Source organism: Stenotrophomonas lacuserhaii (genome assembly GCF_014836545.1).
Classification (GTDB): domain Bacteria; phylum Pseudomonadota; class Gammaproteobacteria; order Xanthomonadales; family Xanthomonadaceae; genus Stenotrophomonas; species Stenotrophomonas lacuserhaii.
On record NZ_JACSQS010000007.1, the window covers coordinates 114,056 to 157,526 of the forward strand.

Consider the following 43,471-nt stretch of genomic DNA (forward strand, 5'->3'; position numbering starts at 1 on the left):
CACCGAACTTGCCGATGAAGGCCAGGCTGATGGCGAAGACCGCCGCCCAGGTCATGATCTTCGGGTTGTAGTTCTTCGTCAGCATCACCGCGCCGGTGACTTCGGCATAGGTGGTGTTGGGCGGTCCACCGAACAGTCCCGCCGCGGTGGTCGCCACGCCATCGCCGAACAGGGTGCGGTGCAGGCCGGGCTTCTTCAGGTAGTCGCGCCCGGTGACGCTGCCGACGGCGATCACCCCGCCGATGTGTTCGATCGCCGGTGCCAGCGCGACCGGCACGATGAACAGGATCGCCTGCCAGTTGAACGCCGGGGCGGTGAACTGTGGCAGGGCAAACCACGGTGCCGCCGTGATGCGCGCGACATCGACCACGCCGAATGCGAAGGACAGCCCGAAACCCACCAGCACGCCGAACATGATCGGCAGCAGCCGGAACATGCCACGACCGAACACCGCCACCACCAGCGTGGTCAACAGGGCCGGCATCGAAATCAGCATCGCTGTCTGGTACGGAATCAACTGCGCCCCATCGGCGTCCTTGCCCATGGCCATGTTGGCGGCGATCGGCGCCATCGCCAGGCCGATCGAGATGATCACCGGGCCGATCACCACTGGCGGTAGCAGCCGGTCGATGAAACCGGTGCCCTTGATCTTCACTGCCGCGCCCAGGAAGGTGTAGACGAAGCCAGCAGCCATCACCCCGCCCATGGTTTCAGCCAGGCCGAACTGCTGCTTGGCGAGAATGATCGGGGTGATGAAAGCGAAGCTGGAAGCCAGGAACACCGGCACCTGGCGGCCGGTCATCAACTGGAACAGCAGCGTGCCCAGCCCGGCGGTGAACAGCGCCACGTTCGGGTCCAGCCCGGTGATCAGCGGCATCAGTACCAGCGCGCCGAAGGCCACGAACAGCATCTGCGCACCGGACAGCACCTGGCGCCAGAGCGGGTCGTTGAATTCATCCTGCATCGTCGGGAGTTCCAGGGTAGGCGCCGGCAAGCAGTTCGTCGGCAGGGGCGGGTGGATGATATAGGCCTTGTCCGCGCTCCGCTGGAGACGCGTCGCCAGCATGCGCGGCGCGCCGAAAACAGCATGCCGCGTTCCTGACTGCTGCGCGGCGCCGCAAAGGCCTAGAATCCTCCTTCCCCCGCACCCTGGTGGCCCATGGCCGTCGTTCCTGAATCCCCCGCCGCACCGCGTCCCGGTGCCGTCGCCCTGGCGTTGCTGCTGGTCTACGTGGTCTGGGGCTCGACCTACCTGGGCATCGCCAAGGCGCTGCAGGCCGGCGTGCTGCCGCTGACCTCGGTCTCCGGTGCGCGCTTCATCATCGCCGGCAGCCTGATGTACGCCGTGCTTCGGTTGTTCAGGAAGATGCCGCGTCCGACCCTGCGCCAGTGGCGCAACCTGACCATCATGGGCTTCACCATGCTGTTGCTGGGCAACGGCATGGTGGTATTGGCCGAACGTGACGTGTCCTCGGGCCTGGCCGCCACCGCGGTGGCCTCGGTGCCGTTGTGGATGGCGCTGTTCTCGGCGGTGCGGGGCCAGCACGCCAGCCGCGGCGAATGGCTGGGCATTGCCATCGGTTTCCTCGGCGTGGTCTGGCTCAACGCAGGCAGCAGCCTGGCGGCCTCGCCGACCGGTCTGGTGCTGTTGCTGGTGGCACCGGTCGGCTGGGCGTTCGGCTCGGTCTGGGTACGGGGCCAGGACCTGCCGGGACCGTTCATGACCGCTGCCGGGCAGATGATCTGCGGCGGCATCCTGCTGGTCATCACCGGGCTGGCGGTGGGCGAGCGGCCGACCGCGCTGCCGAGCCTGGACGGCCTGCTGGCGGTGGCTTACCTGTGCGTGTTCGGCTCGATCGTGGCCTTCACCGCCTACGTGTGGCTGCTGCACAACGTACGTCCCGCGCTGGCCGGCAGCTATGCCTATGTCAATCCGGTGATCGCCGTGCTGCTCGGCGTACTGCTCAACGGCGAACACTTCGGCTGGCGCGACCTGGTGGCGATGGCGGTGATCCTGTCCGGCGTGCTGGTGCTGGCACTGGCGAGGACGCGCAAGTGAGCGCGGTACTCACCAGCGAGCAGGAGCAGGAACAGCGCCGTGGCTTCGCCGTCACCGCCTTCACCTTCGTGCTGTGGGGACTGGTGCCGGTGTACTGGCACCTGCTGCGCGAAGTGCCTTCGTTCCAGATCATCGCCCACCGCATCATCTGGAGCACGGTACTTGTGGTGGGCTGGCTGCTGCTGAGCAGCCGCCTGCGGTGGTGGAAAGCGATCGCCGCGCAGCCGCGTGCGCTGGCCACGCTGGCGGTCAGCAGCCTGGCCATCGCGTTCAACTGGGGCCTGTACATCTGGGCGATCAACGCGGGACACGTGATCGATACCAGCCTGGGCTACTTCATCAATCCGCTGGTCAGCGTGGTGCTGGGCGTGGTGGTGCTGAAGGAACGCCTGCGTCGCCTGCAGTGGCTGGCGGTGGCCTGCGCGGCGGCCGGCGTGGGCTGGCTCACGTGGCAGGCCGGTGCACCGCCATGGATCGCGCTGGGGCTGGCCGGCTCGTTCGGGCTGTATGGCCTGCTTCGCAAGCTGATATCGGTCGATCCGGTGGCCGGCCTGGCGGTGGAAAGCCTGTATCTGTTCCTGCCGGCGCTGGGCTTCGCGCTGTGGAGCGAAAACGGCCACGGCGGCGCCTTTTTCGGGGGGTGGGGCTGGCGCAACGACCTGCTGCTGGTCTTCGGCGGCGTGGTCACGGCTGCGCCGTTGATCGGCTTCGCCTACGGTGTGAAGCGCATCGCCCTGTCCACCGTAGGCGTGCTGCAGTTCATCGCGCCCAGCCTGGGCCTGGTGCTGGGCGTGTTCTTCTTCAACGAACCCTTCGATGGCGCACGCGCCACCGGCTTCATCGCGATCTGGATCGGCCTGGGCCTGTTCGTCTTCGACGGCCTGCGCCGCGCCCGCCGCTAGTCAGACCTCGCGCAGGGCGGTGGTGATCGGCAGGCGGGCGGCGCGCAGGGCGGGGAACAGGCCACCGACCAGGCCGATGCCCAGCGCCCACTTCAGCCCGCTCCACAGCAGTTCCGGGGAGACGTGGAACTTGAACACCACCGCACTGAAATTGCTGCCGATGGTGGACACGCTGTAGCCGTTGAACAGCAGCCAGGCGATCGCGCAGCCCAGCAGCCCACCCAGCAGGGCCAGCAGCATGGTCTCCAGCATCACCGCGGTCACCACCGGCAGCCCGCGGAAGCCGATCGCGCGCATCGTGGCGATCTCGCGCGCCCGCGTTGCCACGGCGGCATACATGGTGTTGAGCGCACCGAACACGGCGCCGATGGCCATGATGGTGCCGATGACCTTGCCCAGGATGTTGATCAGCGTGGTCAGTCCGCCGCCCTGCTTGCTGTAGTACAGCCGCGTAGTTTCCACCTCCAGCTTCAGGCGCGGGTCACCGGCGACGGCGGCCTTGAACTGCTCGAAGCCCGGCTTGCCGTCGGTGCGCACCGTCACCGATTGCAGCGAGTCGCGCTGGTAGGTGGTGGCCAGCGTATCCACGTCGGTCCACAGCTCCGAGTCGTGCGCATCGCCGGAAGCGAACACGCCGACCACCGTCCATGCCTGGTTGCCCAGGGTCAGCGTGCTGCCCACGTCCATGTCGCGGAACTGGGTCTTCGCGCCCTGGCCCACCACCATCTCGCGCTTGCCGCTGGCGAACCTGCGGCCTTCGATGATGCGTACGCGATCATGCACCGCCCAAGCCATTTCGCCGACGCCGCGGAACTGCGCGTTGACATCGGTGCCGTCCGAGCGGGACACCAGGTTGACCACCTGCGACAGTTCGGCGGACAGCAGCGCGCGCCCCTTTTCGTCGCGTGCCACGCCGGGCAGGGTGGACAACAGCGGAATCTGGTCGCGGGTGATCACCGAGTTGGTTTCCGCCTGCGAGCCCCCGCGCAGCACGATGGCGGTGGTGTCATCGCCGGTGCTGTTGAGCGTGGACTGGAACCCTGCGCCCATCGCCAGCATCGCCACCAGCACGCCCACCACGCCGGCAATGCCGACCACGATCACCGACGAGGCGCCCCAGCGTTGCGGCAGGCTGGCGATACCGATGCGGGTGGCGGCCAACGCCAGCCGTCCGCCGCGGGTCAGCACCAGCCACAGCGCGACCAGCACCGCCACGATCAGCACGCCCTGCCACGGCAGCCAGATCCATCCCGCCAGGCCCACCGCCAGCACGACCAGCATCGCGCCGTTGAGCAGCCATTTCTTCAGTGTGTTCTTCATGTGCGGGTCCTCAGCGTCCGGCCAGGGCGTCGACGATCTTCAGCCGCTTGGCGCGCAACGCCGGCAGCAGTCCGACCACGATGCCGATCACGATGATCAGTCCAATGCCCACCAACCAGGTGGTGGTCGGCACATGCGCTGGCAGCAGGCCGCGTGTCTGCGGTGCCAGCACCGGCAGGATGGTCGCCGCCAGGCCCATGCCGATCGCACCGCCCAGCCCCACCAGCAGGATCGATTCCACCATCACCAGGGCCAGTACGGTCCGGTCCTGGAAGCCGAGCGTCTTCAGCGTGGCCAGTTCCGGGATGCGTTCGCGCACCGCCTGGGCCATGGTGTTGCCGGTCAGCAGCAGCAGGGTGAAGAACACCGCGCCCATGATCGAGGTGACGATCATGCCGATGTCGGCGAACTGCTTGACGAAGGCCTGCTGGAACGCCGATTCGGTCTGGGTCTTGGTTTCGTGGTCGGAGTTGGCCGATATCGCGTCGATCGCCTGGGCCACCCGCGAGGCATGGTCCGGGTTGTCCAGGGTGATGGTGTACCAGCTGACCCGGTTCTTGATGTAGTCGTTGGACTCATCGAAGTACTTCCAGTTCATCATCAGCTGCCGCTCCTCGTTCCCGGCCACTGCGCGGTCCTTGGAGCGGAACGTGCCGACCATTTCCAGTGGCCAGTCGTTGCTGCCGCCGCGCGGGAAGATGGTGGCCTGCAACGGGATGGTGTCGCCGATCTTCCAGCCGAACTCCTTGGCCAGCGACTCGCCGACGATGGCGCCGGTGCGGGTGTCCTGCCAGCGCTTGAGCTGGTCCGGGGCGACCTCCAGTTCGCCGTAGATGTCGAAGTAGTTCGGTGCTACCGAGAAGTTCGGGAAGAAGTCCTTGGGGTCGCGGTAGATGCCACCGAACCACATGCCGTAGGTGACGTCGCGCACGCCGGCTACCTGGCGGATCTGCGCTTCCAGGCGGATCGGCAGCGACTGGGTGATCGACAGCCGCGAGGCGGTGATCAGCCGGTTGGCGCCTTCCACGCTGCCACCGGACATGAAGGCCACGCGCACCGAATCGAGCATGCCGAACAGCAGGAACGCGGCCACCACCGACAGCAGGGTCAGCAGGGTGCGGGTGCGGCTGCGGAACAGCTGCGCCCACAACAGGGAGAAATATTTCATCGCCGTGCCCTCGGTCAGTGCGCCAGTGGCGCGTCGGCAAGTTCGCCCTTGTCCAGGTGCACCGTATGGGTCGCGTACTCGGCGGCCTTCGGGTCGTGGGTCACCATGATGATGGTCTTGCCGTGTTCACGGTTGAGCTGCTGCAGCAGCTGCAGGATCTCTTCGGCAGACTGGCGGTCCAGGTCGCCGGTCGGCTCATCGCAGATCAGGAAGGTGGGATCGGAAACAATCGCGCGGGCGATTGCCACGCGCTGCTGCTGGCCGCCGGACAGTTCGTTCGGCCGGTGGCTGCGGCGGTCGGCCAGGCCGACCAGGGTCAGCGCGATCTCTGCGTTGCGCTTGCGCTGCGCAGCACCCAGGTGGGTCAACAGCAGCGGCAGTTCGACGTTCTTCTGCGCGGTCAGCATCGGCATCAGGTTGTAGAACTGGAACACGAAGCCCACGTGGTGGCTGCGCCAGGTGGACAGCTGGCCGCCGCTCATCTGGTCGATGCGCTCGCCTTCGATGGTGATCTCGCCGCCGCTGGGCGAGTCCAGTCCACCGATCAGGTTCAGCAGGGTGGTCTTGCCGGAACCGGAGGGCCCCATCAACGCCACGAAGTCGCCCTTCTCGATATCCAGGTCGATGCCGTGCAGCACCTTCACCTGCTCCGGGCCCCGCTGGTAGGTCTTGGTGATGCTGCGCAATGAAACCAGGGTCGACATGCCGATTCTCCGAATGCGTTGGTGACGGCCGCTGGCCGTCAGACAGAAAACCTACGGTTGTTCCTTCACCTTGCTGCCATCGCGCAACGTATCTGCTGGGCTGGTCACCACAAGCTCACCCGGGCGGACGCCCTGCAGCAGTTGTCGATCCGCATTCAATGCCAGGCCGGGCTTTACGCTGCGCTGCTGCACGGCATCGTCCACCAGCACGAACACCACGCTGCCACCCTCGCGTTCCACCACGGCATTGGCCGGCACCCGCACGCCCTGCGGCTTTGCCGCTGCATCGGCCTTGGGTTGTTCCAGGAAGCTCACCCGCACGCCCATTTCCGGCACGATCCGCGGGTCGCGGGTCTTGATCGCCACGCGCACCTTCACCGTGGCCTTGCCGCGGTCGGCGGTGGGAACGATGGCGATCACCTCGGCCGGGATTTTCCAGTCGGGATAGGCGTTGAGCGTGGCTTCCACCGGCATCTTCGGCTGTACGCGGCCGATGAACGCCTCGCCGACATCGACTTCGATCTCCAGCGAATCCATGTCCACGATGGTGCCGATGCCGGTGCGGGTGAAGCCGCCGCCGGCCGACAGCGGCGAGACGATCTCGCCCGGCTGCGCGGCCTTGGCAGTGACCACGCCGGAGAACGGGGCGCGGACGATGTTGTTGTCCACGCCCAGGTCGGCGATCGCGAGTTGGTTGCCGGCCACCTGCACGTTGCGCCGGGCGGTATCCAGCTGCGCACGCAGGCTGTCACGCTGGGCCACGGCCTGGTCGAACTGCGAGCGCGATACCAGCTGCTGGCCGACCAGCGCCTGCAGCCGGGTCGCCTCGGCATCGGCCTGGGTGAGCTGGGCCTGCAGGCCGGCGACCTGGCTGCGCGCGGCCTGCACCTGCGAAGCATAGAGATCGCGCTGGGCGCCGGCATCGATCGGGTCCAGCGTGGCCATGACCTGGCCTTCGTCGACCCGCATGCCTTCTTCAATCATGACTTCGCGCACCTTGCCGGTGATCTTGGCCGATACGGTCGCCATGCGCCGGGCCACCACGTAGCCGCTGGCATCCAGCACCGATGCGCTGCTGCCTGCCTCGCCCAGTGCCACCGCAGGTGCGGTCTGCACTTCGATGGCCTGCGGACGCAGCCGCCATGCCGCGATGGCGGCGGCGAGCAGCACCCCCACGATGATCACGATCCACAGCCAACGGCGGCTGCCCGGAGCGGGCGGCGGCGTCTTGCGGTCGATGCGAAGTTCCTTCAACAGTTCAGCAGAGGCGTTCATAGGGACCATGACGATGGATCGAGCGGAGTGTGACCCCAACACCGACCGGGGGCAAACCGGGTTCCGGCGTCGGCAAGGATGCACGCCTGGTACCGGAAACGGGCAGTGACAGCTGTCACCCTCTGCTGCTGACGTACACCAGTGCGTGTACGCTGCGACCTGCCGCACACTGGCCACCTCTTTCCCGGGAGTTCGCGATGCACCTCGATGCCCCTCCGCTTGCGGTCCTTGACCAGGTACACGTGCGATATCGCAACGTGCAGGCGCTGGCTGGAGTCAGCCTGCAGGTACAGGGAAGCGAAGTGCTGGCCCTGCTCGGTCGCAACGGCGCCGGCAAGAGCACGGCCATCGCAGTGCTGCTTGGGCTGCGGCGGCCGGACAGCGGACAGGTGCAGCTGCTCGGTGGCGATCCGCAACACCGTGCCCAGCGCGAGCAGGTCGGGGTGATGCTGCAGAGCACCGCGCTGCCGCCGAACCTGCGGGTCGGTGAGCTGGTGGAGCAGTTCCAGGCCAGCTACCCGCGGCCTCGCCCGCTGGCCGAATGCCTTGCCATCGCCGGTGTCCAGGACCTGCGGGAGCGGCCCTACGGCGCGCTGTCCGGCGGCCAGCAGCGGCGCGTGCAGTTCGCCATCGCCGTGTGCGGCGGTCCGCGCCTGCTGTTCCTTGATGAGCCGACCACCGGCCTGGACATCGAGGCCCGGCAGGCCATCTGGGACGCCATCGCGACGCTGCGCCAGGAAGGATGCGGCATCGTGCTGACCACCCATTACCTGGAAGAAGCCGAAGCGCTCGCCGGGCGCGTGGTGGTCATGGAACGGGGGCAGGTACTGGCCGATGGCCCACTGGCCACGTTCCGGCCTCAGCTGGCTCCGCGGCGGATCCGCTGCCGCAGCCGGCTGGACGTGGCCCACGTGCGCGGTTGGGAGGGCGTCATCGATGCCCGCCGCGAAGGCGACCACCTGCAGCTGCTGGCCGAACCGGCCGAGGCGGTGGTGGCCCGCCTGCTTGCCGAAGATCCCCTGCTGCGCGAGCTGGATGTGCGCGGTGGGGGACTGGCCGAAGCGTTCGTTGAAATGACCCGGGAGGCCGCATGAGCCTGCCCCGGGCCGACGGCGAAGCAGTGCGCCGTCCGGTGGCGCGGCGGCTCGCACCGTACGTCGCCGAGTTGAAGGCCGAGCTGCGGCGAACCTGGCGCACGCCGGCCTTCGTGCTGCCCTGTCTGCTGTTCCCGGTGCTGTTCTACCTGATGTTCGGCGTGCTGCTGGGGCGTGGCGAAGCGGGGCGTTACCTGCTCGCTACCTACTGCATCTTCGGCGCGATGGGGCCTGCCCTGTTCGGTTTCGGCGTACAGCTGGCCGTGGACCGGGCCAGTGGCCTGCTGACCCTCAAACGCGCCCTGCCGGTTCCGCCGCTGGCTCCCATGCTGGCCCGGCTGCTGATGGCCCTGATCTTCGCCGTGGTCGTGGCGGCCTTGCTGATCATCGCCGCGCACGCGGTGGGCGAGGTCGTGCTGACCCCCTCGCAGATGGCTGGCCTGATCGGCGTTTCGGCGCTGGTCGCACTGCCGCTGGGCGCGGTCGGCCTGCTGATCGGCAGCCATGTCGGCGCCGATGCGGCACCGGCGATGGTGAACCTGTTCTATCTGCCCCTGGCGCTGCTGTCGGGCCTGTGGGTACCGCTGTCGATGCTCCCGGACGTGTTCACCCGGCTCGCTCCGCTCTGGCCGACCTGGCATGCGGCCCAGCTGGCGTTGCATACCATCGACGAGCCGGCCAGCGGCAGCATGCCGGTGCACGTGGGAGTGCTGGCCCTGGTGACGGTGATCGGCGCGCTGCTGGCGACCCGTCGCCTGCGCCGCATTGGCTGAGTCCATGATCCCCCGCGCCCGCCGCCTGCTGGAATCCACCGTGCTTTCCAGGGGGTTGGCCACCCTGCTGCGCCCCGCGCCGGATTCCGCAGCAGCCGATCATCGGCGGCGCGGCCAGTCCGGCTGGAGTGATTACATCCACCTGCTGTGGACCTCGTGGGTGTTCCTGACGCCGCTGTTCGGTGGCGGGTATACCGCGCGCTGGGCGCTGCTGACCCTGCTCAGCTATCCCACCTTCCTGTTCCTCTACGCGCGCGCGATGCTGGCGCCGCGCCACCATGCACCGCGCCATGCGCTGGCGATGGTCGCCATGAGCCTGGTGCTCGTGCCCTGGTATCCGTCCGGCATCAGTTATTTCGTGTTCGGCTGCGTGATGCTGCGCGTGTGCCGCAACGGCAGCACCTGGCGCTATCTGTTGCAGTTGCTGCTGCTCAATGCGGTGTATGTCGGCACCGCGTGGCTTGCGGGCTGGGCCTGGCAGAACCTGGTCTGGATTCCCTTCATGTCGGTGGTGATCGGCCTGATATCGAACATGGAGGCGGTCAACAAGGACCGCGACGCACAGCTGCAGCTGTCACAGGATGAGGTGCGCCGGCTGGCGGCCACGGCCGAGCGCGAGCGCATCGGCCGCGACCTGCATGACCTGCTCGGGCACACGCTGTCACTGATCACGTTGAAGCTGGAGCTGTCGCGCAAGCTGTATGACCGCGGCGATGCGCGTGCACGGCAGGAGATCGGCGAAGCGGAAGACATCGCGCGGCAGGCGCTGGCGCAGGTCCGCAGTGCGGTCACCGGATTCCGCTCCAGCGACCTTGCCGGTGAGCTTGCCTCGGCCCGGCTGCTGCTGGAATGCCAGCAGGTCCACCTGGACTACCAGCCGCCGCCGCCGATGCCGCTGGAGATCGAGCGCGCGCTGGCGCTGGTGCTGCGCGAGGCGGTGACCAACATTGCCCGCCACGCGCTTGCGGGCAACGCCCAGGTGCACTTCGAACGCGACGGCCATGCCCTGATGATGCAGGTCCGCGACAACGGCCGTGGCGGGGTGACCACCGAAGGCAACGGCCTGGCTGGAATGCGCGAACGCATCGCCGCACTGCGCGGTACGCTGCAACTGGAGCCGCTGCCGCAGGGCGGTACCTGCATCACCGTGCGCGTGCCGATGCCGGCCGTATCGACGCCGATCGACCGGGCGCCGGATCCATTGCCTGCCAGCCTGCTGAAGGCAACCCCATGATCCGGATCGTGCTGGCCGAAGACCAGGCCATGGTGCGCGGGGCGTTGTCGGCGCTGCTGGGGCTGGAGCCGGACATCGAGGTGCTGGGCACCGCAGCCGACGGCGAAGCGGCGTGGCGACTGCTGCAGCAGGTGCGGCCGGACATCCTGGTCACCGACATCGAAATGCCCGGGCTGACCGGGCTGGAACTGGCGCAGCGGATTGCGCGGCAGCAACTGCCGATCAAGGTGGTGATCGTCACGACCTTCGCGCGTACCGGCTTCCTGCGCCGCGCCCTGGACGCGGGCGTGCTCGGTTACCTGCTCAAGGACGCGCCGGCCGACCACCTGGCCGATGCCCTGCGCCGCGTGCAACGGGGCGCCCGCGCCATCGACCCGCAACTGGCACTGGACGCCTGGTCGCAGGCCGATCCGTTGACCGACCGCGAGCGCCGCGTGCTGCGCCTGGCAGGCGAAGGAAAGACGGCCGGGGAGATCGCCACCGAGCTTGGCCTGTCGCATGGGACGGTGCGCAATTACCTGTCCGAATGCATCGGCAAGCTGGGCGTGGCCAACCGCATCGAAGCTTACCGGCTGGCCCGCCAGAAGGGCTGGCTCTGACGCCGGCTACTTCTTCGCCATCGACTCGAACACGCCATCGCGGCGCACCCAGGCGTGGTACAACGCAGCACCCAGGTGCATCAGCACGGTGGCGAACAACACATAGGCCAGCAGGCTGTGGGCGCTGCGCAGCGCGGTATACAGCGCTGCCGAGTGCGGGGCGATCGGGGGCAGGTTGAAGCCGCTCCACAGCACGATCGGATAGCCGCCGGCGGACAGCATCGACCACCCCAGCAGCGGCATCGCCAGCATCAACGCATACAGCAGCCAGTGCGACGCCTTCGCGGCCAGCGCCTGCCACCACGGCAGATCGGCCGGCAGCGGCGGTGGCCGGTGGCGCAGGCGGTTGTACAGGCGCAGCAGCACCAGCAGCCCGATCGCGATGCCCAGCGGACGGTGGATGTCCACCAGGGTCGGCCGCAGGTGCAGCGAGGCCATCATGGTCACGCCGATGAACAGCATCGCCAGGATCATCACGGCCATCGTCCAGTGCAGCACGCGGGCCAACAGGTTGAAATGGCCGGTCGTGCGATCCGGTGCGTTCATTTCGATACCCCTGCGGCACCGCCGGCTTCGCCACGCGCGGTCTCGCGTTCGCGGCGGTTGAACGAATGCGAGTACACCGCCGAGCGTGCCGCCAGCACCGCATCGTCGCTGCCGCTGATTCCATCGGGCAGGATCAGCGGATCGAAGTTGAGGTCGTTGCAGGGCCCCCCGGCCTGCGGCTGCATATGCGCCAGCGACAGCACGCCGGCCTGCACACGGGGGCGTCCGGCGGGCCACGGGGTGGAGGGATCTTCCACCACGTCGCCGGGTCCTGCCAGAGTTACTACCAGGTTCCAGCGCACCGGCCCGCTGGCCAGCCGCGTGGCGAACTCGTCGGCCAGATGGTCCAGACCGGCACCGGCGCGCGCCGTTTCGTCCAGCACCTCGACCGCAGCCTGCGGTTCCCAGCTCCAGCGCACCGCCTGGCGGGTGCCGTCGGCGGCGGTGAACCAGAAGCTGTTGACGCTGTTGAACTGCGTGTTGGCCCAGCTGGTGGTCCACGGGGCGGTCTTTGCCCACTGCTGGAAGGCGCGCGCGCTGGGATACTTCTGCAGCACGGCGGCCATCTTCGCCGGGTCCGGCTTGCCGGTGGACGGGTCGGGCAGCTGCGCCTGGGTCTGTTCCAGGAACGCCTCCGGGCTGGGCACGGCGAAGAACGGGAAGCTGTTCATCGCCATCCGCCATTCCTGCCCGTTGTCACTGACCAGCTGCAGGGCGATGCTGCGCACCCGTGCCTGCGCATCGGCACCGTGCGGGTCGCCGCCGCCGATCGACAGCCGCCCCAGCACCGGCACCCGTTCCTGATGGAACACCTGGGCGCGGGACAGCGCCGCACCCTGCGGCGTGGGTTCGAACCAGCCACTCACACACACGCCCTTGCTGTGCGCGCGGCGGAAGCCGGGATGCGCCGGGCCGGTGGCTTCGATGGTGTCGGTGAAGCCCTGCGCCGTCGGTCGATCACGACCAATCCAGCCGGCCAGCCATGCAAAGGCCAGCGCGATCAGGCCGACGATCAACGCAATCAGCGCGATCCAGGGCAGCGGCGAATGCGGCCGTGGGCCGCGCGATAAGCCGCCTTTGCGGGTGAAGCGGAACAAGGGCATCGACGGTTCCTGCCTGGCATGGAAATGCGCGGTGCCCACATCCTAAGCAAAAAAGGGGACGGAGGGGATTAAGTCGCAAACGACCCTATCTGGTCACCCGCGACTTAATCCCCTCCGTCCCCTTTTTCAGGAGTCAGGCGTAGCGTGTTTTCAGCATGGCCCAGGCCGAACGCAGGGCCAGGGCTTCGCCGCCAGCGGGGCGGCCGGGGCGTTCGCCGTCGTTCCAGGCATACACGTCCAGGTGGGCCCAGCGCTGGCCGTCGGCCAGGAAGCGTTCCAGGTACAGCGCTGCGGTGACCGCGCCACCCATCCGCGAACCGGCATTGGCCAGGTCGGCGATGCCGCTGTGCAGGTAACGCAGGTACGGGCGCCACAACGGCATCCGCCACACCGGGTCGCGGGTCTGCTCGCCGGCCTGCAGCCACTGCTGGGCCACCGTGTCATCGTTGCTGAACAGCGCTGGCAGGTCCGGACCCAGCGCGATGCGTGCCGCGCCGGTGAGGGTGGCGAAGTCCAGCACCAGATCCGGCTGCTGTTCACTGGCGAAGGTCAGGGCATCACCCAGGATCACCCGGCCTTCGGCGTCGGTGTTGTCGATCTCCACGCTCAGGCCCTTGCGGGTGGCGATCACTTCGCCCGGACGGAATGCATCCGGGCCGATCGCGTTTTCCACCGCTGGCACCAGCAGCGTCAGCCGCACCGGCAGGGCCTGGGCCATCACCAGCCCGGCCAGCGCCAGCGCATGTGCCGCACCACCCATGTCCTTCTTCATGTTGCGCATGCCGTCGGCCGGCTTGATGTCCAGCCCGCCGGTATCGAAGCACACGCCCTTGCCGACCAGCACCAGCGACGGATCGGTGTCCTTGCCCCAGCGCAGCACGATCAGCCGCGGCGCACGGTGCGAGGCACGGCCCACCGCGTGGATGGCCGGGAAATCCTGCTCCAGCAGCGCCTCACCGGTGATTGCCTCGAGCTGCGCGCCATGTGCGTTCGCCAGTGCGCGCGCGGCGTCTTCCAGCTGCTGCGGCCCCATGTCCTCGGTGGGCGTGTTGACCCAGTCGCGCACGCGCAGGCTGGCGGCGACCAGCGCGGCCACCTCGGCCGACGGGCTGGCCAGCAGCTGGGCCGGTGCACGATTGCGCGCCTTGTAGCGGTCGAAGCGGTAACTGCCCAGTCCCCAGCCCAGCTGCAGCAGGTCCTGTTGCGCCGGTTCCAGTGCGGTGGCCAACTTCCACACGGTGCCTTCGGGCAGCGCGTGCGGTGCATGGGCATAGCTGTACGCATCGCCTGCATCGCCGATCCCGATCACCGCACCGGCAATGCCGTGTTCGCCCGGCAGCAGTGCCACGCTGTGGCCGCTGGCGGTGAAATTCTGCGACTGCAGCCACGCCTGCAGCGCGGGTGGCTGGGCGGCATTCCATGCCATGAACTGCCCCCGGTCCAGCACGTGCAGCGGCAGCGCCTGGTCGGAGGTGGCAACGAAACCGGTGATCTCGGTCATGGGGTCAGGCGCTCCTGGTTGCGCTGGCGGCGGGGTTGGCATCAAGCCAGTCGGCCAGCCCGGTGAGGGTGTCGAACTGCAGGTCGGGCTGCAGCGAAGGATGGTTCCAGCAGGCCGCTTCGCGGTTGATCCAGCAGCCGCGCAGGCCGGCGGACATCGCCCCGGCCACGTCCATTTCAATGTGGTCGCCCACGTGCAGCACATGCTCCGGTGCAACGCCCAGGCGCTCGCAGGCGGCATGGAAGATGCTGGCGACCGGCTTTGCCGCACCGTGTTCGCGGGCACCCAGCTGGAAGGCGAACAAGTGCGCCACGCCGATCCGTTCCAGGTCGGCGTTGCCATTGCTCAGCGCCGCCACCGGCACCCGGGCGGCGATGCGCTGCAGGGCATCCAGCGCATCCGGGTAGTACTCCACCTGGTTGCGCGCGGCGAAAAAGGCTTCGTAAGCGGGCTCCAACAGGGCCGCGTCGGCGCCGCTGTCCTGCAGTGCCTGCTGCAGCGCCAGCCGGCGCAGCGCACTCAGGTCGTGGTGCAGGTGGGGATTGTCGACGTAGGCGCGCTCGCGCAGTTCACGCATCGCGGCCTGCGGAAACATCGCGGCCGTAGCGGGACTGTGCTGCAGCATCCAGTCGTGCAGGACCTGGTCGATGCGTGCGCCGATCGGAGCGAAGGGCCACAGGGTGTCGTCGAGGTCGAGGGTGATGGCTTGGATGGGGAAGTTCACCCGGTCATTCTACGCCCGTCGCTATCGGCTTTCATTCCAGCAGCCGCGACCAGCCCTGCATGCCCTCCAGCCGTGCCAGCACCAGCTTGACGCAGACCAGCAGCGGAACCGCCAGCAGCAGGCCGACGAAGCCCCACAGCCAGCCGAAGATCATCAGCGCCAGGATCAGCACCAGCGGCGAAAGTTTCATCCGTCGGCCCAGCACGATCGGGGTGATCAGCTGGCCCTCCAGCGCGTGCAGGGCCAGGTAGCAGGCGGCCGGCAGGATCGCCTTGAGCGGATCCGGGAATTCGACGAAGCCGACCAGCAGCATCAGCGCCACGCCGATCAGCGGACCCACGTACGGGGCGAAGTTGAGCAGTGCGGCCATCGTGCCCCACAGCAGGGCATCCTGCATTTCCAGGCCCAGCAGCATCAGCGTGCCGGCGAACACCAGGCCCACCAGGCTGTTGATCACGGTGATGGTCAGCACATAGCGCGACACTTCGCGTTCGATCGAACGCAGGATATCGGTGGTGAAGCGCTGTTGCTGGCGGCTGGGGAACAAGGCAATGGCATGCCGCTGCAGGTCCTGGCCGTAGATCATGAAGAACAGCGTCAGCAGCACCACCGCCAGTACCGAGGCGAGCAGGCGCGGGGCCTGGGTGATCGCCCGGTACGGGTCGTCCAGCTGGGTGCGCACCACCTGCACGCGGCGGTTGCCTTCACCGGCGGCCACGCGTGCGAAGTTCTCGGCGGCCTGGTTGGCCTGCTGCACCGGTTTGGTCAGGTTCTGCACCTGGCGGCCGATCTTGCGCAGCTGCTGCGGGGCTTCCTGCGCCCATTCCATCGTCGGCACGACCAGTTGCACGGCCAGTGCAGTGGTGGCACCCAGGCCGACCACGATCACCAGGATGGCACCGAGCGCGCGCGGTACCCAGATGCGTTCCAGCATGCGCAGGATGGGGTTGCCCACCAACGCGAAGAACATCGCCAGCAGGATCGGCAGTACCACCGGTTGCGCCGCCCACAGCGTGAATGCCACGGCGAGCGTTGCCAGCACGACCAATGACACCGGCGCGCGGGGGCGCGCGGGCAGTGGCGCGGGCGCGGTCGGTTCGACGGGGACGCTGGAAAGGGACTCGCTCATCGTCGCACCGACAGGGGAAAAGTTGCCCATTATCTGCCCGCCGCGGTCAACGCGGCGGGTTCACCGTGTCAACGCTCGGACAATTCCGTGGCGGCTTCTGCCGGGCGAGGACCGTTGGCGTCCTGCGGGTCCTGGCGGCCCGGGCCGACCTGCGGGGCAGGCGACCGCTGTACGGATGCCGCGGCCGCCGCGCCAGCGGCCGCACCCGCAGCAGCGGCTGCCCCGGGATTGACCGCATCATCGACTTTGTCAGCGGCAGCATCGGCCTGCTCGGCGGCATCGTCTGCCGCACCGGCCGCGTGCGCGGCCATCGCCGAAGCGAACGCGGCCTGGCCACTGGCCAGCAGGTTGGAGACCGAGCCGGCCATCTGCAGCCAGCGTGCGCCATTGATCTTGCCGGGCACTTCCAGCTTTCCGACCACGAAGCCGCTGGCCACGCCGGCAATGATGATGCGCAGCGGCGACCAGCCACTGCGCCACACCTGGCTGAGCACGCCCCAGTTGTCCTGGGTATCGGCCAGCCGTACCGCAACCACCTGCTCGCAGCGCTTCACCCGGCTGCGCAATACGCTGAACTTCATGGCTTGCCCTCCGGGATCTTGACGCCGGCGTCGGGGTCTTCTTCATCGCCGGGCTCGTCGAACAGGCCCAGCTTGGACAGCTGCCGGCGGGTGGAATGCATGCCGGTGTGGTGGAAGAAGTAGGACACCCGCCACGCGGCCAGGCCGGTTATCGCCAGGCTCAGCAGCGAAGTGATCAGCAGCGCATGCAGCCAGGACATGCCCCAGCTCTGCAGCAGGGCGATCAACGTGGCCGCCATCAGCAGCCACGCCGATGCGCCGAAGACGATCGCCACCCCCGCCCACGCCAGGGCACGGCCGAAGGCACTGCGTGCCAGGGCAAAATCCGCCGACGCCAGGCGACGCAGCGAACGGAACGAATGCTTTGCGGCATCCACCGTTGCGCGGCTGGCCTGGCTGACCTGCCGGATGCTCTCATCCAGCGGCGGGGTAGCCGCTGGATCAGGCCCGTTGGCGGTGTTGTCGCTTTCGCTCACGCCGCGGCTTACTTGTCGCCGCCGCTATTGGCCAGCTTGGCGATCAGCCAGCCGGCAGCGAAGGCGACGCCGAACGAAGCGAGGGGACGCTCGCGGATCAGTTCAGCGGCGCTGTCGACCAGGTCCTTGCCCTTGTCCATCAGCGCATCGACCTGTTCCTTGGCAGCGGCACCGCCGAACTCGGCAGCAGCCAGGCCGGACAGGGCGGTATCGGACAGTTCAGCCTTGACGTTGGCCTTGCCGATCCGCAGTTCATCGCCGGCCGCACCCGTGGCGCCCTTGATCGCGCTGCCGGCCGCGTTGGCGGCCGACTTCAGGTGGGTGGAGGCTTCGCCCAGGTGGTCCTTCAGGTTTTCGGTGTTGGTGGGGCTCATCGCAATCTCCTGCTTCAGTGAATAAGGCGGCCGCCATCCCGACATGCGGGATGGCCACGGACGACATGGATACCATCGCCCGGGTATAGGGGGCGTTACGGTACGTCATGCCGTCAGCGCATGACCAACTGCCCCCTGGCATTGCCCCGCACGATGCGCAGCACCAGTTGCTGCGGAGGCTGCTGGAAGTTGGCCCGCCAGCTGGCGAGGTCGGCGAATTCACCTGCGCTGGCCTCGGTCACGATGTCGCCTTTGACAAGGCCGGAAGCGGCAGCGCGGCTGCCGCGGGTGACCTCGTTGACCAGCACGCCGCTGAGCCCGGACTGGCGCAGCGACTCGGGCAGGTCAACGAAGGTGGCACCGCCCAGGCGTGGATCCAGCGTATCGCCGCTGATCGCGCGTGCCTGCTCCTTCAGCGTGGCCCTGACCTGCACCGGCTTGCCATCGCGACGCAGTTCCAGGGTCATCGTGCTGCCGACCGCCGCGAGCCCTTCGATGTTGTGCAGCGCCTGCGCGCTGTCCACGCGTTGGCCGTTGGCGGTCACCACCACGTCGCCGGCACGCACGCCGGCCGCCGCTGCCGCCGATCCCGCCAGCACCCGGGTGACCAGCGCACCCCGCGCCTCGCTCAGGCCCAGGCCCTGCGCCAGCTGCGGGGTCAGGTTCTGGCTTTCGATGCCCAGCGTGCCGCGCACCACCACCCCATGCTTGACCAGCTGGTCGACCACGTTGCGCGCCAGGTTGGACGGAATGGCCAGGCCGAGGCCGATGTTGCCAGCCATGCTGCCCTGCGGGTTGAAGCTGGCGGTGTTGATGCCCACCAGCTGCCCCTGCAGGTTGACCAGCGCGCCGCCGGAGTTGCCGGGGTTGATCGATGCATCGGTCTGGATGAAGTTCTGGTAGCCAAGCCCGCGGATGCCGCTGCGGCCGACGGCCGAGACGATGCCCGAGGTCACGGTCTGGGTGAAACCGAATGGATTGCCGATGGCGACCACGAAGTCACCGACGCGCAGCTGGTCGCTGTTGCCCAGGGTGATGCCGGTCAGGCCCTGCGCGGGGATGCGGATCAGCGCGATGTCGGTGTCCGCATCCGAGCCGAGGAATTCGGCTTTCACCGTGCGTCCGTCGGACAGGGTGACCTGCACGTCGTCGGCGTTGTCGATGACGTGGTGGTTGGTCAGTACCAGGCCCTCGGCGGCGTCGATGATCACGCCCGAACCCAGCGATTCGTTGATGCGTTCCTGCGGCACGTCCGGGAACAGGCGGCGGAAGAACGGGTCTTCGAAAAACGGATTGCGCACGCGCACCACCTGCTTGGTGTTGACGCTGACCACGGCTGGGGTGACCTTCTGCAGCATCGGCGCCAGCGAGGGAACCGGCTGCCCGGCGACCGCAGCGGGCAGCGCGCTGGTGGCCGGGATGGTGACCGGCGCCGGCGCTGCTTCGGCGCGGTTGTCCAGGTGTGCATTGATGCCGCTGGCGACGAAGCCGCCGAAGGCTGCGGCCAGTGCGAGCGTAAGCAGGGTCGGAATCGGTCGCATGGGAATCGGTGTCCGGGCAGGAGGGTGGAGTAGGGCGCGCTCGATGCTGCAGGCGAGGGCCGCCGGGAGCTGCGGCAGGGCCGCAGAAGTGTCTCCCGCGCTGGATAAACATGCCATGAAAGATGCGGTCCGGCACATGGGAAGTTGCGCAGTTCCGCGCAAACTCCGCTGCCGGTGTCGTATCGGCAAGCGGTCCTGCAGGATCGCGGCGGCTGCCCACGGTGACGCCCGCCGTGCAGGACGCCTGGCGCCAAACCACTTGAAAACGCGGGTTTTCGCGTTGCCGTGCGCGTCGATGGTCGTGCCTGGTCGCAGCCATCGTGGTGGCGCGCGCTTGCGCCTGCGCAGTTTCCCGTTCCACGATGCACCTTGCCGGTATAGCATCGCCTCCGTTTTGACATTCCAGCCCCTCAGGAGGGCAAATCATGAGCAACGGTAATGGTGTGACGACGACATTGAGCGAGACCGTCGAGACTGTAAAGGAAGCTGCAACCAACGTTGGCGAGACCATCGCCCACACCGCCGAAGACGCCGTGGCTGCGGTCAAGACCACCGCCAAGCGCGTGCGCAAGGCTGCCACCACCCGCGTGGATGCCGCCAGGAACGCCGTTGCCAAGGTCGAGAAGACCGTCGCCAAGCAGGCGGACAAGGCCGCCAGGTCCGTGGGCAAGTCGATCTCCAAGGCCAAGCAGAAGCTGGAAGCTGCCAAGCAGAACGCACAGGCCGAATCGGCCGCGCTGAAGAAGGTCGTCGCCAAGAAGAAGGCCGCCGCCACCAAGACCGTTGCCAAGAAGGCTGCCGCAGTGAAGAAGACCGCAACCAAGAAAACTGCCGTAGCCAAGAAGCCCGTCGTCAAGAAGGCCGTCGCCAAGAAGGCGGTTGTCGCCAAGAAGCCCGTCGCCAAGAAGGTCGCCGTGGCCAAGAAGACCGCGACCAAGAAGGCCGCTGTTGCCAAGAAGACCGTCGGCAAGAAGGCCGCTGTTGCCAAGAAGACCGCGACCAAGAAGGCCGCTGTTGCCAAGAAGACCGTCGGCAAGAAGACCGCCGTGGCCAAGAAGGCTGTCGGCAAGAAGACCGCCGTGGCCAAGAAGACCGTCGGCAAGAAGACCGCCGTTGCCAGGAAGACCGTCGGCAAGAAGACCGCCGTTGCCAGGAAGACCGTCGGCAAGAAGACCGCTGTTGCCAGGAAGACCGTCGGCAAGAAGACTGCGGTTGCCAAGAAGGCTGTCGGCAAGAAGACCGCAGTTGCCAAGAAGACCGTCGGCAAGAAGACGGCGGTTGCCAAGAAGGCCGTCGGCAAGAAGACCGCGGTTGCCAAGAAGGCTGTCGGCAAGAAGTCGGCTGTCGCCCGCAAGGCCGTTGCCAAGAAGGCAGCGCCGGTGAAGAAGGCCGCCCGCAAGGCGCCGGCCAAGAAGGTCGCCGCCCGCAAGGCCGTGACCAAGCGCAGCAAGTAAGCGCGCCGGGCACCCCTGTCGCCGGCTGGCGCCAGGGGATGTCGATGATGATGCGCCTGCACACACATGGCAGGGCATCATGGGGGCCTCGCCAAGGAGTGCCCCTCATGCGTGGTCTCGATTTCAGTTCATGGCAGGCCGTGCTGTCCACCCTCGGTGGACTGGCCCTCATCACCCTGCTGGGCGTGGGTATCCGCCTGCTGGTGATGCAGACCCTGCAAGCGCGCCGCGAGCGCGAAAACCGCCAGATCAATGAACGGCTGCGCACCTTGATGGCGGCCTACAAGGTGCTGGGCGGATCCTTCACCGGCGATCTGGATGTCGATCCTTCGCACCTGCGCCAGCTGCGAGAACGCGCACACGAGCGGGGCATCGCCGAGCCAGGTTCGGACCGTGCCCGACGCATCCGCGATGCCGTGGAAGCGGCGTTGTCGGACATCCTGCTGCTGGGCACCGACGACCAGGTGCGGTTGGCTGCGCATGCCGCCACCGAACTGGCCCAGGGCCGGCCCGTGCACACCCATGCATTGGTGGTTTCACTGCGCGACTTCATCCGTGGCGCGTTGGACCTGGCGCCCATTCCCAGCGGATTGGAGATTCCGCACCAAGGGCCGACACGTCCCGCATCCGGCGGCGCTGCCAAGGGCCGCGCCGATGCGGGCGAACGCGGCGGCAGGGCCGGCGGTGGTGGCGGTGGCGGTGCCGGCATGGGCGCGATGGGCGGCCTGGGTGCCGGCATGGCAGTCGGCACCCAGGCCACCGGCGACATGCCGGACGCTCCCTGACCCTTCCGCGTTACGGCAGTTCGACGATCGGCGTGAAGCCGCCGAAGATCATCCGTTGCCCGTCGAACGGCATGGGATTGTTGGTTGGATCCATCCGTGGATCGTCCATCATCCTGGCCATGCCACTGTCGCGGGTGGCTTTGTCCGGCCACTCCACCCATGAAAACACCACGGTCTCGTCGTCCTTGGCTTTCACTGCCCCGTAGAAATCCGTGGTCTTGCCGTGCGGTACGTCGTCGGCCCAGCACTCGACCACCCGCGTCGCGCCCAGCTCCAGGAATACCGGATCCATGCTGCGCGCGTGGTCGATGAAGGACTGCTTGTTGGCGGTGGGTACGGCCAGAACGAATCCGTCGATGTAGCTCATGCCTGTGCTCCGTATGGCCTGCGGATGCAGGACCTTCATGGGTATGACGAACGAGTTGGGCCCAGAACGACATCCTCGGATCCATCCGCCCTCGTCCCGGCTGTTTACGCCCGCACCCCGTGCATGCGCGTGAACGCCCCTTGCACACCAGAAAATGAAAAGCGCGCGCGTATGCCTGAAAACAGCTGAATAGCAGCCAAAAATCGCTTTCCTGCTTTCAGGATGGGGTTAGGTCAAAAAACGGAAACTTTACATCCCCCGATGCGACGGCGTTCCAGCGCTGCTGCAACAAAACCAGAAAGACAAGAGGTTGTACCCATGAAGATGTCCCTGATTGCCCTGGCCCTGGCTTCCGCGCTGCCGTTCGCTGCTTCGGCCGCCGAGAACCTGTCCTACAACTACGCCGAAGGCAACTACGTAAAGACCGACGCCGATGGTGGCAAGGCAGACGGTTGGGGTGTCAAGGGTTCCTACGGCGTGCTGCCGAACATGCACGTGTTCGGTGAGTTCAACCAGCAGGAAGTGGACGCGACCAAGCAGGACGTCGACCAGTGGCGCGTGGGCGTGGGCTACAACGTTGAGATCGCACCGTCGACCGACTTCATCGCGCGCGCTGCATACAACAAGTTCGACGCCAAGCACGGCCTGGATTTCAACGGCTACAGCGCTGAAGCCGGTGTCCGCACCGCGTTCGGCCAGCACGCCGAAGTCTACGCACTGGCCGGCTACGAAGACTACAGCAAGAAGCACGGCATCAGCCCGGAAGGCGAGTGGTACGGTCGTCTGGGTGCGCAGGTCAAGTTGAACCAGAACTGGGGCATCAACGGTGACATCAAGATGAACCGTGACGGCGACAAGGAATGGTCGGTCGGCCCGCGCTTCAGCTGGTAATACCGCCGCTGCATGTCTCGCGCATGCAGCCTGCTTGAACAGACAGGCCCGGCATTGCCGGGCCTGTCTGGTTTCCGGTTCCGCGCGGCACGTACGCCAGCTTACTGGCCCTGGTACTGCTTCTCTTCCACCAGCGCCGAGCCGGCCACCCGGTTGATCTCGTTCTTGACCTGCACGCGCTCGCCATTGGTGCGGTACACCCCGCGCGCCAGCTGCACGAAGGCATCGTCAAACACCTGCGCTGCTTCCTTGTCGCGCAGCTGGTCCTGGATGTCCCACATGCGTTCGTTGATCACCTTCAACTGCTGCTTGAGTGCCTCCAACGCCGGTTGGTTGCCGCGCTGCGTCGCGTACAGCGGCAGCAGGCCGTCCAGTTCGGTGCGCACGTTGGCCAGCTTGGCCGCATCGTCGATACGCTCGGCCTTGATTTCCAGGATGGTGATCTTGTCGATCAGCTCACCGATCGATACAGGGGTCAGGATCGCGTCCACGCAGGTGCTCCGTTCAACAGGCCTGCATGATAGCGCGCAGCCGCCATGCCGATGCGATGCCACGGTTTACGCAGGCTTTGCGCGCAACCGCTGCTGACGCCCTCGATCGTTTACGCCGCCGGATCCCACACTGCGCAGCTCCGGTGGCAGGGCCACCCAGCAGACAAAGGTGATGGGATGAAGTGGCAGGCAATGGGCAGCGTGGGCATGGCCGGCGTGATGGCAATGAACCTGGTGGCCGTGGGGGACGCCAAGGCCGATGTCACCGGCACCCTCGCGCTTGCCAGCGATTACATCTGGCGTGGCAGCTCCCAGACCGGCGAAGAGGCCGCCGTGCAGGCAGGCGTACGTGCCACGCATGGCAGCGGGCTGTATGCCAGCCTGTGGGGATCCAACGTATCGTTCGAACCGGACAGCGGCGCACGCAGCGAGTTCGATGCGGTGCTGGGCTGGAGTGGCGAGCTGGCCCCGGACTGGAGCCTGGATGCCAACGCCACGCGCTATCTGTATCCGGGAACGGGACGCGCGCTGGACTGGACCGAGCTGTCGGCCACCGCGACCTTCAAGCAGCGCGCCTGGCTGCAGCTGGCGCACTCGCGCGACGCGCTGGCCGGCGGCCACCCCGGCACCTATGCACAGATCGGCATGCGCCTGTCGTTGTCAGACGCGACGCGTCTGGAAGCGGCCTACGGCCAGTACCGGTTGGCCAGCGCACAGGCTCCCGATTACCAGCACGTGCAGCTCAGCGTGATCCACGCCATCGCGCCACGTTGGGAAGTGCGAGCCACCGGCCACGCCACTGACAATGCCGCCCGCCAGCTGTTTCCCGGCAACGCCGGCACGCGCCTGGAGGTGGCGTTGCAGGCCAGCTTCTGATCCCGGCAAGCGCCGCCGAGCATGGCTCGGCGCTACCGCCGCCGGTCAGGCCGCCGGGAACTGTCCGGGGGGCGGGCGGGGTGGGGTTGGCGGGACGCTGAGCCGCATGGATGCGGCGATGCAGCCTACACGGACGTACTTGCGGCGTGTCTCGCCAAGCCCACCCCGCCCCCCCCCCCCCCCCCCCCCCACCCCTGCACCGTATGCAGCTGTCGCTGTAGGCGACTCAGCCGTTCGAAGAGGAACCACGCACGCGCAGCACCAACCCCTTCAGGAAGTAGCGCATCAACTGGTCACCCGCCTTGCGGAAGTGCTTGTGGTCGCGCTGGCGGAACACCGCGCTCAGCTCCGGCTTGGAGACTGCAAAGCCTGCCGCCTGGAAGATCTCCTGCAGGTCCACGTCACGCAGCTGGAAGGCCACGCGCAGCTTCTTCAGGATCAGGTTGTTATCGATGCGCGTCTCGATCGCGCGCTGCGGCTGGCTCTCGTCGCGGCCGCGCAGGTGCACGATCAGGCCATCCAGCACATGGGCCAGCGCCTCGTCGTTGCAGGGCTCGGCACCGGCTTCGTTGTCCGGCTTCAGCCAGGCATTGACCTGCTCGGCGGTGACCGGAAAGGCAGGGTCGGCCAGCTCGCACAGCACCACTATGTGGTTGTCGCTCAGGTCCAGGGCAAAGCGCAGGCTGCGCAGCACATCGTTGTTGATCATTGTCTTCCACACCGCCGGCAGGGAGCGCCGGGACCTGCATTGTACCGCCCGCGCCGCTGTCATCCTGCGGTCATCGAACTGCAGCACAGTGCGCCCCTCGACCCCTGAAGCAGGATTGCCCGCCATGCGTCCCTGGATTCCCTTGCTGCTGGCCGTCTTGCCGGCCGCCTGCCCGGCGGCGGCGCAGGACCGCTACGTGCCGCTGGAGCAGCGCATCGACGCGGCGCGGCTGGCCGACGTCGGCCTGACCCCGGACCAGCTGCAGCAACTGAACCGCCTGCTGCGCGAAAGCCAGCCACAGGCGCCGACGGCAGCCGACGCGCCGCCGCCCACCGACCGCGCCACGCCGACCGCTGCGGCCCCGATGTTCATCGGCCTCGACGACGGCCCGATCAAGGCGCATGCCACCGGCACCATCAGCGGCTGGCAGCCGGGCATGCTGTTCACCCTCGACAACGGCCAGCAATGGCAGGTGCTGAAGGGCGAAATGACCCTGCGCCGACCGCTGCAGGATCCGCCCATCGAGGTGGTGCCCGGCATCGCAGGCCGCTGGTTCCTGCAGGTGGATCCGGACCTGCCGAAGGCGCGCGTATTCCGCGTGCGCTGATCGCGGGCGACCGATCCGGCAAGGCAGGTGGACGCTGACAGTGCCAGAATATCGGCCTGGATCTTTCTGGAGTTGCCGCATGACCCGTACCGTCCTGATCACCGGCGCCACCTCCGGCTTCGGCGCTGCCGCCGTCCACCGCTTCGCCAAGGCGGGCTGGAAGGTTATCGCCACCGGCCGTCGCGGTGAGCGCCTGCAGCCCCTGGTGGACGCCTATGGTGCCGACCAGGTGCACGCGGCGGTGTTCGATGTCCGCGACGCAGTCGCCATGGAAGCGGCACTGCTGGCGTTGCCGCCGGCGTTCGGGCAGATCGACCTGCTGGTCAACAATGCAGGCCTTGCGCAGGGCACGCTGCCGGCACAGCACGCCAAGCTGGAGGATTGGCGCACGATGATCGACACCAACGTCACCGCGCTGGTCACGCTCACCCACCGCCTGCTGCCGCAGTTGGTGGAGCGCAAGGGGGCGATCATCAACATTTCTTCGGTGGCCGGCGTCTACCCGTATCCGGGCGGCAATGCCTACGGCGGCACCAAGGCCTTCGTCAGCCAGTTCTCGCTGGGGCTGCGTTCGGACCTGCACGGTACCGGCGTGCGGGTGACCACCATCGAACCGGGCATGGCTGAAACCGAGTTCACCGTGGTGCGTACCCATGGCGACCAGGCCGCGTCGAACAAGCTGTACACCGGCGCCAACCCGATGACTGCCGAAGATATCGCCGAGCAGATCTACTGGGTGGCCAGCCTGCCGCCGCACCTGAACATCAATCGCCTGGAACTGATGCCGGTCAGCCAGTCGTATGCCGGCTTCCAGGTGGCACGCGAAGGCTGAGGCCGCCCGGCGAACCAACTGCTGGGCGAACGGCCGAGCCCCTCGTGGCTGGTCGCCAAGTGCTTGTTCTCGTGCGCGGGCCGGGCAGAAAGGCTGGGCGGGGGACGGCAAAAACCGCTCCTGCGGGCCTCGTCTCGCGCCATCCATGGCGTTCCACGCCCCCGCCCAACCTTACCGCCCGGCCCTGCCGTGGATCGCTTGGCGTCCACCACGGTAGAAAGAAAAAGAGCGTGGAGCTGACCTGCGGACCGTGGCGGGTGTTACTGCGCCTTTATCGCCATCGCCTGCAGGCCGGTTCCATCCAGCTTCTGCTTGGCTTCGGACAGCTCGCCTGCGGTGCCATACGGCCCCATGCGTACGCGATACACCGTCTTGCCGCTGATCTGCGCCGATTCAACCCGCGCAGCAAGCCCGATCATCGCCAGCTTCGCCTTGGTCGCTTCGGCATCGCCGGACGCACCGAATGCGCCGGCCTGCAGGATGTAACGCACGTTGCTTTCGGCCGGCGCGGCTGCAGGCGTGGCCGCTGCGGTCGCTGCAGGCGCGCTGGTGGTGGCAGCCGGCGGTGCGGTGGCGGTGGCCGGCGCGGCGGGACGCTCGCTCAACGGTGTCGGCAGGGCGGCCTGGCGTACCGGCGCCGTGCTTGCCACCGTCGCCGTGGCACCGGTGGTGGTGGCTGCGGTGGAAGCCGGCGCAGGCGCGGCGGCCGGGACCGGCTTGCCTTCCAGCGCCGCCTGCGCGCGCTGCGCCTCGCTGCGGGCAAGGCGCTGTTCCTCCGCGCGCGTGCTCGCAGCCAGCTCTGCATCGGACATCTCCACTTCCTTGCCTGGCAGCAGCGTGTAGAAGTCGTACTGGGTCGCCGCTGGCTTGGCCGGGGTAGCCGGCTTGGCCGCTGCAGGCGTTTCCACCTGCGTGCCGACGTCACCCTCGGCTTCGACCACCGGTGCCGGCTGGGCGTTCGGATCCGGACGCGGACCTGCGCGCAGGAAGCCATCGGCATCCCCCTTGAACAGGTTCGGCGCGGCCAGGAACACCACGGCGGCAATCGCCACACCGGCGACCAGCCACACCCACCCCGGCGTTCCCTGGCTGCTGTTGCGCCGTGCCTGACTCTTGCCGCGTCGTGCTGCCATGTCTACTGCTTCTCCAATGCTTACATTTTTTCCGGGGCGCCTACGCCCAGGAGTTCCAGGCCATTGCGCAACACCTGGCGCGCTGCGCTGGCCAGGGTGAGTTTGGCATCGCGGTCGGCGGCATCTTCCACCAGCACCGGCGTCCCGTGATACCACGTGTGGAAGGCGTGCGCCAATTCACGCAGGTACTGCGCCACCAGGTGCGGTTCAAGCGCGATGCCGGCTGCTTCCACCACTTCGGGGTAACGCGAGATTTCATTCATCAGGTTCAGTGATGCTTCGTCCTGCAGCGTGCGCAGCGCGGCCAGTCCCTGTTCCTGCGAATACACCAGTCCCTTCTCCTGCGCCTGGCGATGCAGGCTGCAGACGCGGGCATGCGCGTACTGCACGTAGAACACCGGATTGTCGTTGCTCTGCTGGCGCGCCAGGTCGATGTCGAAGGTCAGCTGCGAGTCCGGCTTGCGCGCGATAAGGAACCAGCGCGTGGCATCACGACCGGCTTCATCGATCAGGTCGCGCAGGGTGAAGTAACTGCCCGCGCGCTTGGACAGCTTCACTTCCTCGCCGCCGCGCATCACCGTCACCATCTGGTGCAGCACATATTCCGGCCAGCCCTGCGGAATGCCCACGCCCATCGCCTGCAGGCCGGCGCGCACGCGCGACAGCGAGCCATGGTGGTCGGCACCCAGTTCGGTGATCGCGCGCTCGTAGCCCCGCTGCCACTTGGTCAGGTGGTAGGCCACGTCGGGCACGAAGTAGGTGAAGGTGCCGTCGGACTTGCGCATCACGCGGTCCTTGTCATCACCGAAATCGGTGGAGCGCAGCCACAGCGCGCCACCCTCTTCATAGGTGTGCCCGGAATCCTGCAGGCGCTGTACCGCTTCGGCGACCTTGCCGTCGTTGTACAGCGAGCTTTCCAGGAAGTAGATGTCGAAGTCCACGCCGAACGCGGCCAGGTCCAGGTTCTGCTCGTTGCGCAGGTAGGCCACGGCGAAGCGACGGATCGCGGCCATGTCATCCGGGTCCTTGGCGCCGACCACGGTGGTGCCTTCCAGGTCCACGCTGGCACCGCGCAGGTAAGCGTCGGCCACGTCCTGGATGTAGTCACCGCGGTAGCCGCCTTCCGGCCAGCCGGCGTCATCGGGCTTGATGCCCTTGGCCCGCGCATGGGTGGACAGCGCCAGGTTTTCGATCTGCACGCCCGCATCGTTGTAATAGAACTCGCGCTTGGCATTCCAGCCATTGGCATCGAGCACGCGCGCGATGCAGTCACCGATCGCGGCGGCGCGGCCGTGACCCACGTGCAGGGGTCCGGTCGGATTGGCCGACACGTATTCCACGCCCACCGTCCGACCATTGCCGGACAGGTTGCGGCCGTAGTCATCGCCTTCCTTGATCACGCTGGCGGCTTCGCGCTGGAACGCGCTGCCGGCCAGGTGGAAGTTGATGAAGCCGGGACCTGCGATCTCTACCTTGCTGACATCCGCGCTCTGCGGCAGCGCTTCCAGCAGGGCCTGGGCGATCGCGCGCGGGTTGCTGCGCGCGGCCTTGGCCAGCAGCATGGCGGCATTGGTGGCGAAGTCGCCATGCTCGCGGGTCTTCGGGCGTTCAACCACGAACTCGGGTGGAATCGAGTCGGCGGGCAGGGTGCCATTGGCGCGCAGGGCTTCGATGCCTTGGCTGATCAGGGCGCGGAGGAGATTTTTCACGTGGCCTGCTGTGAAGTGCGGCGGAATCCCCCATTTTAGCCGATCTGCCCCGCCCCGACAGGCGGGGGTAAACGGTGGGGGTTCAGCCCCGCGCCGGCTGCGGCCCACGTGGGGCGTGCCTGCGGTTCCTGTGGCAGTCAGCTTCGCGATGGCGGGGCGCTGGCCGGACCCAGCCATCCCCGTTCAGCAAACGACACGGGCGCGCCTTCCCCTATCACCAGATGGTCCAGCAGGCGCACGTCCAGGTGGGCCAGCAGGGATTGCAGCTCTGCGGTGACCTGGTGGTCGGCGGCCGATGGCTCAGCATCCCCGGAGGGGTGGTTGTGGCTGACGATGACGGCGGCCGCGTTCAGCGCCAGCGCCCGGCGGACCACTTCGCGCGGGTAGATGGACGCGGCATTCACCGTGCCCTGGAACAGCTCCTCGTAAGCCAGCAGGCGATGCTGGTTGTCCAGGAAGAGGGCGACGAATACCTCGTTGGAACGTCCGCGCAGCCGATGCTGCAGGAAGCGCGCGGCCACTGCAGGGGACTGGCCCACGCATTCGCCGCGAACCAGTTGCGCGGCAAGATGGCGCTGCGCCAGTTCCAGCGCGGCGGCCAGCGCGCAGCTGCGCGCCGGACCCAGCCCGGGCAGGCGCGCCAGCGCAGGGGCGGGGAGGTCGAGCAGCCTGCGCAGCGGTCCATGCTGGGCCAACAGATCGCGGGCGGTCTGCACGGCATCGCGCCCGCGTGTGCCCGAGCCGAGGAAGATGGCCAGCAGTTCCGCATCCGAGAGCACGCCGGGGCCCTGCGAGAGCAGGCGTTCGCGGGGTCGTTCCTGCGCGGGCCAGTCATGGATCGTCATGCCGACAGTGTGGCCACCCACGCTGCGGACGGCCATGGGGCAGCCGCTGCGTGGTGGGTCAGGAAGGGCGTGAGCCCTTGATCGGGTAAGTGCGCAGGAACGCGTGGAGCTCGTGGTTTCCAGTCAGCCCCAGTTTGCGCATCGCATCGGATTTCTGCCGGCTGACGGTCTTCGGACTGCGCCCTCGTTGCTGGGCGATCATGCTGAGGTTCATGCCGCGGCTGAGGCCTTCCAGCACATCGCATTCGCCCTGTGACAGCGAGGCCGGCGTTGCCCGGTGGGCCAGGTCACGGGCCTGCAGGTGGGAGCGCAGGTGCTGTGAGACGTAGGTCTGCCCGGCCGCGGCACTGCGCACCGCCTGGGCCAGTTCGTCGAAATCCGCGGCTTTGTCCAGCGCGCCATGCACCCCGCAGCGCAGCAGCGTGATCAGCACCGTGGGGCTGGCGGTACCGGTCAGCACCACCAGCGGCAGCCACGGGTGCGCAACGCGGATGCAGTCGAGCAGCTCGGGCCCATCGGGGCCCTTGCCGGGCATGGTCAGGTCGGTCAGCACCACGTCGCACGGCTGGCGCTCCAGCAGGGCAAGCAGGTGGGAGCCGCCCGAGGCCTCGCCGACCACCTCGATGCGTGCGTTCTCCAGCACCACGCGTGCGCCGTGGAGGATGATCGGATGGTCGTCGGCAATGATGGTGCGGATGTACACGGTAGGGTCCTGCGGTCCGGCGGGGCAGGTCCCGGCAACCGCCGGGCGCAAGCGGGTGACGCGACAACTGGCATCGTTAAATGCTGTCATACATGTACTTATATCCGTCGGTCATATCGCCCCGAATAGGGGCACTACGGGCCTTTCGGCTAAGCTAATGTCTTTGCGTGCATAGGATTTCCCCGGTGGCTGACTCCCCCAAGACTTCCCCGGCGCGGCAGCGTCCGCTGGAAGGGCGCAGGCTGCTGTTGTGCGTGGGCGGCGGCATCGCGGCCTACAAGGCGTTGGAGCTGGTCCGTCGGCTGCGCGATGCCGGGGCGCTGGTGCAGGTGGCGATGACCGCCGGTGCACAGCAGTTCGTCACCCCGCTGAGCTTCCAGGCATTGTCCGGCCAGCCCACGCGCACCACGCTGTGGGACAGCGCGGCAGAACAGGCGATGGGGCATATCGAGCTGGCACGCTGGGCCGACCGCATCGTGGTCGCACCGGGCACCGCCGACCTGCTGGCACGCCTGGCCCAGGGCCATGCCGATGACCTGGTGAGCACACTCTGCCTGGCCAGCACCGCCCCGCTCACCGTGTGCCCGGCGATGAACCACCGCATGTGGCTGCACCCGGCCACCCAGGCCAACATCGCCCTGCTGCGCACGCGCGGGGCGCAGGTGGTGGGCCCGGTGGACGGACCCTTGGCCGAGGGCGAGTCCGGTCCCGGGCGCCTGGCCGAGCCGGACGACATCGTGGCCGCGCTGGTGGCCATTGAACGCGCCTCGGATGCAGCAGGCGACGACGCCACGCACGGTCCTTCCGCGCTGGCGGGCCTGCGCCTGCTGATCAGCGCCGGACCCACCTACGAAGACATCGATCCGGTCCGTTACGTGGGCAACCGCAGCAGCGGCAAGATGGGCTACGCGCTGGCTGCGGCGGCCGCCCGGCTCGGTGCCGATGTCGTGCTGGTCAGCGGTCCGGTGAACCTGCCGACGCCGGCGGGCGTGCAGCGGATCGACGTGCGTTCGGCCGCGCAGATGCGCGATGCCGTGCTGGGTGCGCTGCCTGCGGATATCTATATCGGTGCCGCCGCAGTATCGGATTACACCCCGCGCCAGGTCGCACCGCAGAAGTTGAAGAAGACCGCCGACAGCCAGTCGCTGGTGCTGGAACTGGTCCGCACCGCGGACATCCTGGCCGAGGTGGCCACCCAGACCCAGTCGCTGAAGCTGGTGGTGGGGTTCGCTGCGGAAACCCATGACGTGGAGAAGTACGCGCGCGGCAAGCTGGTGGACAAGCGGCTGGACCTGGTGATCGCCAACCAGGTCGGCCAGGCCGGCGCGGGTTTCGAAAGCGACGACAACGCCGCCACGGCCTATTGGCAGGACGGTGAACAGGTATTCCCGGCCACCTCCAAGACCGAGCTGGCCACGCAACTGCTCGCGCTCATCGCGCAAAGGCTGACCGCATGAACGCTGCATCGCACCCCGTTTCCGCCTCGCTGCAGCCGCTGCAGGTGAAGCTGCTCGATCCGCGCTTCGGCGACAGCTGGCCGCTTCCGGCCTATGCCACCCAAGCCAGTGCCGGCATGGACCTGCGCGCGGCGACCGAAGCGCCGCTGGTGCTCGCCCCGGGTGATACCGCGTTGATTCCCAGTGGGCTGGCGATCCACGTCGCCGACCCGAACCTGTGCGCGATCATCCTGCCGCGCTCCGGGCTGGGCCATCGGCACGGCATCGTGCTCGGCAACGGCACCGGCCTGATCGACGCCGATTACCAGGGGCCGCTGCTGATCAGCGTCTGGAATCGGGGCCGCGAGGCCTTCACCATCGAACCCGGCGACCGCATCGCACAGTTGGTTGTCGTTCCCATCGTGCGTGTTGCCCTGCAGGTAGTGGATACTTTCACCGACAGCACGCGGGGCTCGGGTGGGTTCGGGCATACCGGAGTGCGCTGACTCGGGGGACAGGATGATCGGCAGCAAGGGGAAGGGCGTGGCGGTCACGGGACGTACGGGGCCGCTGCTGGCGGCAATGCTGTTGCTGTTGGCGGGGTTGTTCGGCTGGAGTGCGGTGCAGCAGTGGCGCCAGGCCAACACCGGTGCCCAGCTGGAACAGGCGCGCGACAGCGCATTGCAGGGCCTGCAGAAGGCGCTCGACGGTCAACTGCTGCAGTTCGGCAAGCACCTCGAATCCGCACGCGTCGGGCAGGCACTTGCGGCCGGCGACGGAGCCGCAGCGGCGCTGGCGCTGCGCGAAACCTGGACCGGCGTGGAAGAGGTGCAGGTCTGGCCAGCTTCGCTGGAGGCCGCCTACGCCGATCCGGCTGCCTTCGGCTATGCCCGGCTGGCACTGCTTGAAGCGGCGCTGGTCAGTGACAAGCCCGTGGCGCGCGTGGTGCGCGATGCCGGGGGCGCGAGGTTGGGCCTGGCGGCGAGCGTGCCGTTGGGCTCCGACGGGCTGGCGCTGGTCTACGTGCGGCAGCCGCTGATGCAGCTTACCGGCCCGCTGGACGCGGTGCGTGCACCTGCCGAAGGCTATCTGGCGCTGCGCCAGGGCAGCTACAACGTGCTTGAACGCGGTGATCGAAAGCTGGCCGACAGCGGCGAAGTGCTGGCGCGTCCACTGGCCAACAGCAGCCTGCGGCTGGCCGCGGGCGTGCCGTCGATTGAGCCCGGCCCGCTGGGACTGGGGGCGCTGGCCGCGTCCATCGTGGCGCTGCTGCTGGTGCTGATCGCGGTGCTGCTGCTGGTGGGCAAGTCCCGTTTGCCGTTGCCCCGGCGGGCCGCGCGCGAAGGCACAGAAGAGCAGGGTCCGACCCTGAGCGAGAGCCTGGCGCAGTCAGCCGCCGAGGTGTCGACCGGCGCGTCGGCGGAGCAGGGCGCCGCTGCCGCATTGGAGCCGCCGCCCTTGGCCGCGAGCCTGGCGCCGGGCATTTTCCGCGCTTACGACATACGCGGCGTGGTCGGCGAAGAGCTGACGCCCAAGGTGGCGGCTTTGATCGGCCAGGCCATCGGCAGTGAAGTGCTGGCGCAGGGCCTGCGCGAAGTGGTGGTCGGCCGCGATGGCCGCCTGTCCGGACCGGAGCTGGCCGCTGGCCTGGCCGAAGGCCTGCGCCGCGCCGGCTGTGATGTCATCGATATCGGGCTGGCACCGACCCCGGTGGTGTACTTCGCCAGCCACCACCTGCGGACCGGCAGCTGCGTGGCGGTGACCGGCAGCCACAACCCGCCCGAGTACAACGGTTTCAAGATCGTCATCGCCGGGCAGACCCTGTCCGGTGATGCGGTGACCGCGCTGTACCAGCGCATCGTCGAAGGGCGACTGACGCAGGCGCCATCGCCGGGCAGCTACCAGCAGCGCGAGGTCAACGAAGATTACGTGCGCCGCATCGCCGACGACGTGCAGCTGGAGCGTCCGCTGAAGGTCGTGGCGGACGCCGGCAACGGTGTGGCAGGTGCCTTGGTGCAGCCGTTGCTGGAGGCCATCGGCGCCGATGTCATCCCGCTGTACTGCGATGTCGATGGCACCTTCCCCAACCATCATCCTGATCCGAGCGATCCGGCCAACCTGCAGGACCTGGTGCAGACGGTGAAGCGTTTCGATGCCGACCTCGGCATCGCGTTCGATGGCGACGGCGATCGCCTCGGCGTGGTGACCCCGGATGGCACGATCATCTTCGCCGACCGTCTGCTGATGCTGTTCGCCGCCGACGTGCTGCTGCGCAACCCCGGCGCGATGGTGATCTACGACGTCAAGTGCACCGGCAAGCTGGCCGACTTCGTGCTGCGCCACGGCGGCAGCCCGATGATGTGGAAGACCGGCCATTCGTTGATCAAGGCGCGCATGGCCGAGACCGACGCGGAGCTGGCCGGCGAGATGAGCGGGCACTTCTTCTTCCGCGAGCGCTGGTTCGGATTCGACGATGGCCTGTACGCCGCTGCGCGCCTGCTGGAAATCCTCGCGCTGCGCGAAGAAACCCCGCAGGAGGTGCTGGAAGAGCTGCCGCAGAGCATCTCCACCCCGGAGATCAAGGTGCCGGTGGCCGATGGCACGCCGCATGCGCTGGTTTCACTGGTGGTGAGCGCAGCGCAGTCCGCGGACAACCCGTTCGTGGGTGGCCGCATTTCCACCATCGACGGCCTGCGCGTGGACTTCGCCGACGGCTGGGGCCTGGTCCGCGCCTCCAACACCACCCCGGTGCTGGTCCTGCGTTTCGAGGCCGACACCGAAGACGCCCTCGAGCGCATCAAGGCCCAGTTCCGCGCCCAGCTGCAGCCCCTGCTGGGCGACCAGGATCTGGGCTTCTGAGACCGCGCCGAAGGATCCGGTAGCGCCGCCCCATGGTCGGCGAGCGCAGCGGCCGCACTGCGCGGAAGGATGCCGCCGAGCATGGCTCGGCGCTACCACGCCCGCCCCCCGCCGCGCGTGGGGCCCCGAGCGGGCAGGGGGAACAGCCCCTTGGACAGGACCGTTGGAGCCCCGGACGGGCGGAAACGAGCCCCCATGGATGGGTTCACGGCGTGTCCTGGCCAAGGGGCTGTTTCCCCTGCCGGCCCGTAGCATCGAAGACACCAACGCACCACGCCGGCAAGAAAAATCTCACCCCTTGAACCGCAACCCCACGCCGGGCTCGGTGAACACATACCGCGACTCCAGCGCCGAATCGCCCAGTTTCTGCCGCAGCTTGCCGACCAGTATCCGCAGGTAGTGCGTGTCGTGCTGATGCGTCGGCCCCCAGATGTCCTTCAGGATCTGCGGCTGGGTCACCACCCGCCCGGCATTGACCAGCAGCAACGACAGCAGCGCGTACTCCTTGCGCGTCAATGGCACCGCAACACCATCCAGGGTGACCGCGCGGTGCACCAGTTCGATCCGCAGGTGTCCGTCATCGAACACCGGCGGCTGGCCGTCCAGCGGTGCCGCACGCGTGCGCAGCAGCATGCGCACCCGCGCCATCAGCTCCTGCGTACCGAACGGCTTGGTCACATAGTCGTTGGCGCCGGCATCCAGCGCACGCACCTTTTCGGCTTCGCCGGCGCGCACGGTCAGCATGATCACCGGCAGCTGGCTCCATTGGCGCAGTTCGGTCAGCACCTGGTGGCCTTCCATGTCCGGCAGGCCGATATCCAGGATCACCAGGTCCACGCTCTCGCCCACCAGCCGCTCCAGTCCCTCCTGGCCGCTGGACGCCTGCAGCACCCGATAGCCCTGCGCACGCAGGCTGATGTCCAGGAACCGGCGTATCTGCGCTTCATCATCGATCACCAGCACGCAGGCGGGCGGGATCGACGGCGTGCTGTCAGGCGTCAGGGGCATCGGGGTGACCGGCAGGAGTGAGCAGGGGCAGGGTAATCCGTATCAGCGTACCGCGTCCGTCCTCGCCGGCCAGCGCCTGCACGCTGCCGCCATGTGCGCCGACCATCCCCTGGCAGATCGCCAGCCCCAGGCCGGTGCCGTGGCGACCGCGGTCGCCGCGTTCCACGCTGTAGAACATGTCGAAGATGCGCGCGCGTTCGTCGGCTGGAATACCGGGCCCGCGGTCGAGCACGTCGATCACCAGATCGCGCGAGTGCAACCGCGCACTGACCGTGACCGGTGCCGTGGCCGGGGAGAATTTCGCGGCATTCTCCAACACGTTGAACAGCGCCTGCTCGACCAGGGCCGGATGCACCCAGATCGGCGCCAGCGACACAGGAATGTCCAGCTGCAGCTTCACCTCCGGCTGGTAACGCTGCAGCCGGCGCGCGGCAGACCCGACCAGTTCGTCCACGCCGATCCAGTCGCGGTTGATCTTCAGGCCGTCGTGGCCGAGCCGGGTCATGTCCAGCAGGTTCTGGATGTAACGGTCCAGCCGTTCGCCTTCCAGCATGATGGTATCCAGCAGGGCGCGACGGTCCGCCGCATCCATCGCCTGGCCATAACTGGCCAGGCTGTCGGCCGAGCCGATCATCGCCGCCAGTGGCGAGCGCAGGTCATGCGAGACCGATGACAGCAGCGCCGAGCGCAGCCGCTCGGTCTCGTTGCTGACATGCGCCTGTTCCAGTTCGGCCACCAGCCGGGTACGCAGTGCGGCCTGTGCGATGTCGTCGACCATCGCCATCGCCAACTGGCGCTGCTCCGGCGCCAGTCGAGCAAGTGCCGGCGGGAACTGCAGCGCCGCCACGCCGATGCAGCGGGCATCGCCGTCGAGCAGCGGCAGGCACCACCACTGCGCCCCTGCCAGGGTATCGGTATAGCGGCCACTGGGCTGCGCGTGGCGCTGCGACCAGTCCGCAGCGGCCAGGTCGGTATCGCCGGGCACGGCGCTGCCGCTGGCGGTCACGTCGGTGCCGATGCGCAGCCACGCCGGCGCGTCCAGGGCCTGTTCCAGCGCCTGCCGCCCGGCATCGGCGACCGCCTCGTTGCTGGCTGCACTGCTGAGCTGGCGGCCCAGCTGCTGGCGTGCGTTGGCATGCCGGTTGGAGGCGCGCAGGGCGATCACCTGCGTGCGTAGGCGCGATGCCAGTCGGCCGGCCACCAGCGCCGCGGCCAGGAACAGGAAGACGGTGATCACGCCCTGCCGCGCGCTGATCGCAAAGGTGAAGCGCGGGGCGATGAACAGGAAGTTGTAGGCCAGGAAACACAGGCCGGCAGCCAGCACTGCCGCACTGGCGCGGGTGCGTGCCGCCACCAGCACCACCGCCACGATGAACACCATCGACAGGTCGGCCATGCCGACCCAGCGCTCGGCAAACCAGGCCACCAGACAGGCCAGGGTGCAGGCCAGTACCGCCTGCGCCAGCTCGGGTGAACGGCCCGGCGCGGGCGTCAGCAGTCGATCACGGCGCGCCCGCGCGCGCGCGCGCGGCGTGCTGATGATGGTGATCTCGTAGTGAGCGCCGTGCTGGATCAACTGCTGGGTCAGTGTGCGGTTGAGCATGCGCGCCAGCGGGCGTTCGCGCGTGCGGCCCAGCACCAGGGTGGACACATTGTTGTGCGCGGCGTGGTCGAGCAGCGCGTCGGCCACGCTGGATCCCTGCAGCACTTCGGTATCGGCGCCAAGCCGTCGCGCCAGCGCGAAGGCGCTGTCGATCTCGCGTTGCGTCGCTTCATCGGCACGCCGGCGCTGCACGGTCACCACCGTCCATGGCGCATCGCGGCGCTCGGCGATGCGTCGCGCCACGCGCACCAGGTACTCGCTCTGGCCGCCGCCGTCGATCGCCACCAGCACGCGCCGCCGCAGCGGCAGCGCACCTTCGCCCTCGGCCGCGCGGACTTCGCGCAGGCTGCTGTCCACGCGGTCGGCTGCCTCCTGCATGGCCAGCTCGCGCAGGGCGGTCAGGTTGGCGGTGGTGAAGTAGGACTGCAGCGCCTGCGATGCCTGTTCCGGGACATAGACCTTGCCCTGCTGCAGCCGCGCGATCAGCTCGCGTGGCGGCAGGTCGACCAGCACGATGTCGTGCAGGCGGTCCAGTACCCCATCCGGCACGGTCTCGCTGACGCGGATGCCGGTGATGCGCAGCACCACGTCGTTGAGGCTTTCCAGATGTTGGATGTTGACGGTGGTCCATACATCGATGCCCGCATCCAGCAGCTCCATCACATCCTGCCAGCGCCGCTCGTGGCGGCTGCCCGGTGCATTGCGATGCGCCAGTTCGTCCACCAGCACCAGCGCGGGACGCCGCTGCACGATCGCGTCCAGGTCCATTTCGTCCAGCAGCCGCTCGCGGTAAGCAACCTGCCTGCGTTCAACCAGCGGCAGGCCCTGCAACAGGGCTTCGGTGTCGGCACGGCCGTGGGTTTCGACCACCCCCACGACCAGGTCCACGCCACGGCGCAGCTGCTCCTGCGCGCGCGTGAGCATGCTGTAGGTCTTGCCGACGCCGGGGGCGGCGCCGAGAAACACGGTCAGGCGCCCGCCGGCATCACGCTGCAGGCCTTCTATCAGGGCGTCGGCCTGGCGGCTGCGGGTATCGGTCATGCCGGCGATTGTGCGCCAGCCCAGGCACGCATGGCATCAACGTGCATGCGCGGCGGACTCCAACGCTCGGTTGAGCTGCATCACGTTGACCCGGGGCTGGCCGAACACCCCCCACTGGGGGCCCTCGACATGCGTCTGCACGATGGCCTGCAACTCGGCTTCGGAAAGCCCCCGCGCATGCGCCACGCGGCGCACCTGTACCTGCACGGCGGCCGGCGACAGATGGGGATCCAGGCCGCTGCCGGACTGCGTCACCAGGTCGGCGGGAACCTGCGCAGGCGCGATGCCTTCGCGCAGCGCGACGGCTGCGGTGGCGTCGGCCACGCGCCTCGCCAGTGCCGGGTTGCTGCGCGCCATGTTGGAGCCAGCCGCAGCCATCGGATCATGGCCAGCAGCGGATGGCCGCGGCTGGAACCAGCCGTCACCGGTGAACGGCTGGGCCAACAGGGCCGAGCCGCGCACGCGGCCATCGGCATCCACGATCAGGCTGCCGTCGGACTGTACGGGGAAGGCAAGCCGCGCCAGCCCGGTACCGGCGGCCGCGTACAGCGCGCCAGCCAGCAGCAGGCTGCCGACGCCAAGCACGATCGCCGGACGCCAGCTGGCGGCGTGTTGCAGACGGGCCTCGCCTTCGGCAGCCGCGCGCGCCAGCGCCCCCGGCGCAACGCGTGGGGATATGGAAGGGGTCGTTGAAGTGTTCATGCAGCAGATACCGTCATCAGCAGGAAGTCGATTGCCTTGATCGCCACGAACGGCAGCAGCACGCCGCCAAGCCCGTACACCAGCATGTTCCGCCGTAGCAGGCTGGTTGCCGTGGCCGGACGGAAACGCACGCCGCGCAGCGCCAGCGGGATCAGCGCCGGGATCACCAGGGCATTGAAGATCAACGCGGCCAGCACCGCATTGCGCGGACTGGACAGCCCCATCACGTTCAACGTGGCCATCCCCGGCACGGTGGCGGCGAACAGCGCCGGCAGGATCGCGAAGTACTTGGACACGTCGTTGGCCAGTGAGAAGGTGGTCAGCGCGCCGCGGGTGATCAGCTGCTGTTTGCCCACTTCCACCACGGCCAGCAGCTTGGCCGGATCCGAATCCAGGTCGACCATGTTGCCGGCCTCCTTCGCGGCCTGGGTGCCGGAGTTCATCGCCAGGCCGATATCGGCCTGGGCCAGCGCCGGCGCATCGTTGGTGCCGTCGCCGACCATCGCTACCAGCCGGCCCCCGGCCTGTTCCTGGCGGATGCGTGCCAGTTTGTCTTCCGGCCGCGCTTGGGCGATGTAATCGTCCACGCCGGCCTCGGCCGCGATCGCCGCGGCGGTGAGTGGGTTGTCGCCGGTGATCATCACCGTGCGGATGCCCATCGCACGCAGCTGGGCGAATTTTTCCCGCATGCCGTGCTTGACCACGTCGGACAGTTCCACCACGCCCAGCACATGGCGACCTTCCGCCACCACCAGCGGCGTGGCGCCATTGCGCGCGACCTGCTCCACGCGCCCGGTCAGCTCGGCCGGAACCTCCCCGCCGAGGGACTGCACGTGTGCGCGGATCGCATCGGCGGCGCCCTTGCGGATGCTCCGGCCGCCTGCCAGGTCGACACCGGACATGCGGGTCTGCGCGCTGAAGGCGATGTAGTGCGCATGCTCGGGCTCGGCGCTGCGGCAGCCCTGCTCGCGGCCCAGGCGCACGATCGATTTGCCTTCCGGTGTCGGGTCGGCCAGCGAGGAAAGCAGCGCCGCCTCGCGCAGCCGCGCCACGTCCACCCCGGCCAGTGCATGCAATGCGGTGGCCTGGCGGTCGCCGTGGGTGATGGTGCCGGTCTTGTCCAGCAGCAGCACGTCGATGTCACCGGCCACCTCGACCGCCTTGCCGGACTTGGCCAGCACATTGGCCGCCAAGGCACGGTTCATGCCGGCGATGCCGATGGCCGGCAGCAGGCCGCCGATGGTGGTGGGGATCAGGCACACCAGCAGGGCGATCAGCAGCAGCGGATCGACGCTGACACCGACCGAAGCGCCGATCGCCGGCAGCGTGGCCACCACCACCAGGAAGGTCAGCGTCATCGCCGCCAGCAGCAGGGTCAACGCCACCTCGTTCGGCGTCTTCTGCCGGTTGGCGCCTTCCACCAGCGCGATCATCCGGTCCAGGAAGCTGTGGCCGGGCTCGGCGGTCACCCGCACCACGATCTGGTCGGACAGTACCTTGGTGCCGCCGATCACGCCGGACCGGTCGGTGCCGGCTTCACGCAGCACCGGCGCCGATTCACCGGTCACCGCCGCTTCGTTGATGGTGGCCAGGCCCTGCACGATCTCGCCGTCGGCCGGCACCAGCTCGCCCTCGCCGACCAGCACGTGGTCACCCGGGCGCAGTTCGGCGGCAGGCACCTGTTCCTGTGCTGCTGCCGGATTGGCGGACTGCAGGCGACGCGCCACCAGATCCTGGCGGGCACGACGTAGCGAGGCGGCCTGGCCACGACCGCGCGCTTCGGCCACGGCTTCGGCGAAATTGCCGAACAGCACGGTCAGCAGCAGGATCGCGCTGACCGCCAGCCCGAAGCCCATCGGTGCATTGCCGCTCAGGGTGACCACCAGCGCGAGCACGGTACCGGCCATCACCACGGCCATCACCGGACTACGCAGCAGGTGCAGCGGCGAGAGCTTGCGGAATGAATCAAGCAGCGCACGGCGGAAGCCGGCGCCATCCAGCAGCGCCGGACGGCGCGGCAGCTGGGAAGTGGCAACAGTATTCATGGGGAGTGCCTCAATGCAGGCCAAGGCTGAGGTGGTCGGCCACCGGGCCAAGCACCAGAACCGGCAGGAACTGCAGGACGGTCAGGATGACGATCACGCTGAGCAGGGTCAGCGCGAAGGTAGGGGTTTGGATCTGCAACGTGCCCGGCGACTCCGGTGCGCGACGCTTGGCGGCAAGCTGCGCGGCAATCACCAGCGGCACCACCAGCAGCGGGAAGCGTCCCAGCAGCAGCACCAGTGAACAGGTCAGGTTCCACCACGGCGTGTTGTCGCCCAGCCCTTCGAAGCCGGAGCCGTTGTTGGCATAGGCCGATGCGTATTCGTAGAAGACCTGGCTGATGCCATGGAATCCCGGGTTGGAGGTGCCCGACAGGCCCGGCACGGCGAGCGTGATCGCGGTGAGGGTGAGCAGGGTGATCGGCTGCAGCAGCACCAGCAGCGCCAGCAGGCGCACCTGCGGGGTTTCCAGCTTGCGTCCCAGCAGTTCCGGCGTGCGCCCGGTCATCAGCCCGGCCAGGAACACGCCCAGCAGCAGGTAGACGATGAACTGCTGCAGCCCGCAGCCGATGCCGCCCCAGATGGCGCTGACGAGCATGTTGACCAGTGACACGGCGCTGGCCATCGGGCTCATCGAATCGAGCATGCCGTTGACCGATCCGTTGGATACCTGGGTGGTCACTGCCGCCCACAGTGCGGTGGCGTCACTGCCCAGGCGGACTTCCTTGCCTTCCATCAACAAGGCGCTGGCTGCCGTGGGCGAGTGGCCTTCCAGCCACACGGTGGCCGCGATGGACACCGCCGACATGCTGGCCATGCAGCCCAGCACCAGCCAGCCGAAGCGGCGGCGGCCGGTGAACGCCCCGATCATGAAGATGACCGCGATTGGAATCAGCAGGATGCCGACCAGCTCAAGGGCATTCGACAACGGCGTGGGGTTCTCCAGCGGGAACGAACTGTTGGGGCCATACCAGCCGCCGCCGTTGGCGCCGAGCTGTTTGGCCGCCACCATCGCGGCAACCGGGCCGAGCGGTATCTTCTGTTCCTGCAGGCCGGTCGACACATCCATCGGCGCGGCCTGTGGGCCCCCGGCAAAGGTGGCCGGCACGCCCTGGCTGGCCAGCAGCACGGTCCACAGCAGGCACAGTGGCAGCATGAAGCGCACGCACAGGCGCAGCACGTCGGCGTGGTAGTTGCCTACGTCGATGCGGCGGTCACCATCGGCCACGATGTCCTGTCGCGGCGGCGCGAACAGGGCGCGCAGGGTGGCCACGGCCAGGGCAAGGCCCATCATCGGGCTCACCACCTGCAGGCCGGTGATGCCGGTCATCTGCGAGAGGTAGGAAAGCTGCGCCTGCCCGGAATAGTGCTGCTGGTTGGTGTTGGTCAGGAAGGACACCATGGTGTGCAGCGCGGTGTCCCAACGCAGGTTGGCGATGCCATCCGGATTCAGCGGCAGCCACGCCTGGGTCATGAACACCGCCATCGTCAGCAGCGCGATGACCACGTTGCTGAGCACGAACGCGCCGACGTAGCCGCGCCAGGACATGCCACGCGCGGGATCCACGCCCAGCAGGCGGTAAAGCGGTTTTTCAATCCAGTGGAACAACGGGTCGATGCGCATCGGCGCGCCGCGCATCACCCGGGCCAGGTACAAGCCGAGCGGCCAGGCCAGCAAGACGCTGGTGGCCAGCAGAATGAGGATTCCGGTCATGTCCGTGGCCCGTCAGAATGCTTCGGGCCGCAGCACGGCGTAGACCAGGTAGGCGGCGGCGACCAGCACCAGTACGCCACTCAGCAGGGAGAGCCAGCCGGGCATGCTCAGCACCCCGCCCGGGAAGAAAGGCCACAACGCGACAGACAAGACATGACGGTGATCGTCCTGGTGGAACCGCTCCACCTCAGGCCGTCATGGTCCGCCTGGGCCGCGTAAAGCTTCCATTTCTCCGCGCCTGCGGCGGCATAAAGTCAGCGTAAAAGCTGCGGCGAACGGCGGAGGGTCCACGTCATCGCATTCGCGCTGCCGCTCCCACGCTTTGCTGCGCAAACCGAGGGCCCCATCTCACCAGCCCCCACACCCCGCCGCTTCGCGGCCGCCCCTGACTCAGGGGCTCCCTCCACCAGACGCGTCCATGGGGGCTTGGTAGCGCCGACCCATGGTCGGCGACACCGCTTTTCCTTAATTTCTTACGTGGCGCGACGCGCGCGCGGACTGTCAGGGCCGGGGGGGGGGGGGGGGGGGGGGGGGGGGGGGGGGGGGGGGGGGGGGGGGGGG

42 protein-coding genes (1 of these 42 only partly in view) are annotated in these 43,471 nt (G+C 68.0%); 15 read left to right on the top strand and 27 right to left on the bottom strand.

All coding sequences use genetic code 11. The features are described from left to right. Nucleotides 1-964, bottom strand: partial view of a uracil-xanthine permease family protein gene (locus tag H9654_RS08950; protein ID WP_191770546.1) — the 5' portion only. Its footprint begins 305 nt before the window's first position; only the first 964 of its 1,269 coding nucleotides appear in the window; its start codon is at nt 962-964; the stop codon falls past the left edge of the window. 195 nt (nt 965-1,159) lie between these two features. On the opposite strand from H9654_RS08950, the gene yedA reads away from it, so the two are divergent. Both yedA and rarD read left to right on the top strand, forming a co-directional pair. Beyond that, a complete protein-coding gene (yedA, locus tag H9654_RS08955) occupies nt 1,160-2,059 on the top strand; it encodes a drug/metabolite exporter YedA (protein WP_101099531.1) in 900 nt (299 codons plus the stop codon). Next, nucleotides 2,056-2,961: an EamA family transporter RarD gene (rarD, locus tag H9654_RS08960; protein ID WP_191770547.1), complete on the top strand. Its 906-nt coding sequence runs from the start codon at nt 2,056-2,058 to the stop codon at nt 2,959-2,961. The genes yedA and rarD overlap by 4 nt, the downstream gene beginning before the upstream one ends. On the opposite strand, the gene H9654_RS08965 is transcribed toward rarD, so the two are convergent. Genes H9654_RS08965 through H9654_RS08980 form a run of 4 tightly spaced genes read right to left on the bottom strand, consistent with a single transcriptional unit; the run spans nt 2,962 to nt 7,428 of the window. Beyond that, complete coding sequence (locus tag H9654_RS08965; RefSeq protein WP_101099529.1) at nt 2,962-4,281, bottom strand: ABC transporter permease; 1,320 nt, start codon at nt 4,279-4,281, stop codon at nt 2,962-2,964. Between the two features lie 10 nt (nt 4,282-4,291). After that, nucleotides 4,292-5,449 carry an ABC transporter permease gene (locus tag H9654_RS08970; RefSeq protein WP_191770548.1) on the bottom strand — a complete coding sequence of 386 codons (1,158 nt, stop codon included), beginning with the start codon at nt 5,447-5,449 and terminating at the stop codon, nt 4,292-4,294. Nucleotides 5,450-5,463: 14 nt separating this feature from the next. After that, the gene (locus H9654_RS08975; RefSeq protein WP_042613307.1) at nt 5,464-6,153 is read right to left on the bottom strand and encodes an ABC transporter ATP-binding protein; all 690 of its coding nucleotides are present in this window, start codon (nt 6,151-6,153) and stop codon (nt 5,464-5,466) included. A 51-nt stretch (nt 6,154-6,204) separates the two neighbouring features. Continuing rightward, nucleotides 6,205-7,428: an efflux RND transporter periplasmic adaptor subunit gene (locus tag H9654_RS08980; RefSeq protein WP_191770549.1), complete on the bottom strand. Its 1,224-nt coding sequence runs from the start codon at nt 7,426-7,428 to the stop codon at nt 6,205-6,207. Between the two features lie 197 nt (nt 7,429-7,625). Here H9654_RS08980 and H9654_RS08985 point away from each other — a divergent pair, with 197 nt between their 5' ends. Genes H9654_RS08985 through H9654_RS09000 form a run of 4 tightly spaced genes read left to right on the top strand, consistent with a single transcriptional unit; the run spans nt 7,626 to nt 11,128 of the window. Further along, nucleotides 7,626-8,522 carry an ABC transporter ATP-binding protein gene (locus tag H9654_RS08985; protein ID WP_191770550.1) on the top strand — a complete coding sequence of 299 codons (897 nt, stop codon included), beginning with the start codon at nt 7,626-7,628 and terminating at the stop codon, nt 8,520-8,522. Then, on the top strand, nt 8,519-9,295 hold the full coding sequence (locus H9654_RS08990) for an ABC transporter permease (RefSeq protein ID WP_191770551.1): 777 nt from the start codon (nt 8,519-8,521) through the stop codon (nt 9,293-9,295). Before H9654_RS08985 ends, H9654_RS08990 begins: the two co-directional genes overlap by 4 nt. A gap of 4 nt (nt 9,296-9,299) precedes the next feature. Beyond that, on the top strand, nt 9,300-10,529 hold the full coding sequence (locus H9654_RS08995) for a sensor histidine kinase (protein ID WP_191770552.1): 1,230 nt from the start codon (nt 9,300-9,302) through the stop codon (nt 10,527-10,529). Next, nucleotides 10,526-11,128, top strand: a complete 603-nt coding sequence (locus H9654_RS09000; protein ID WP_101099524.1) for a response regulator transcription factor — start codon at nt 10,526-10,528, stop codon at nt 11,126-11,128. The genes H9654_RS08995 and H9654_RS09000 overlap by 4 nt, the downstream gene beginning before the upstream one ends. A 6-nt stretch (nt 11,129-11,134) precedes the next feature. Here H9654_RS09000 and H9654_RS09005 read toward each other — a convergent pair whose 3' ends face one another. The 9 genes from H9654_RS09005 to H9654_RS09045 form a co-directional block, all read right to left on the bottom strand. Next, on the bottom strand, nt 11,135-11,674 hold the full coding sequence (locus tag H9654_RS09005; protein ID WP_191770553.1) for a cytochrome b: 540 nt from the start codon (nt 11,672-11,674) through the stop codon (nt 11,135-11,137). Next, nucleotides 11,671-12,777 carry a catalase family peroxidase gene (locus H9654_RS09010; protein ID WP_191770554.1) on the bottom strand — a complete coding sequence of 369 codons (1,107 nt, stop codon included), beginning with the start codon at nt 12,775-12,777 and terminating at the stop codon, nt 11,671-11,673. The genes H9654_RS09005 and H9654_RS09010 overlap by 4 nt, the downstream gene beginning before the upstream one ends. A gap of 133 nt (nt 12,778-12,910) precedes the next feature. Continuing rightward, nucleotides 12,911-14,278, bottom strand: a complete 1,368-nt coding sequence (locus tag H9654_RS09015) for a leucyl aminopeptidase family protein (RefSeq protein ID WP_191770555.1) — start codon at nt 14,276-14,278, stop codon at nt 12,911-12,913. A gap of 4 nt (nt 14,279-14,282) precedes the next feature. After that, on the bottom strand, nt 14,283-15,002 hold the full coding sequence (locus tag H9654_RS09020) for an HAD family hydrolase (RefSeq protein WP_191770556.1): 720 nt from the start codon (nt 15,000-15,002) through the stop codon (nt 14,283-14,285). Nucleotides 15,003-15,033: 31 nt separating this feature from the next. Continuing rightward, nucleotides 15,034-16,131: an AI-2E family transporter gene (locus H9654_RS09025; protein WP_191770557.1), complete on the bottom strand. Its 1,098-nt coding sequence runs from the start codon at nt 16,129-16,131 to the stop codon at nt 15,034-15,036. Nucleotides 16,132-16,199: 68 nt separating this feature from the next. Continuing rightward, nucleotides 16,200-16,712, bottom strand: a complete 513-nt coding sequence (locus H9654_RS09030; protein WP_191770558.1) for a protein sip-5 — start codon at nt 16,710-16,712, stop codon at nt 16,200-16,202. Next, complete coding sequence (locus H9654_RS09035; RefSeq protein ID WP_182656445.1) at nt 16,709-17,188, bottom strand: phage holin family protein; 480 nt, start codon at nt 17,186-17,188, stop codon at nt 16,709-16,711. Before H9654_RS09035 ends, H9654_RS09030 begins: the two co-directional genes overlap by 4 nt. 8 nt (nt 17,189-17,196) lie before the next feature. After that, nucleotides 17,197-17,562, bottom strand: coding sequence for a hypothetical protein (locus H9654_RS09040; protein WP_191770559.1), 366 nt, complete (start codon nt 17,560-17,562; stop codon nt 17,197-17,199). Nucleotides 17,563-17,675: 113 nt separating this feature from the next. Beyond that, nucleotides 17,676-19,103 carry a Do family serine endopeptidase gene (locus H9654_RS09045; RefSeq protein ID WP_191770560.1) on the bottom strand — a complete coding sequence of 476 codons (1,428 nt, stop codon included), beginning with the start codon at nt 19,101-19,103 and terminating at the stop codon, nt 17,676-17,678. A gap of 425 nt (nt 19,104-19,528) precedes the next feature. Here H9654_RS09045 and H9654_RS09050 point away from each other — a divergent pair, with 425 nt between their 5' ends. After that, nucleotides 19,529-20,557 carry a histone gene (locus H9654_RS09050; RefSeq protein WP_191770561.1) on the top strand — a complete coding sequence of 343 codons (1,029 nt, stop codon included), beginning with the start codon at nt 19,529-19,531 and terminating at the stop codon, nt 20,555-20,557. 107 nt (nt 20,558-20,664) lie between these two features. After that, nucleotides 20,665-21,342: a hypothetical protein gene (locus H9654_RS09055; protein ID WP_191770562.1), complete on the top strand. Its 678-nt coding sequence runs from the start codon at nt 20,665-20,667 to the stop codon at nt 21,340-21,342. A 10-nt stretch (nt 21,343-21,352) separates the two neighbouring features. Here H9654_RS09055 and H9654_RS09060 read toward each other — a convergent pair whose 3' ends face one another. Next, the gene (locus tag H9654_RS09060; RefSeq protein WP_191770563.1) at nt 21,353-21,709 is read right to left on the bottom strand and encodes a DUF1428 domain-containing protein; all 357 of its coding nucleotides are present in this window, start codon (nt 21,707-21,709) and stop codon (nt 21,353-21,355) included. Between the two features lie 318 nt (nt 21,710-22,027). Here H9654_RS09060 and H9654_RS09065 point away from each other — a divergent pair, with 318 nt between their 5' ends. After that, nucleotides 22,028-22,600 (top strand): OmpO family porin, encoded by a 573-nt coding sequence (locus tag H9654_RS09065; RefSeq protein WP_191770564.1) that lies wholly within the window; start codon nt 22,028-22,030, stop codon nt 22,598-22,600. A 101-nt stretch (nt 22,601-22,701) separates the two neighbouring features. Here the strand turns inward: H9654_RS09065 and H9654_RS09070 are convergent, their stop codons facing one another. Further along, complete coding sequence (locus H9654_RS09070) at nt 22,702-23,091, bottom strand: DUF6165 family protein (RefSeq protein WP_191770565.1); 390 nt, start codon at nt 23,089-23,091, stop codon at nt 22,702-22,704. Nucleotides 23,092-23,283: 192 nt separating this feature from the next. On the opposite strand from H9654_RS09070, the gene H9654_RS09075 reads away from it, so the two are divergent. Further along, a complete protein-coding gene (locus tag H9654_RS09075) occupies nt 23,284-23,967 on the top strand; it encodes a TorF family putative porin (protein ID WP_191770591.1) in 684 nt (227 codons plus the stop codon). A gap of 226 nt (nt 23,968-24,193) precedes the next feature. Here H9654_RS09075 and H9654_RS09080 read toward each other — a convergent pair whose 3' ends face one another. Continuing rightward, the gene (locus tag H9654_RS09080; RefSeq protein ID WP_191770566.1) at nt 24,194-24,676 is read right to left on the bottom strand and encodes a YehS family protein; all 483 of its coding nucleotides are present in this window, start codon (nt 24,674-24,676) and stop codon (nt 24,194-24,196) included. 124 nt (nt 24,677-24,800) lie between these two features. On the opposite strand from H9654_RS09080, the gene H9654_RS09085 reads away from it, so the two are divergent. Both H9654_RS09085 and H9654_RS09090 read left to right on the top strand, forming a co-directional pair. Further along, entirely contained in the window at nt 24,801-25,283 is a 483-nt protein-coding gene (locus tag H9654_RS09085; RefSeq protein WP_191770567.1) for a hypothetical protein, read from the top strand. Nucleotides 25,284-25,362: 79 nt separating this feature from the next. After that, complete coding sequence (locus tag H9654_RS09090; protein WP_101098226.1) at nt 25,363-26,115, top strand: SDR family NAD(P)-dependent oxidoreductase; 753 nt, start codon at nt 25,363-25,365, stop codon at nt 26,113-26,115. Nucleotides 26,116-26,375: 260 nt separating this feature from the next. Here the strand turns inward: H9654_RS09090 and H9654_RS09095 are convergent, their stop codons facing one another. The 4 genes from H9654_RS09095 to H9654_RS09110 form a co-directional block, all read right to left on the bottom strand. Continuing rightward, nucleotides 26,376-27,248: an SPOR domain-containing protein gene (locus H9654_RS09095; protein WP_191770568.1), complete on the bottom strand. Its 873-nt coding sequence runs from the start codon at nt 27,246-27,248 to the stop codon at nt 26,376-26,378. 20 nt (nt 27,249-27,268) lie between these two features. Beyond that, on the bottom strand, nt 27,269-28,957 hold the full coding sequence (argS, locus tag H9654_RS09100; protein ID WP_191770569.1) for an arginine--tRNA ligase: 1,689 nt from the start codon (nt 28,955-28,957) through the stop codon (nt 27,269-27,271). Nucleotides 28,958-29,094: 137 nt separating this feature from the next. Then, entirely contained in the window at nt 29,095-29,802 is a 708-nt protein-coding gene (gene radC / locus H9654_RS09105) for a RadC family protein (RefSeq protein ID WP_182656622.1), read from the bottom strand. A gap of 58 nt (nt 29,803-29,860) precedes the next feature. Next, entirely contained in the window at nt 29,861-30,505 is a 645-nt protein-coding gene (locus H9654_RS09110; protein WP_191770570.1) for a response regulator, read from the bottom strand. A gap of 185 nt (nt 30,506-30,690) precedes the next feature. On the opposite strand from H9654_RS09110, the gene coaBC reads away from it, so the two are divergent. The 3 genes from coaBC (at nt 30,691) to H9654_RS09125 (ending at nt 34,800) form a co-directional block, all read left to right on the top strand. After that, nucleotides 30,691-31,962 carry a bifunctional phosphopantothenoylcysteine decarboxylase/phosphopantothenate--cysteine ligase CoaBC gene (coaBC, locus tag H9654_RS09115; RefSeq protein ID WP_191770571.1) on the top strand — a complete coding sequence of 424 codons (1,272 nt, stop codon included), beginning with the start codon at nt 30,691-30,693 and terminating at the stop codon, nt 31,960-31,962. Next, nucleotides 31,959-32,447 (top strand): dUTP diphosphatase, encoded by a 489-nt coding sequence (gene dut, locus H9654_RS09120; protein WP_191770572.1) that lies wholly within the window; start codon nt 31,959-31,961, stop codon nt 32,445-32,447. Before coaBC ends, dut begins: the two co-directional genes overlap by 4 nt. A gap of 76 nt (nt 32,448-32,523) precedes the next feature. Continuing rightward, the gene (locus tag H9654_RS09125) at nt 32,524-34,800 is read left to right on the top strand and encodes a phosphomannomutase/phosphoglucomutase (RefSeq protein ID WP_225211967.1); all 2,277 of its coding nucleotides are present in this window, start codon (nt 32,524-32,526) and stop codon (nt 34,798-34,800) included. Nucleotides 34,801-35,091: 291 nt separating this feature from the next. On the opposite strand, the gene H9654_RS09130 is transcribed toward H9654_RS09125, so the two are convergent. From H9654_RS09130 to H9654_RS09155, 6 genes are read right to left on the bottom strand one after another with little or no spacing between them, the layout of a single operon-like run. Beyond that, the gene (locus H9654_RS09130; RefSeq protein WP_191770574.1) at nt 35,092-35,808 is read right to left on the bottom strand and encodes a response regulator; all 717 of its coding nucleotides are present in this window, start codon (nt 35,806-35,808) and stop codon (nt 35,092-35,094) included. Beyond that, a complete protein-coding gene (locus H9654_RS09135) occupies nt 35,792-38,452 on the bottom strand; it encodes a sensor histidine kinase (protein WP_191770575.1) in 2,661 nt (886 codons plus the stop codon). The genes H9654_RS09130 and H9654_RS09135 overlap by 17 nt, the downstream gene beginning before the upstream one ends. Nucleotides 38,453-38,488: 36 nt before the next feature. Further along, entirely contained in the window at nt 38,489-39,154 is a 666-nt protein-coding gene (gene kdpC / locus H9654_RS09140) for a potassium-transporting ATPase subunit KdpC (RefSeq protein WP_191770576.1), read from the bottom strand. Next, entirely contained in the window at nt 39,151-41,199 is a 2,049-nt protein-coding gene (gene kdpB / locus H9654_RS09145) for a potassium-transporting ATPase subunit KdpB (RefSeq protein WP_191770577.1), read from the bottom strand. Before kdpB ends, kdpC begins: the two co-directional genes overlap by 4 nt. A gap of 10 nt (nt 41,200-41,209) precedes the next feature. Next, nucleotides 41,210-42,910 carry a potassium-transporting ATPase subunit KdpA gene (gene kdpA / locus H9654_RS09150; protein ID WP_191770578.1) on the bottom strand — a complete coding sequence of 567 codons (1,701 nt, stop codon included), beginning with the start codon at nt 42,908-42,910 and terminating at the stop codon, nt 41,210-41,212. Between the two features lie 12 nt (nt 42,911-42,922). Beyond that, nucleotides 42,923-43,015: a potassium-transporting ATPase subunit F gene (locus H9654_RS09155; RefSeq protein ID WP_042613345.1), complete on the bottom strand. Its 93-nt coding sequence runs from the start codon at nt 43,013-43,015 to the stop codon at nt 42,923-42,925. Nucleotides 43,016-43,471 lie beyond the last annotated feature (456 nt).

Excerpts from the sequence above, each read along its gene's own strand:
- yedA (WP_101099531.1), top strand. The coding sequence starts at position 1,160 with ATGGCCGTCGTTCCTGAATCCCCCGCCGCACCGCGTCCCGGTGCCGTC.
- H9654_RS08965 (WP_101099529.1), bottom strand. The coding sequence starts at position 4,281 with ATGAAGAACACACTGAAGAAATGGCTGCTCAACGGCGCGATGCTGGTC.
- H9654_RS08970 (WP_191770548.1), bottom strand. The coding sequence starts at position 5,449 with ATGAAATATTTCTCCCTGTTGTGGGCGCAGCTGTTCCGCAGCCGCACC.
- H9654_RS08975 (WP_042613307.1), bottom strand. The coding sequence starts at position 6,153 with ATGTCGACCCTGGTTTCATTGCGCAGCATCACCAAGACCTACCAGCGG.
- H9654_RS08980 (WP_191770549.1), bottom strand. The coding sequence starts at position 7,428 with ATGAACGCCTCTGCTGAACTGTTGAAGGAACTTCGCATCGACCGCAAG.
- H9654_RS08985 (WP_191770550.1), top strand. The coding sequence starts at position 7,626 with ATGCACCTCGATGCCCCTCCGCTTGCGGTCCTTGACCAGGTACACGTG.
- H9654_RS08990 (WP_191770551.1), top strand. The coding sequence starts at position 8,519 with ATGAGCCTGCCCCGGGCCGACGGCGAAGCAGTGCGCCGTCCGGTGGCG.
- H9654_RS08995 (WP_191770552.1), top strand. The coding sequence starts at position 9,300 with ATGATCCCCCGCGCCCGCCGCCTGCTGGAATCCACCGTGCTTTCCAGG.
- H9654_RS09000 (WP_101099524.1), top strand. The coding sequence starts at position 10,526 with ATGATCCGGATCGTGCTGGCCGAAGACCAGGCCATGGTGCGCGGGGCG.
- H9654_RS09005 (WP_191770553.1), bottom strand. The coding sequence starts at position 11,674 with ATGAACGCACCGGATCGCACGACCGGCCATTTCAACCTGTTGGCCCGC.
- H9654_RS09010 (WP_191770554.1), bottom strand. The coding sequence starts at position 12,777 with ATGCCCTTGTTCCGCTTCACCCGCAAAGGCGGCTTATCGCGCGGCCCA.
- H9654_RS09015 (WP_191770555.1), bottom strand. The coding sequence starts at position 14,278 with ATGACCGAGATCACCGGTTTCGTTGCCACCTCCGACCAGGCGCTGCCG.
- H9654_RS09025 (WP_191770557.1), bottom strand. The coding sequence starts at position 16,131 with ATGAGCGAGTCCCTTTCCAGCGTCCCCGTCGAACCGACCGCGCCCGCG.
- H9654_RS09030 (WP_191770558.1), bottom strand. The coding sequence starts at position 16,712 with ATGAAGTTCAGCGTATTGCGCAGCCGGGTGAAGCGCTGCGAGCAGGTG.
- H9654_RS09040 (WP_191770559.1), bottom strand. The coding sequence starts at position 17,562 with ATGAGCCCCACCAACACCGAAAACCTGAAGGACCACCTGGGCGAAGCC.
- H9654_RS09045 (WP_191770560.1), bottom strand. The coding sequence starts at position 19,103 with ATGCGACCGATTCCGACCCTGCTTACGCTCGCACTGGCCGCAGCCTTC.
- H9654_RS09050 (WP_191770561.1), top strand. The coding sequence starts at position 19,529 with ATGAGCAACGGTAATGGTGTGACGACGACATTGAGCGAGACCGTCGAG.
- H9654_RS09055 (WP_191770562.1), top strand. The coding sequence starts at position 20,665 with ATGCGTGGTCTCGATTTCAGTTCATGGCAGGCCGTGCTGTCCACCCTC.
- H9654_RS09060 (WP_191770563.1), bottom strand. The coding sequence starts at position 21,709 with ATGAGCTACATCGACGGATTCGTTCTGGCCGTACCCACCGCCAACAAG.
- H9654_RS09065 (WP_191770564.1), top strand. The coding sequence starts at position 22,028 with ATGAAGATGTCCCTGATTGCCCTGGCCCTGGCTTCCGCGCTGCCGTTC.
- H9654_RS09075 (WP_191770591.1), top strand. The coding sequence starts at position 23,284 with ATGGGCAGCGTGGGCATGGCCGGCGTGATGGCAATGAACCTGGTGGCC.
- H9654_RS09080 (WP_191770566.1), bottom strand. The coding sequence starts at position 24,676 with ATGATCAACAACGATGTGCTGCGCAGCCTGCGCTTTGCCCTGGACCTG.
- H9654_RS09085 (WP_191770567.1), top strand. The coding sequence starts at position 24,801 with ATGCGTCCCTGGATTCCCTTGCTGCTGGCCGTCTTGCCGGCCGCCTGC.
- H9654_RS09090 (WP_101098226.1), top strand. The coding sequence starts at position 25,363 with ATGACCCGTACCGTCCTGATCACCGGCGCCACCTCCGGCTTCGGCGCT.
- H9654_RS09095 (WP_191770568.1), bottom strand. The coding sequence starts at position 27,248 with ATGGCAGCACGACGCGGCAAGAGTCAGGCACGGCGCAACAGCAGCCAG.
- radC (WP_182656622.1), bottom strand. The coding sequence starts at position 29,802 with ATGACGATCCATGACTGGCCCGCGCAGGAACGACCCCGCGAACGCCTG.
- dut (WP_191770572.1), top strand. The coding sequence starts at position 31,959 with ATGAACGCTGCATCGCACCCCGTTTCCGCCTCGCTGCAGCCGCTGCAG.
- H9654_RS09125 (WP_225211967.1), top strand. The coding sequence starts at position 32,524 with ATGCTGTTGCTGTTGGCGGGGTTGTTCGGCTGGAGTGCGGTGCAGCAG.
- H9654_RS09130 (WP_191770574.1), bottom strand. The coding sequence starts at position 35,808 with ATGCCCCTGACGCCTGACAGCACGCCGTCGATCCCGCCCGCCTGCGTG.
- H9654_RS09135 (WP_191770575.1), bottom strand. The coding sequence starts at position 38,452 with ATGACCGATACCCGCAGCCGCCAGGCCGACGCCCTGATAGAAGGCCTG.
- kdpC (WP_191770576.1), bottom strand. The coding sequence starts at position 39,154 with ATGAACACTTCAACGACCCCTTCCATATCCCCACGCGTTGCGCCGGGG.
- kdpB (WP_191770577.1), bottom strand. The coding sequence starts at position 41,199 with ATGAATACTGTTGCCACTTCCCAGCTGCCGCGCCGTCCGGCGCTGCTG.
- kdpA (WP_191770578.1), bottom strand. The coding sequence starts at position 42,910 with ATGACCGGAATCCTCATTCTGCTGGCCACCAGCGTCTTGCTGGCCTGG.
- H9654_RS09155 (WP_042613345.1), bottom strand. The coding sequence starts at position 43,015 with ATGCCCGGCTGGCTCTCCCTGCTGAGTGGCGTACTGGTGCTGGTCGCC.